The sequence below is a fragment of the Methylolobus aquaticus genome, assembly GCF_054172105.1.
Genome location: NZ_JBSYXP010000005.1, coordinates 230,685 through 288,129, shown reverse-complemented (window position 1 = coordinate 288,129; position 57,445 = coordinate 230,685). Strand labels below are relative to the sequence as shown.

Below are 57,445 nucleotides of genomic sequence, written 5' to 3'. Positions count from 1 at the left end.
AGTAATCAAGTGCCAGAACCGCGAATTATTCCCTCACAAATCCCTCTCTCCGTAGCGGCTAACTATAGCGATGAAAAATGTTTTTAGCCTCAAGGATAGGGGTTTTCATTTCTAGTCTTGTCTTCAAGGATCAAAGCGAAGTCGGCAACCTCTCCCCATTTCTGAACTCGACCGTAGAAAAGTCGAGAATGGCGCAGGATGAAAATCAGGCTTCCCCTTTTTTTCCCCAGCCTTACTGCCTTTTCCGCCGTCACGCGGTAGCTTCTAATATCAGGTAAATTCTGGTATTTATATCAGTTATATAGCGGTAAATTTCTAATGGCTAAACTGAGCCGCCATGGTAATAATTTGGATGCCTCTACCCGCATCCTTGTCGGCAGAGGCTTCCTTATTTGAGTTTAGGTTTCCGGTGTTATGTTTGAGGCAGTCAACCTAAAGGCTCTTTTTTTTTCCGCGTGAATTGATGGCGCCGGTTCTATATTGGCAGTGCTTAGGCGCCAGTGTTTTTAGGGCGCACACCGTCAAATCTGTGAAAAAAATCGGCGCCGGTTCTTTAGAAAAATCTCGATGCAAGCGGCCTGGAAATCAGGAGCACTTTTTCCACAGCCAGCCCCAAGTAAATGCCACGTTGCCTTCGATCGAATCGGTGGTCACTAGCCCTGCAGATTTGTAGGTGGATCCCCACAACTTTCTCAAGAAGATCGATGTTTTCATTTGAAGATTTCGGTCTTCGCCGCAAGGTGACCATACCAAAGCCGGAAGACCGAGTTCGTCGGTAAATTCATAATCTTTAGTTATCGGCCCAACCCAACTAGTACTCAAGGTGCTAGATCCCGGTGCTCCCGTGAAGAAATACGTACTTGTCTGGGTCGCCTTTACGTATCTATCAAGGTCTGTAAAGCCGCGATACTTGGCGTCGAACACGGTATATGACCAGCCCGCCGGGACGTGTAAATTGACATCGAGCTGGCAGAACTTACGATAGTCGCCCGATGGTGTTCCGGGGCCAATGCTCGCGATGTACTGGTCGAAAATAGCCATGAAGTTCGACCCGTCAGCAGCGATGCTGACGGAAGCGCTGCCCTGCGGACAACCGCTACCGCCGTAATTTACGCCCTCAATGGTAGTCCCAGAGGGAGCTACAGGAAAATATTCCGTCGCATTAGCTATTGGCGCCGTAGAGAATAAGGCGATGAGCGTCGATAGAGATCCGAAAAGGCGGTTGAAATTGATGTGGGATTTCATTGCTGTCTCCTTTTTGAGAATTCCAATCTAAGAGTGTGAAGAGTGCCCTCGACACACTTTCTAAAAGCGACCTGAGAGCCTCGCCATTGAAACATAAAGCTTCGCGAAATTACGCAGCGCAAGTGTCTCTAACCATCCCGGTTCGGGCGTTCTGACTGTTGTCCGGCATCAGTGTGGGCCAGAGGTCAATAAGATCCGAGCGAATTGCATGCCATACCTGTAAGTGATTGCTTTAAAATTACTTTATAGCTAATAAGAGAGTCGTCAGACGGCTTTGGTGTTCACTCCGGGTGGCAGTTTGGTGATAACGGCTGTTCATTCACGTGAACATACCTTTGATCAGGCTAATCAAGTCATTGAGTTGCCTATAGTTAACATTTTGTCGGCCTGTCATGTTATGTGAACATAATTGATAGGATTATTCCTTTTTTCGAGGCGGTTTCGATTCGTCTAGAGCGAAAACATTTTGGTGTAACTGTGGATGGGATGCGCTCCCTTAGAGGCTTATGCTGGCCCTATCGTTGGCGCTATTCGGGTCTGAGGCGCCTGTCACCTAGGCCATGATCGCCAGATGGATGGCGATGATAGGACGAGCCGTTTAGCCCCAGCCAGTCTCCAAACCGGAGCGAATCTAGTTAAGGCGCTTGAAGCCTTATTGAGCGACGTAAGCGTGCATCGCGAATGGCGATTGGGGTTCTTGGAGCGAGTCGTGCCATGACGGTCGTGACTCGGATTGCGAGGGCGTGTCAAAATCCGCGCCTTTCGCTGGGAGGGTCTGCTTCAGACGCGGATACTGTGTTTCGTGATGAGCTTGTAGAGCGTCCCGCGAGAAACGCCGAGTAGACGTGCAGCCGCGGAGACGCACTGACCGGTATGCCGCAAGCCGTTATGTACGGCATCTTTCTCAGCCAGATCACGAACTTCCTGGAGTGTTTGGCGGACAGAGGAGAGTTTGCGCTTTTCCAGATCGAGATCCCGGGGTTCGATCAAGCGGCTTTGGCAAAGCACCACGGCGCGTCGAACGCGATTGCTAAGTTCGCGGACATTACCAGGCCAGTGGTGACGCTGCAGGGCGCCCAGGGCATCCTGGCTGAAGCCGTGTATGGGGTGGCAGGCCTCGGGGGAGTACAGGCGAAGAAAGTGCCAGGCGAGCGGTTCGATGTCATCGGGTCTGCTGCGAAGTGGAGGCAGGTTGACAGTGAGTACGCTCAAGCGGAAGAAGAGATCCTGCCGAAAGCGATGTTCGGCAACGGCAGCTTCCAGATCGACGTTCGTGGCGGCGATGATTCTGACGTTGACACGCACCGAATCGACACCGCCGACGGGTTCGAGCAAGCCTTCCTGGAGGACCCGGAGCAGGTTGGGCTGCAATTCCAGCGGCAACTCGCCGACTTCGTCGAGAAACAGCGTGCCTCCGTCAGCGGTCACGATGCGGCCCGGTTTTCGTTTGTCGGCTCCCGTGAAGGCGCCTTTCTCGTAGCCAAATAGCTCCGACTGAATGAGCATCGAGGGTATGGCGCCGCAATTGATCGCCACATAGGGCCCTGCGGCACGATTTGACATCTCACGAACGTAGCTTGCAGCGAGTTCCTTGCCAGTCCCGGTTTCCCCGGTAATCAGGATCGGTGCTTTGGCCACGGCGCAGCGCCGTAGGTCCGCGAGCGCCCGCTTCATCTCGATGCTGCGGTGAATGATCCCGTGGTCGGGATCATCGGGAGGCCGCATCGGCTCCAGCAAGCGAGCGAATCCGGCGACGCGTCCGAGGGTGACGAGGAGGCGACCGGGGTCGACCGGTAGCCGGTGAAAGTCGTAAAAGTGAGAAACCAGGGTGTCTCGCAAGCGGCTGTCCAACTCCCGATCGGCTTTCGTCAGTGCGATCCAGAACAGGCCGGGGTTCGCGTCATGGAGGTCGTGCAGCCAGATCTTCAGTTCGCGGACCGGCCAATCTCCGACGTAGAAGATTCCGACCGCCCAGCTCTCGGCGGCAGCCGCGGCGACGGCTGTCGCCGGTTGGTCGACCGACAGAGGCTGCCAGCCGTGACGCTGCAGGAGTGCCGTCAGGTTTGCGGCCTCCTTTCCGAGCCGCGAATCGATCAGCAACACCCTACCGCGAGTCACGGGTTTGCACGCTGCAATGCCCAGTGTCATGGCGTTGTTCATTGGAACCATCCTTCCGTGACGGCGCAGGGAAGGCCGTCAAAGTGAAGCAGAACGGAAAGAGGGGAGGACACACGTGCACCAAGGCTTGCGGTGCGACGCGCTGAATCAGCAGATGGTTTGAATGCCCGGATGTTTGATCGCGGTCCCGTTGGCGAATTGCCTGTCGGGTGCGATGGACGGCATTCGCGTCGAATCCGGTTACGCGCCCCCCAAGCGCCGTCTAAGGCATGGTAGTGAACTGGAAGGCTCCCGGCTATGGGAAACAATACCTATCCCGCAGGGCTTAAGAAACCCGCACCCCCTGAGCGCGTGGAGGCTTCGAGCGCTGATGAGGGCTCAGTCGAATGCGCGGACCTATCCGACGTTGCTAAGGCTCGGCTTTCACGTAAGGGTTTGGTGCCCTTTTTGCTGCACTGCATCTTGAACGCCCCACCAACTGACTCGGGAATTCATGATGCGACATCTCTCGGCTATGGCTGTTTTCTCTCTGTTTGCGTCCAATGTGCAGGCTGCGGCGGCACCTGGAAATCACCTGTCACCGCGCTTCGAGGCGCGCCGGCTCTGGGCTGCCGATGATGTGGCGGCGATGGCCTCATCCGCGGCGGGTGCCTGCGCCAATCCGCTGACGCCGCTCTCGAAAGGCGAGATCGAGCGCGCCGTGCAAATCGTCAAGGCCGATGGACGTACCCCTTCCGGTGCAGTTTTCCCCACCGTGGTGCTCAAAGAGCCGCCTAAGGACGAAGTGCTCGCCTTTCGCCCCGGTGATGCGGGCTACCGGCGCGAAGCCTTCGTCGAGATATACGACCGGCCGCAGAACCACCTGCAGGATGCGGTGGTCGACCTGAACAGCGGAAAGATCGTCAGCTTTCGCAGTTATGCAGTCGGCGTGCAGCCGGCCACGTTCGGGACCGAGTACGGCGACGTGGGTCCGCTGGTGACCGGCGATGCCGAATGGCAGGCGGCCATCACGAAGCGGGGCATCAATCCCGAAGACGTCTACCTGGACATCTGGGCCGGAGGCGATGTTCCCGTGACCACGGATCGCGAGGGCAAACCGGTCCCGCCCGGCACCCGGTTGATGCGCGTGCTGTCGTTCTATCGCGGGACGAAACCCAATCCCTATGACCGGCCGATCGAAGGCGTCGTCGTGACGGTCGACATGAATCGGTTGAAGATCCTGCAGGTGACGGACACGGTCGTGGCGCCGGTCTCGGTCTACAGCGGCAATGCGTCCAGCGACGAACGGGAACCTCTGCAAGATTTGAAGGTGAGACAGCCTGATGGTCCGAGTTACCAGGTCTGTGGCAACGAGATCCGCTGGCAGGGCTGGCGCTTCCGCTTTTCCTTGCTGCCGCGCGAAGGACTGGTGCTGCACACGATCGGTCAGGAGGAAGAGGGCGGCGTGCGTTCCGTCGCCTACCGGATCAGCATGACCGAGGTGTACGTGCCATACGGCATGCCGGACACGAACTGGGTCTGGCGCACCGCCTTCGATATCGGCGAATACGGCCTGGGTCGTTATGCCAACCCGCTCTCGCGCAGCGGGGATGTGCCCACCAATGCTGAGTTCTTCAATGCGCGGATCGCCGACGACACTGGCGGCTCCTATGTCATTCCGAAAGCGGTCGCGCTGTACGAGCGCGAGGGCGGGATGTTGTGGAAGCGGGTCGATCCCTCGTCAGTGGAGCAGGACAGCCGCAAGGCGCGCGAACTGGTCCTCACGTCCAGCGCCTGGATCGGCAATTACATCTACGGCGTGGATTACATCTTCCGGCTCGACGGTTCGCTGGAGGCGCGAGTCAACGCGACCGGCACGACGCTGAACCAGGGCGTGAACCGCTTCGGGGAAGGCGAGGCCTACGGACGCACGATGGACCGAACCAAGGCGGTTGACTCCGGCAAGGCCCTGGTCGCGGCGCCGAACCACCAGCACTTCTTCAACTTCCGGCTCGACATGGACATCGACGGTCCGACCAACCGGGCTCTGGAGAGCAACGTCAAGTCCGCTCCCAGCGACCTGGAAAACGCCTTCGTCAGTGAGGAACGGCTGCTGGGCAACGAGGACGCGGCCAAACGCGATATCAACATCGACCGCACGCGCACCTGGAAGATCGTCAGCAGTACCGCGAAGAATGCGCTCGGCACACCGACCGGGTATACGCTTTATGCGGGCGATGTCGCGGTACCCTATTCCTCGCCTAATTTTGCCGCGCGTCAGCGCGCCGCTTTTGTGGAATATCCCTTGTGGGTCACGCGTTACAACGAGAACGAGTTGTTCGCGACCGGCGACCACCCCAACCAGGGGCAAGCCGGCGAGGGTTTGCCGCAGTATTCCAACGGCGAAGCGCTGGCGGATACCGACGTGGTGCTGTGGATTTCCTCCGGCCTGACCCATATCCCGGATATCGAACAACACCCGGTCATGAACAACGAAAGCGTGCAGGCATTCCGGCTGACCCCGTATGGGTTCTTCCGGCGCAATCCGGCGTTGAATCTGCCGAAGTGATCTCGACTTAGGGTTTCGCCGCGGGTTGACGGGCAGTGCCAAGGCGCCCGCGCCCGGTCGAGCCGACTCTCCGAAGGTGAGGGATGATGGCAAGCCCGGCTGCGAAGCCGGGCTTCCTTTTGTGCGCTAGAGCCCCGTTGCAGGGTACGTTGTTTTTCCTTCCTTCGCCCCGATTGAACTCGCGAATTTGGCTGACAGGACTCCTGTCGTCAGGTACGGAGGGCGCGGTGTACAAGCGATTCCAAGGCACTCCCTACGTAGGCTACCCGTATCAAGAGTCACGGGTGTCTGCCGGACCTTGGGCGGATCAAGGAGCGCTAGACGACTATGCGCCTTAGGCGTATAGTCTGGCAATGCTGACCGTCGTCGAAACCCCGCTCTTCCAGCAACAGTGGCCGCTCTAATGGACTGAGGAACAACGAGGCGCTTTCGCCGCCTACATCGCAGAGCACCCTACGGTCGGAGATGTTGTGCCCGAATCCGGTGGGATTCGTAAGGTGCGCTGGGGTCGAGCAGGTTCGGGCAAGTCGGGTCGTGTGCGGGTGATCTATTTCTCTCGCACCGCCGCCGGTGAGGTTGTCTTGCTGACTCTGTATGCCAAAACCAGGACTGACAACCTCACTGGTCCAAAAGTTGACGGAGATCCGCAGTGTCCTCGAAGAATAAAACCCTTGATGCCAAGAAACTGGCGGCATACGAAGCAAAGCGAGACCTGGCTGCAGAGCTGCTCCAGTCCGTGCGCGAAATGAAGGCTGGCCAGCTCAGCGTTGTGTCATCGCCAGTCATTGAAGCACGCAAGAAAACGGGCCTGTCCCAGTCGCAGTTCGCGGCGCTTATGGGAGTGTCAGTTCGCACGCTGCAAGGCTGGGAACAAGGCCGCAAGCAGCCTAGCGGCGCAGCTCGTACGCTTCTCGCCATTGCCAGCACCAATCCCAAGGCACTGCTCGCTGTGGCGGGCCACAAGTAGGCGTGGGGACAAAGCCGCCCAAGCCTTTCAGGAGAGTCACCGATTCGCATCGAGTGCCGTGTCACACATAGTGGTTTATGCTCGAGCTGGTCAAACAACCGCTTGCGGCTCATGATCTAGAGGCGATACGCTCGAAATTGAAAAAGGCGTACGCACTCGTATCGAGCAGATTCCAGGAAGAGATCGAGGCGATGGCGGGCTGACGCGCCTGGATTAACCCGCCTGAGCAGCCAAAGAAATCGAATGATGGCTCAGAAAAGTAACTTGACCCCGTTTTGCGACGCGGGAAGAGGCTTCCAGCCAATATGACGTACGAATAAATAGGGCTGGATTAATAGGGACCGAACGACGAAAAACTTGGCCTGTCCCTGATTGACCCACGTTAGATGAAACAAGCGACTCATGGACCGATACCGGATACTTGTGATCGGCGCTGGCTTTTCTGTTCACGCTGGCCTCCCGCTTGGCGATGACCTGTTCGCTCTAGTTCGCGACTTGGTGAACCGGCGCTTTGGTAATGACAACAAGCTAGAGCAGGATATCGCGAAGTATCTCAAGTACAGGAAGAGGTGTTTCGGGATTAACGAGACAGATAGCATTGACTACGAGAAGTTCATGTCTCATCTCGATCTGGAGCACCACTTAGGTCTCCGGGGTAATGACACTTGGAGCGAGGACGGCAACGAAGGCCAGTTGATGATCCGCAACGGCATTATGCAAGTCATTCACTCGCGAATGCCGGATAACCTAACACCAGAGGTTAGGGCATTTTGTGAAGGTCTGTCCCCAACCGATACGATTCTGACATTCAACTATGACACGCTAATTGAGCGGGGCCTTAAGGAACTCGGGCGCCCTTACCGACTGTTCCCAAATAGGTTGAAAAATATAGGCTGCATGTATTCTACGATAGATAGCGAGGCTGAAAGGGGTGAGATTGTTATTCACAAACTTCATGGGTCAATCGACTGGTTTAGCAAGATCCCTTATCTTAAGGATCGGGCCTTCGCCGAGCAGTCGCCGTGCCCATGGGAGTCACTGCACCCTGTATTCAGAGAAGGCTCCAAGATAGCCCACAGCCCGCTCATTGAAGGACCGTATGAGGAAAATGATCCTCTGCAGCACATCTACAGGATTCACGACCTAAATGATTTAGTGGGAGGAGAGTTCTGGCAGTTTAGCCCCTTGATCTTGTCTCCTTCGAGTTCGAAGATCCTGTACTCAGACCCCATCAAAGGACTGTGGCGAGGCCTGCAGCAAATAGGTGGACTGAACTTGGGCTTGGGTGTAGTGGGTTACTCGCTGCCGGAATATGATGAATACGCTAGGCAGGCACTATATCACCTAGTGCGGAACTATACCGAGTTTGAGCCTGACCGAGAGTTGGGCAATCTGAGGAAAACCCCGGTAAGGATACTCGACTACGCACCCCAAGGTGATTCTGGGTGGCGTATCCGAAAGAGTTACTCATTTCTGAACTGGGATCGCTGTGAGTTGAAGACCACAGGGCTCGATACCGATGGTATAAAATGGCTCCTAAGGTAGATAGAAGGTACAGGGTCAAGTCGCACATTGGTCGGACAGGGTGGCATTCTTGCTCATCCGTAGTGAAGTCTGCGAATGTTGGAATGTGAGAACTGGCTCTAGTCCTGCTCGAATGAAGGCTGTGCCCTTTGAATGACGTAACGGACCCGGCGGCACGATCAAGGCTTACCGCTCCGTGGATGGCTCACGTTGGAAGCGGAGCATTCCCCCGCGCGGGTCGGCTGAGGCAGGAACGGAGAAACCTGAGAAACCTGGGACAAGAAACCTGGGACAGACCACCGTTTCTCATTTTTCGGGTCGTCGTATCGAAAAGCCGCATGCATCCTGTGTCAAACCGCTCTCCGATCGGTAGGTCGTCAGCAGCAGAACCGTGGTCTGTTACCTAATTGTATTGTGTCGCTATTGATGTCCCGCTTTCGCTTTGCCCTACGGGCGGTGCGGCGTAACCTGGCGTTGGACCTCACAACACCCCAAAGAGATGGAGCGTGACCGTGGCGGAAAACAGCTCAATCGCAACCACGGAGCAGTACAAGAAGGCACTGCTGTCCCTGCGAGACAAGAATTTGCCAGATGGCCACTTGGCGATGCTTCGTGCACAAGGTCACTCACCAGATGGCACCATAACTGCGACGAAGCTTGCCGAAGCGGCCGGCTATGATAACTTCAACGCAGCAAACCTCCAGTACGGCACATTGGCCTGCAACCTGGCTGGGCTCCTAAACTACAACCCACCCAAGCGGAAGGATGGTTCACCAATGTGGTGGACCGCTCTTTCGTATTCCGTCGAAGGCAACGTGGAACCAGAGACAGGCCACTTCCAGTTCATCATGCGCCCCGAGTTACTGGCTGCTCTCCGCGAGATGAAGTGGGTCCGTTCGTAATGCTAGCGATTGCCGGCGCTGCGCGTCCTTGGTAGCGTTTAGGGTAACGGTAAGGTTGATTGCTGCGTGGTAATGCCACGCGTTTTGCTCAGATAGGAGTCGCACTCGATACCCGCTTTACACAGGCACGATATCTGTTCTGCCAGTCAGTACGCAGACCGGCGGGTGGGTGTAAGGGTGCATGAGATGTGACGGCTGGTTATCGTCGGCGAGGCAGTCATGGGTTTTGAAAGCAGGAGGCGGGAAATGCGATCGAAACGCTTAGAAAAGGAGCGGTTACTCGGCCAGTGGGCGCGGGGCGCTGTCGCCCTGTTGACTGCGGTGGCGCTGGGTGGCGGGCAACAGACGGCACGGGCTGACGATCTGTCCCAAGGCTGGGAGGCAGCCGGCTTCGTCAGCGAGTTCGAGGATGCAAGTCGTGTCCAGTCGAGCGAGGGAACGACTGAGAAGAGCGTGGCAACCGTGACTCGCCGGTCGCGGGCCGGCGATTTCCATGATTTCCTCCGACTCATTTGGGTTCCGCCGGGCCTGAAGATTACGACGCTGGGCAAGCCTCGAGCGAAGCGGGCCTTTTTCACGGCCAGCTCATTTTTGAACCCGCCGGCCCCGGTGGATGCAGTGGTCCACTTCGTTGGCAACAACTACCGGACAGGCCAGGATCTCGGCGTGATGGTTTGTCGGCCCTTACCGAGCGACCTAACGAGGACCGATCCAATTCTCGCTACCTGGCCCAAGGTGCTGCCGGTTATCAAGCGCGAATTAGGTGATTGCGCGGCGGGCACGCTGACGCGAGGCGAGAAGGAACTCTGTGCCGTGGCGGAGCGCTATCAGGACCGAAGGTTCTTGGTTTACGCGCGCGGCCTAAAGGAAACCCTGACTTTTGCGGTGGAGCTTTTCAGGACGGAAGCGCGCCGCAATGCCTTGTGGGACGATTTCAGTATCGGCAACGCGTTCAGCGGTCTCGGCTTCACGATATGGGGAAGTTCCACCCCTGAAGCGTCGACAAAGGCCTTGTACACGGCGGTCGTTCTGCAGCGCTCGGTGGTTCCCGAGTACCTGCTCAGGAATGTAACCCTGCAGGAAGCCAATTGCCGCTGTGTCCAGGTTCCGGAGTCCGAGGCCTTGCATCAGGAACTCGTGGATCCGTCGGCGATCTGGGCGGCGGGCGAACTGGATCAAGGCGCATGCCGGCAGTTGCCGGCGCTGCCTTGATCCAGGCTGTCGGTCGATACGACACGAGGGAAAAGGGAAGAATCCGGGGTCAGACCACGGCTTTTCGGATTTCCGGCAGGCTGCCTGTCATGCCTGCAGCGCAACGCCCGCCCGCCCTTTTTCTTAAGAACCCCGAGGGAACGCGATGACATTAGCCACATTGCTGGTCGAGGCTTGCCGCAGCCGGCCCTTGGCGATCGCGCTGATCGACGGGCTTCGCCGATGGACTTATGCCGAGCTCGATGTCGCCACGGACTGTCTCGCCGAAGGTTGGCGCCGCCGGCAGGTCCAGCCCGGAGATCGGGTCGCCCTGTTCATGCCCAATTGCGCCGAGCTGGCGTTCGCCTACCTGGCCTGCTTCAAGCTCGGCGCCGTCGCGGTGCCGTTGAACGCGCGCTACAAGGGGCCCGAAGTCGCGCACGCACTCGTCGACTCCGGGGCCAGCAGTCTGGCGGTTCATATCAGTCGCTGGCCGGAAGTCGAGTCGCTCGATCTGGCCGCGCTCGGTGTGATGGACTGCCATGTCGTCGGTACGGACGCCCCGCCACCCGGTACCCTGCTCTGGGATGCGCTGCTGGTCCCCACTGAGAGCCTGCCGCCGCCGGCGACCTTTGGTCCGGAACAGCCGGCGGCGATCCTCTATACCTCCGGCAGCACCAGCCGGCCCAAGGGCGTCGTTTACACCCACGGGACGCTGTCGGCCAGCAACCGCATCCAGACCGCGGCCTGGCAACTCGATCCGCACGACATTCAGTTGATCACGCTGTCGTTCGCGCACGCGGCCGCCTTGTCGACGCAGTTGCTGCCCAGTCTGGCGCTTGGGGGAACCAGCGTGCTGCTCGATGCGCCGACGCCGGGCGAGACCGTGGCGGCGATACGGGCGCACGGGTGTACCCGGCTGGTGATGTTGCCCGCGGTGCTGGCGGATCTGGTGGACCATCTCGAACACCAGCCGGCCGACTTGCGGTCGCTGCGCAGCGCCGTTGCCGGTGGCGACATCGTGCCGCAACGCGTACAGGAACTTTTCCACCAGAGCACCGGGCTGGAAATCAGCGAAGTGTGGGGCATGACCGAGTGCCTGGGATCGATCAACAACCCGCCCTTCGGTTCGAAGGTGCCCGGCTCGATCGGACGGCCCGCGCCCGAGGTCAGTGTCAAGCTGATCGATCCGGATGGACAGGAAGTCGCCGATGGCAACGAGGGCGAAATCCTGATCCGCAGTCCTGCCCTCACGGTAGGCTACTGGAACAATCCCGCAGCCACGGCCGCCGCGATCGTCGACGGGTGGCTGCATACGGGCGATCTGGCCCGGCGGGACCCCGACGGTGTTTATTGGTTTCTCGGCCGGCGCAAGGAAATCATCGTACGCGGTGGCTCGAACATCTCGCCGCTGGAGGTGGAGGAAGTCATCGCGCAGCATCCGGCCGTGCTCCGGGTCGGCGTCGTTGGCTTTCCCGACGCACGTTTGGGTCAGATCGTCGTCGCCGGTGTCATGCTGGATGCCGATCAGCCCAGCCCCAGCGAGGACGAGCTACGCCAGTTCAGTCGCGAGCGTATCGCGACCTACAAGACCCCCGAGCGCATTCATTTTCTGCCGGAGCTGCCACTGAATCCGGTCGGCAAGGTCGACCGGCATCGGTTGCTCGCGCTGCTGCAGGGCGAAGGCGCTGTTGGGGCTACTCCAGGTCAGGTGAACCGGTAACAGACCACGGTTTTACGGTGAGCCCTGGATGGACAGCATTCGCTTGTGCCGCGAGCCACTTGAGGGGAGGACGGTCGCGCGATCGAGCTACAAGAGCTGCAAACACGTCTTCGACACGGCATGGCACCAAGATACCCTGGAGCGTCTGGTGCCAGGAGCAGAAGTTGAGGGCACTCACCGCCGCGCCTTGATCCAGAATGGGCGAGTGGTCTGGATGATTCATCCGCCGCCTACGCACTAGATTACGGCACTGAAGCTACGGGTGCGAAGCGGATGTCAAGCGGGACTGTGGGCTATGCATCTGGAATGGCAGATTTGTTGGCTTCGACTGTTGGAACCGGCTGGCTAATGGGCGACCTCGTCTTGGACCCAGTTTGGCCCGATCAGCGTCGCGCTCTAGAATGCGATGAGGCGAGCGCCCGCAATCACCAGCACGACGCCTAGCAACCGGCAGATGACCGCTTCAGAGAGATACCGGCACCCAAGCTCGGCACCGATGGCGCCACCGAACACCGCCGACAGCGCCAACAGGGACCAGTCAGCGGGTAACGCGCTGCCCGTCGTCCAGTAGCCCATGAGAGCGACGAGCGAATTCAGCAAAATGAAACTGCTGGCGAACCCGGACGCTTCCCGAATGTGACACCAGCGGCAATACAGCAGCAGCGGTGACAACAACACCCCGCCCCCCATGCCAGTCAGTCCGGACAATAAGCCAATGGTCCCGCCGGCCGACATCGCCAGCAGCGGATGCGGTGCCCGCGTTGCGGTGATGCCGTGCGGGCCGCGACGACCGATCATCGGCAGGCCCGCAATCAGCAAGAGTGTGCCCAGGATCAGGTTGAACGACCTGAACGGCAACGTCAGGTAACCTCCCGCAAACGCGGCGGGAACCGAGGCCACGACAAACGGCCACAGACGCTGCCACGAGACCTGTCCGGCCACCCAGAAGCGCACTGCGACCAGAGTCGACACGAAAATGTTGAGCACCAGCGCGGTGGGCTTGATCGTCTCCGGCAAGAAGCCGTAAAGCGCCATGACGGCGATGTAGCCAGAGGCGCCTCCTTGTCCCACGCTCCCGTACAACAACGAGATGGCTGCGAGACTGAGGCAGATAAGCGCGGTCTCAGGCATCGGTGATGAGATCTGTCGGAACCAACTCAAGACGGGTATCCACCAAGCGCAAAAGCGGCGCGTGGCTTGCGTCGCCGAACGCTAGTCGGGCGCCCTTTTCATGCGGCCCGATTGCAGCATACGGTGGAGGGCACGCCAGCCGTGGTTTCCAGCCAATTTGACGTACGAATAAATCGGGCTGGAATGATAGGTTATCACGCGCTTACCCATGGCAATGCCAGGGAGACGGCTCTTCCGCAGGGTCTTTTTTTCCCGAGAGCGAACCTGGACGAAGCGTGTCGCCAATTTTCGGCTCCTGACGGAGACTGGGATGTCCCGCCAGTTTTCGCAAACAGATAGCGATAAAGTCCGCCCTAGCTGGGGATGAAGATGGGCGTCTCCTCCTTATTCGCTGTACTACACAACCGCTTCGGCAAAAACCATTAAAACGATATGGAAATGTCGCGTTGAGGAGTGGCGACCGGAGCCCTTGGCCTTTTTAGGATGGCAGGCGACGAGAACACAAAAGGAGGTACATGGCAGTGTTCTGCTGGTTTACCCGCACTATCATCGTGGGCATTGCTTTAGAACATGTTGGGGTGTTCTCTTAAGAAAGATCGCATATTGCCAACGAACGCAGAACTCAGCAGACTGTGCTAATGAACGCCGGGCAAGGCCTCGCTACTGGGGGGAGCGTGCCGAGCCCCAGGGAGATTCACATAACCTCTTACGGTCCGCATTAAACAAAAGAGAGCCGGACGAATTCAGGAACAGCCCGTGCCACAGATAACACCCGATCGGCTCCTCCGACTTCGCGAACTTCCGCCCCTCAAGCCTCCCGAGTGCCGCGGCGAACGGGACTCGGCGGCACTTCGGTCAGAAGATCTCTTTGACCTGCCCGGACTCGCCTCCCTGACGCACATCCGTTGCGATCCGGGGGAAATCGTCTGCGGGGAAGGTCAACCGGGGGATTCGGTTTACCTGCTCAAGAAAGGAAATGTCGCCATCATCAAAGGTGACGTTGAGGCGCCGGTCGTTCTGGCGCATCGCGGTGCCGGCGAGCTCATCGGCGAAATGGCCGTGCTGGAACGATTGCCGCGATCCGCCACCGCCATTGCACTGGAACCGACGGAACTGCAGCGGCTCGACCGGGACGAGTTTCTGCAACTCCTCTTTCGGCGGGGTCACGCCAACATCGAATTGTTGGGCCGACTCAGCCATCGACTGCGGGTCACGGACGAGGTTCTGGGCAGCACGTGGGACAAGGCTCACGGATTGACGGAGGAAGTGAGCCAACTCATTGCCGACTGCGACGAGCTGCGCTCACAAAAAAGACTGTGGCGACAGACGCTGGAGATGTTGCTGCATGATCTGCGCAATCCGGTGCACGCGATTTCCCTGTCGACGACTCTGTTGGCAGAGGGAGTTTCGGGCGCTGTATCGGAGGAGCAACTTGCCTCCTTGCGAAAAATCGAGGCCAATTGCGAGCATCTCGCGCAGTTGGTGGATGCGATCGTGGAAATCTCGCAGATCGAGGCCAAGGCTCTGCAATTCAGGCTGGTCCCGACGGATCTTTCCGCGGTCGTGCGCACGGTGCTCGACCGGCTTCAACCCATGCTCGATGCGGCGCAGCTGGCCGTGACACTGGATTTCCCGGAGGGGCTTCCGCACCCGCAACTGGATCGGGGTCTGTTCGAACGCGTAATCACCAACATCCTCGACAATGCGGTCCGTTTCACACCCGGCGGAGGGCACATCACCATTACCGCTCGCGTCGAACTGGACGATCTCCGGTTGGCCGTCACGGATACCGGACCGGGCGTTCCTCTCGAACAGCGCGAGCGAATTTTCGGCCGGTTCATCCGGGGCGATGCCGACGAACAGGGTAACCGTCGCGGCTATGGGTTGGGGCTGAACTTCTGTCGCTTGGTGGTCTGCGCGCACGGCGGGCAGATTTGGGCAGAGAGCGGCCCGGGCGATCGGGGGGCTTGCTTCGTGATCAAGGTTCCCTGGAGATAAGCGGCCCTGACGCAGAAGGGTCAGGGCCTCACGATCCCGCAGCATGAGTCGGGTTGGCTGCTGGCAAGGCCTTCGACATGGGCACACCCGTCGGGACACTGCTTGCCTCCTCTGCTTGGTCTCCTGCGCTGACCCACTGCTGCTTTCAGCCATGTGACGGACGGGACGTCAGCGGCGTGCCCCTGCGGGCAACGCCGCCCCGCCCCTTTACCAAAGCGGTGACCGCTTTCCCGCCAGCCTACGGGATGCTGTTGATGAAACCCAGCAGGAAGTAGTCGTACATTTCACGCATGGCTGCAAAAACGTCCGGCCGGGTGTTCAAGACCGAACCGCCCTCGATCGGCGGCGCCGGATCGTATTCCAGGTCCAACATGACCGCCTGAGTGTAGGCCTTGCCGAACAGCTTCAGGACGATTTTCAGCGCCATGTCGAAGCCGGCCGTGACGCCCGCGGATGTGATGTATTTGCCATCGATCACATACCGCTTCTGTTGAAACTGGGCGCCGTACTTCGTCAGGATTTCGTCGGCACGATACCAGTTGGTCGTGGCCTTTTTTCCCTCGAGCAGGCCGGCCGCTCCGAGAATCCACGCCCCGGTGCAGACACTGGTCGTGTAAATGGTGTTCGCGTCGATCATCTTGATCCAGGCGAGGGTCGCCGGATCCATCGTTTCCATCGCCGTTTCGCCCGCGCCGCCCGGGACGACCAGAATATCGAGACGGTTGACTTCGTCGATGGACTTGTCGACGACGATTTTCAGGCCGTTATTGGCAACGATTTCACCCTTGTGCTTGCCCACGAGAAACGCATTCAGACCGGAGGTCCGGAAAACCTGAAACGGACCCAAGGCATCGGTGGGATTCATGCCATCGTAGACGTAGATCCCGATGCCGTTCACATTGACGTTCGGATTGGGTCTTTTGCTCAACAACTCGGTCAGCGTCAAGTTGGCACTCGCCGCGCCGGAGAAAGCCAGGAACATTAAGAGAAACAGGGTTCTGAATAAGATATTCATGGGAGTTGAAATAGGTGGGGAATGGACTTGATGGACCGATCGGTACGCCTTCATGCTGTTTGAACGCCGCCCGGGATCGGAGCCAGAAACTTATGCCGGTGGCAGCTTGAATGAACCAAATAGTGAGTCGACGTCTCTCAGATACGGTGTATCACGATCGGGCCGAATGGCATAAGCAAAGGGCATGCCATTAGTCTGTGTCAAATGATTCTGGGCGCGCGGCGTCGAACAGATGCGGGTTTCCGCACCTCGACGGCGATCGCTTGCCAAGGAATAGGTCGATCGGATTTAGGGAATGGTGAGCGATATCACCCAGAGATACGGGTGATATCGGTCGTATCCCGCAGCGAACAGCAGGGAATGGTGCGTGGCTTCCGGCGGGATTATCCGGAGACAATCGATACTGGAGATAAAACGTGGGCAGGCGGGAAGATTGCGGAGGGAGTGGAGCGATGGGCTGGGTGGACGTTGGTCGCTGTCGCCAGTGAGCGATGGCCTTGAGGCACCCAGGCCAGGATACTTGTATATTTCTGCGGGTACGGGCCCTGCGCAGGATCGGTTCAGTTCGGTAAGCGGGCGCCGGCCTGCGGCGGTCCGGTGGCTGAAGGCCGATATCAATGGGAGGTTCATTGACCGAAGGTTTCGTCGATCGCTTCGCGCCGGTGTCGGCCGGTTATGCCGACTGCCGTCCCACCTATCCACCGGCGCTCTCCGCCTGGCTGGCAAGCATCGCCCCGGACCGTCGATTGGCGTGGGACTGCGCGACGGGCAGCGGGCAGGCGGCGCGCGACCTCGCCGTCCATTTCGAGCGCGTGATCGCCACCGATGCCTCGGCGGCACAGATCGGACGTGCGCCGCCCACTCCGGGCATCGAATACCGGGTCGCTGCGGCGGAGTCCTCGGGGCTCGCCGCCGAGTCAGCCGATCTGATCACGGTGGCGCAGGCCCTGCATTGGTTCGCGATCGATCGCTTCTTCGCCGAGTGTGCCCGTGTTCTGAAACCCGGCGGTGTGCTGGCCGTGTGGAGCTACGGGCCGCTGCAGGTCGGTGGGGATCTGGCTGTCGACGCCCTGGTTCGGCGTTACTACTGCGAGATTGTCGGTCCTTACTGGCCGGTCGAACGGGCTTTGGTCGATGAGGGCTATGCTTCCGTGTGCCTGCCCTTCCCCGAATTGGGTGCACCGGCCTTCGCGATGCGCGTGGCGTGGCCGCTCGAAAAGCTGCTCGGCTATCTCGGCACCTGGTCGGCGGCGGCAACCTACCACGCCGCGGTCGGGACCGATCCTCTGGACCTGATTCGTGGCGACCTGTCGGCGGCCTGGGGCGGGTCCGAAGTCAGGCGCGACATCGTCTGGCCGCTGGTCGTGCGAGTAGCCCGAGAGCCGGCTGCCGGTAGTAACCATTCACCCTGCTGCCTTGTTGGGTAGTGGGAGCGGGCCGGGAGGGCGAGACCGTCTGCGGGCGGGAACCCGCAGCCGAGCCTCCAGGGACGGATTCACGGCGTGTCTCGGCCTCCGCGACCGCTCCCTCGAGGGGGCGTGAACGGTCGCCGGTAGCCCTGCGAGTGCGTGAATGGCCGGGCACCGTCGTGGGATTGTCCCGTTGACTCGGTTGGCCCCATGGCCGCGCTGCGCTGGGCGGCCGATACTGATCCTTACCGTTTTAGTCACCCTGTCTGGAGTCCCCGCCGTGGCCACCGAGCAACCGCAGTATGACGTGCTGCAGCGCGACGAAAACTTCGAATTGCGGCGCTATGCGCCGTACACCGTCGCTGAAACTGAGGTAAGCGGCGATTTCGAGGCGGTCGGTAACGAGGCTTTCCGGATTCTTGCCGGCTACATCTTCGGCAACAACGAGACCAGCGCGAAGATCGCGATGACGGCCCCGGTGAGTCAGACGCCGGCGGCCGGTTCGGGGGAGAGGATTGCCATGACCGCGCCGGTCAGCCAGAGTCCGCGAGGTAACCATTCAACCCCCCTTTGCGGGGAAGTGGGAGCAGGCCGGGAGGGCGAGACCGTCTGCGGGCGGGAACCCGCAGTCGAGCCTCCAGGGACGGATTCACGGCGTGTCTCGGCTTCCCCGCCCGCTCCCGCGAGGGGGAGGCGTGAACCGATACGTCCGCGGGTCGATGCGCCGGGCTCCTACACGTTCACCTTCACGATGCCCTCCGGCTATACGCTGGAGACCTTGCCGCGTCCGACTGACTCCCGCGTCAGGCTGCGACGGATCGACGCGCGGGTGATGGCGGCTCGCACTTTTTCCGGAACCTGGTCGGAGGCGCGCTATCGCGAGCACGAAACGGCGCTGTTGCAAGCGGTCAGGGCGGCAGGATTGGAGCCGGTGGGACTACCGGTGTTTGCCAGATACAACTCACCGTTCACGCTTTGGTTCTTGCGGCGCAACGAGGTGCTGGTGGAAGTCGCGCCGGAAGGGCTTGTCCCATCTGAAGAGCATTGACAAGCCGCCGGCTCGAACGCTCTCCAAGCAAACTGTCGGAGATACCCCAATGATGACACTGTACGGTTGTCCCCAGACCCGCTCTGCCCGCGCCGCCTGGGCCCTGGAAGAGGCTAGCGCCGAGTATGCCTATGTCGCGGTCGATTTGCTGAAGGGCGAAGGCCGATCTCCGGATTTTCGGGCCATCAATCCGGGCGGCAAGGTGCCGGCCTTGGTGGACGATGGGTTGACGTTGACCGAATCGGCCGCGATCTGTACATACATTGGGGACCGCTTCCCCGAATCCGGTCTGACGCCGCCACCCGGCACGGCCGAGCGGGCGACGTACCACCAGTGGTGCTTCTTCGTGATCGGCGAGTTGGAACAACCGCTTTGGACCATCGCGAAGCACCGCTTCGCATTGCCTGTGGACTGGCGGGTGCCGCAAATCGAGCCCACGGCCCTGAAGGAATTCGATGTGGCGCTCAGGGTGTTCGAACAGGGGCTGGGCGACAGGAGGTATCTGCTGGGCGATGGTTTCACCGCCGCGGATATCCTGGCGGCCCTCACGCTGAACTGGGCGCGCAAGGGGCAGGTTCTGCCTGATTCTCCCCGCGTGATGCGCTACCTGGAACGCACGCTGTCACGTCCGGCGCTGGAGCGGGCCCGGCAGCGCGAAGCGGCCGCGGCATCCTGATGGGCCGGAATCGACCTCAGCGCGCGTCGTTGCGGTCGGCGTCTCAACCGGGCTCCAGGGTTTTGAGCTCAGTTCCGGCGCTCCAGATCCGATAACGCACTTCGACATCGGCCGGGGTGTAGACCACCACCGGCAGGCGGCTGTTGTAGCGGATCAGATAGGGTTCGCCGCCCAGCTTGACGAAGCGCGGAACCTTGGGGGCGTTCGGGTCCATGGCGATCCGTGTGCCGGCCATGGGCCCAAGTTTGCCGAGGACGTAACGGGTATAGCCCCAGCCCTTGATGGTTTCCTCGGTGATCTTTCCCCCGAAGAAGTAGCTGTTCCGCTCGTCCAGCGGGACCGTCTTTCCGACCTGCAGTTCGACCTGGTAGGCCGATTCGTCGTCCTGCGGCGCTAGTTGCAGGACGTGGCGAACGAAGCCTTTTGCCGCTGGCGGGAAGGCTTGCAAGGGGTCTGCAGCCCAGGCTTGGGCGGTGGGGAAAAGCGACAGCAGCATTGCGGTCAGTGCGGTCTTGAGCATTTTCCTCTCCGTGAGATGTCGCGGCGCGAACGTGCCGTGCGTGGCCGGTGGGATCGAGTGGCCCGGCAGCGCCGAGCGCCGACTTTACCCCCAAACCCGGATGCGGCCAATGACCGCGACGGAAGGCTCCCGTGCTCAGGAAGGCTTCTTGTCGGCGCGCGCCCGCGGCGGATACCCGGAGTTGTGATAACTGATCTTCTGTCCGAACAGGCGCTCGTAGCGGGAGCGCGTGTCGGGACTGGCCTTTTTCTGGATCACGGTGATCCGCTTGCCATTTCGCCCGTTCTCGCCATTTTTCTGCAAGCCCATACGCAGGCCGCGCATCAGGAGCCGGGCGATCTCGAAGTCGTCGGCCGGCAGACTGTAGCCTACTATGTACCAGTCCTCAGCTTCCCGTAGCGCGGTTTCGGCTTCATCCCAAACCCGGGAGATATGGACGTTCTCATATTCCTTGTGGATCGACGGCGCAACCATGAAGAAGCCGACGTCGCACCCGCAACGGCGACACGAAAAGCCGCCCCGGTTATTGCCCGTGTGGCGAAACTCTCGGGCTTGAGACGGGTCCGCGTCCTGGGATTCCGGCGCCCCGGTCAGGCTCTGGATGACCATCGTGGCGAGATCGGTCATCCCGTCGTAGAGCGCGCGACACGACGAGCAGTACCCCCAGGCGATCGAACCGTGCAGCTTGTACAGACTGCCGAAATGCCGGCTTTCGGCCAGGTCGAAATCGGTGTAGGCCGTTGGTACCAGATGTTCGGGTTGGCATCCGTAATCGACCGGTCGCAGGCTTGCGTCGCCCTGCGCATGCTGCAACGCGAACAGCGTGTTTTCGATGTAGGTGTCGTAATTGGTCGTGATGAGCTTGAGATCGCCGGTCGTGAGGTAGTCGTAGGCGGAGCGCGGCCGACCGCCGTGCTCTTTCGACAAGTCGCTTGCGATGTAACTCAGCGTCTTGCGGTAGGGATTGTCCTTGTGCAGGACCTTCCTGACCATCTCGGCGTTTTTACGCTTTTCCTGGTAGATCAGCGAGTCGTAGATCACCGTCAGCATCGACAAGCGCACGCGCTGCAATCGTCCCCGGCCGTAACCCGGAATCAAGGGTTCGTTCTTCGCGATGCTCTGGTCGATCAGCGTCATCAGCAGCGGCAGGTGCGGGTAGTCGTCGATGCGGCGTTCGCTGGCGACATCGGGAACGTTGAAGGCCAGCCGCAGGAATTTGTCGACTTCGAGGTGATCTTCCGTCCGGTCCTGCGGAAACTCCTCGCGGGCTTTACCACAGTAGACGCAAGCCCCAACCCCCAGAACATGCGGGAGTATCTCGTCGGTCAGGGGCCCGCCGAGCGCCTTCGTGGCGCCGGCACCAAAGAGGACCGCAGCTTGGGTCATGTCGTCACCTCGTGACTGTCTCGATCCGAAGAGAACCCTGTGGGCCGCCCAGCATGATAGGCGGGCAGTGGAGCCGATGGAATGCGCGGCCGCAGAATCGCCCTCCAGGGCAGGCCGGCTGGCTGAACACGCGGGCCCAGCGGCCGGGAGTTCATGGGTCCCATGCTGTTGGCACCGGCCTTCACTGTTTGTCGGGTGAGCGCCACCGCGACGGAGGTCAATCAGCGGGCCGCGGATGGCGACCTTGAAAAGGGTCTACGGGATGGCTTTCGTCGGTTCTGGCGTCGAGCCCGGTCTGGCCATGCTCGCCGCCGGGCTCGGGATGGCGAACCCGGCCGTGCCGTGCGAAAGAATCGCGACCACGCCGAGCGCGGCTGCGAGGATGATGCGTCTGTGAAAAGGGTTCATGCGACTCGCTCCTGAAACACGGTGGCGTCGCCTGGGCGGAGAGCCAGATGCTCTCCGCCAGGGGTGACTATAGCGTGCCGGAGCCGCGGGGCGGGCGCTGTGTGTTTTAACCCTGCGCGATCGGTAATATTCACGGTAGTCCGGCCGTTTCCATTCCGCCTCTACCGGTTCGCTGGTCGCCCGAACGCTCGCGCGATCGGGTCGAAGCAAGAAACTTGCGGGAATCCCGGCGCTACCGCCGGATCAGCCAAGGGGCGGGTCGCATCCGGGCGTCCCGCCGCCCCGCGGGGACGAGCCTCACACGGGGCAACGACGGATTCGGGGGCCTATCACTCGTTGGTCGCCGCCGTGCTTTTCGCGAGCTGCTCCACCTTCGCCGCCCTCAACTCGGCCTGCAGCCGACGCAGTTCGGCCTGGAGCGCCTGCTCCATTTGCTGCTGGTGCTCTTCCACCTGGGTCAACCGGCGTTCGATTTCCTGGCGTTCCGTGGTGCTGGTTGTGGTCACCGGGGAATACCCTTTCGCTTCGGCAATGTTGGACAGGGCCAGGACCGTGCCGCCGATCATCACGACGAGGCAAGACAAGGTGGTGTTCGCGTGTTTCATGGTGTGTTCCTATTCGTTTTGTCGTGTGGGTAAGCAGTCTTCAGTGAATCGGCAGTCGAATCAGTCGTTCGAAGCAAGCTGCTGAATCGTCGCGAGCTGGGCCCGAAGCTCCGCCAGTTCCTTGCGCAACGCTTCGACCTGGAACTGTACCGCCGCGTCGGCGGATGCCGCGCTGAACTCGACGGGTACCGCGCGATCCCCTGCCGTCTGAACGGTGGATCGGCCCATGGCCGAGGCTGACGTCAGATGGGTCAGGGTGACGATAGCGAATGCGGCACCAAGAACGATACGGTGGTTGCTGTTCATGCTTTCGATCTCCAATCTAGATGATGTCTTTCTGTTCGCGCCCCGGGGGAGGACTTGCTCCACCTCGTCGGGCTTGGGGATAGATTGCCTGCAGCTGATTCCCGATGCAGTGAGGTGCTGCGCATCGATTGTGTGACTTTTCACGTTTTCGACGTGACGCCCTGCACGCCGACGGTCGGGAGTCCCATGGACCTTGCAGGCCGCCCGATCGACGGGCGCTTATGGCGAGGCCGTCTTTTCCTTTACCGGCCGGGTTGACAGCGTGTCGGTCCCCGAGCATTCTCTTAACGAAATCAGTGCTGAACGGGGTGTCTTCAGGATTGATGGCAGCGCGTCGCATTGCCGCGCGGTCGCAAGTCCGTCCGATCTGCGCGACGTCTGAAAAGGGAAATGCGAGCGCTATGGCCGAAACCAGAACCGCAGAACAGATCGCCAAGCTGCTGGCGGACTGCGGACACGTCGTCAGATACCCCAAGGGCGCCGTCATCATCACCCAGGGTGACCCCTCCGATTCGCTGTATGTGATCATTTCGGGTCGGGTCAAGGTGTATCTCAGCGATGACAGCGGGCGTGAAGTCGTGTTCGCGGAATACGGTCCCGGCGATTATGTCGGTGAGCTGGCGCTGGACAAGGGCGTGCGCAGTGCGTCCGTCGCGACGCTCGAGCCCTGCACGCTCTCGTACGTCTCGCAACAGTCCTTCAAGGCGTTCCTGGCAGACGATCCCGATGCCGCCTTCGACCTGGTGGTGCGCCTGATCGGGCGCTTACGCTGGACCACGGAGGAGATTCGGAGTCTGGCCCTGATGGATGTCTACGGGCGCGTCGCGCGCCTGTTGCTCGAAATGGCGGTCGAGCGCGATGGCAAGAAGGTCATCGAGCAGCCGCTGACGCAGCAGCAAATCGCCGAGCGGGTCGCCTGTTCGCGGGAGATGATCAGCCGGGTGTTCAAGGAGCTGACGGACGGCGGCTATATCCGCATCGAGAACCGGTGCATCCACATCGAACGGCGCCTGCCGTCGCGATTCTGATGCCTTTCCCATGGCCATCCGCCGCGGAGTGCACGCGACTGGCGCAAGCCAGGTGTCGCCCCGGCACCCACCGCTCGTCCGTTTGCGTCGTTGAGCCTGCGCAGTGACGGAAAGCAACAGTCGTGAACTGATTGCCAAGGCGCTGGCCGAATCCGGTCACACGGTTCGCTACCCGAAAGGCACCGTCATCATCACCCAGGGCGATCCGTCCGATGCGCTCTACGTGATTCTCTCCGGCCGGGTGAAGGTTTATCTGAGCGACGACAATGGCCGCGAAGTCGTGCTGGCCATCTGTGGTCCCGGCGATTACCTGGGTGAACTGGCGCTGGTCGAGGGGGTGCGCAGCGCGTCGGTGGCGACGCTTGAGCCCTGCACCATGTCGTACGTGACCCAGCAGTCCTTCAAGGAACACCTGAAGAACGATCCGGGAGCGGCTTTCGACCTCGTCGTGCGGCTGATCGGTCGCCTACGCCTGGCCACCGAGGAGCTGCGCAGCCTGGCGCTCATGGATGTCTATGGGCGTGTCGCTCGCCTGTTGCTGGAACTCGCCGTCGAACGGGATGGGCAGAAGGTCGTCGAGCAGCCGCTGACACAGCAGCAGATCGCCGAGCGTGTCGCGTGTTCGCGCGAGATGATCAGCCGGGTGTTCAAGGAACTGACGGACGGCGGCTATATCCGCGTCGAGAATCGGCGCATCTACATCGAACGCCGTCTGCCGGCACGGTTCTGACGTCAGCGGCCCGGCGCAGGCCGCGAGCTCATCCGGTCGGGCGTCGTCTCCGGGCAGGTCTCGCGCCGAGTCGAAGAGCGGTTAAGCCGAACCGCTCCGCAAGCTCGCTTGATCCAGGCACCGCGTGACCAGTTCGCACTCGCTGTCCCGGAGTGCGAACCCGAAGATTTCGAGGTCTTCCCGCATGTGGGCCGCCGTCGTGGTGCCTGTAAGAGGGATGATCCCGGACTGGGTCAGATACCGGAAGAAAATCTGAGCGGGGGTGCGCCTATAGTGGGCGGCGAGTGTCTGCAAGCTGTTGTGGGTGAGCACCTGCGGGTTCGCCGTCAGCGTCCAGAAACTCTGATACAGGATGTCGCAGCGCCGGCAGAGGGCGCGGACTTCACGGTCGTATCCGGTCGCGTCGTAGAAACGGTTCTGCACGATCGCCGGTTTGACTCGGGCGGCCTGCCAGAGCTGATCCAGCTGGTCCACTTCGTAGCAGTTGCTGATTCCGAGCTGTCGGGCGCCGCCCGCGTCGAAGATGCGTTCCATGGCCTGCCAAACCTCCATCAGTTGCCGAGCGTCCGGCAGGGGGGAATGGAGGATCAACCCATCCAGATAGTCGGTGCGCAGGTTCCGCAGCGAGCGCTCGAACGACTGGGCGACCTGTTCGGACAGGCTCGCGTGGGGATCGTACGGTATGCGTGCGGGATCCTGGCCCGGCAGCGGGGTGAATTTGGTCTGCAGATACAGCTCGGTGCGGGCGAGTCCGGCGTTCAGTGCGCGAGCCAAGCCCTCCCCGACTCCCGGCTCGTGGTAATGCTTGGGCTGGCAGGCCGTGTCGATGCCGCGAAACCCGATGCTGACGGCCTGTTCGACCAAATCCGCCGTCCGTTCGCCCTTCCAGGCGGTGCCGTACACGATCCGGGGGACCTGAACGCCGTACGCGGAGACGGAAAAATCAATTGGAACCCGCATCTTCATCTCCGCGCTCGCGCTGGCCAAGATCGAGGACGTTTTCGGCCCCGATCTCGGCACCCGTCAAGTAATCAATCCATCAGCGTGTCGGTCACGGCAAGGACGCGCGCGATCCGCAAGGCACCTGCGATCCGAGAGAATTCAGCCCGATCGAGATGTTCGCTTCCCAGTAACTGGTTGCCATGAGTTCTGGCGCCCCGTCGCAATTCAGATCCGCCGCGAAGACCGACCAGGGAGAGACGCCCACGGCGTAGTCGTCCCTGGGCTGAAATGTGCCATTCCCCTGCCCGAGGAAGACGCTGACCGTGTTCCCACTGTCGAAGTTGATTGGCGCAGGGTAGTTGTTGTTCCCGTTGCCGACCAGGATATCAGCGTTGCCGTCCAGGTTGACATCGCCCAGGAAGATCGAAACCGGCATGATGCCGGCAGCTTGCGTTGCCGGAGCGCGAAAAGTGCCATTACCGTTTCCGAGCAACACGCTGATCGAATTGTCGGTGTGGTTCGCCGTCACGAGGTCGAGTGAACCATTGTGATCCAGGTCGGCAGCGCGAACGGAGTGGACCCGCCCACCGGCAGGATATTGCACTTGGGGACGGAAGCTACCCGCTCGGTCATTCAGCAACACACTGATGCTTCGGCTGCCCATGTTACCCGTGGCGATATCGCTGTACCCGTCGTTGTTCAGGTCGGCGATGATCACCGAACGTAAGGTGTTGCCGGTCGCATACGTGGTCTCGGCCGCAAGCGTGCCATCGCCCCTTCCCAGACGCACTGCGACCAGAGACGAGTTGCCGACGATCACGACGTCCAGCTTGCCATCATGATTGACGTCGCCGACAGCGCCCTCATGCGGGTTTTGGATGACGCTCGGATAGTTGACCAATTCCCCGAAGGAGCCGCTTCCGTTGCCGAGTCGGACGCTGATGTCGCGCGAATTCTGGTTGGCGGTGACGAGGTCCAGGTGTCCATCGTGGTTGAGGTCGCCGAGTTCAGCGGTCTTGGGGCCTCGTCCGACCGGAAAATCCTGTTTGGGTTGCAGGCTGCCGTCGCCATTGCCCAGCAGGAGGCTGACGCTCGCGCTGAAGCCGTTCGCTACCACGACATCGAGATCCCCATCGCGGTCGACGTCCCCGACGCGAATGGAATGAGGACGTGTCGCGGTACCAGCGGTCGACATCGTGCCGAATAGATTCCCCGCGGCAGCCGCGCCTGCGACGCCCATCAGATTCATGCCGAGAAGTATCAGGGTTGTCGGCCTGAAAGCCACGGACTTGGCGGGTTTTGAAATCACATGTTTCTCCTTATCTCTAGCGAGGCAGATTGTGCAGGCGACCGCGACATATCGGAGGCGCATCGCGGGAAGCTCAGAATGAATCAGAGCTACCTCGACCAAAGCAAAATCGATACCACCAACACCGAATCAAAAAAACCCGAAAAAGAACAGCGCTTTGCTACGCCAGTGGGTGTTCGGCTGTCAAATAAGCTGACGGTCCAACCTAGGCCTTTCGATCGTTTGGTGCGGTGAGCCTGAGCGGCGCCGTGGTGCTGCGCTTCCCGTGCGCGAGCCACTCCACGACGTTCGTGCCGAGCGATAGACTAGTCCGAGCGGGTGGACCTGTCCCTCGACACGGCCGCACCGCGCTGCGTCATGGCATGGATCAACGGAGGCATTGATGAAGAAGGCGATATGGGTTTTTTGGGGTGCCTTGGCACTGAGTTCGGGGCTGGTCCACGCGTTCGGCGTGGAAAACATAGCGGAACAGGCCGCGCGCAGGGCCGCGACCGGCGTAGCGAAGGACGCGGTGAACTCCGTTTTCGACGACGGCAACGGCAATCATCAAAAGGGCAAGAACAAATCGAAGCACGCCAACAAATCCGCGAACTCGAAGGGTAAGCACAAGTCACACAAAAAGAACTGATCAGGCAGCGGTGCGCCAGCCCGAATCCCGGACCCGGGGCGATTGCATGAAGCTCACCGAGAGGCGGGCGAGCCGTTGAAATGGATGTCCAGGCCAGCGCGGAGGCGAGCAGGTGTCACCCGCCAGGGCACTGAAATACGCTTTGGCGCGCGTGGCCTCAAACGCGGGAACGAGCGGTTCGACACGCGGGTCCGATCGCACGGGGTTCGGACTGCTCCGGTGCCGGGGGCAGTCCGAAACCTCGGCGCAAAACCTGATGGTGCTCCTTATAGAGTCTTCAGCTATAACGAAGGGCTAAATGATTCTGTCTCGGAATTTTCCATTGCGTTATTCTGTGCGGCCCAACGGAAGAGGACGGTCCACGCTGCGGCGGACGTAGCGCTGGCCGGCTGTCCTCAATCGGAACCCACTTAGGTAATTCTGTCGAACATGGCTATCGCTCTGGAAAAACCCGGCAACTCGGCCGGCTTATCGGCCGAGGATATCCGCCTGCTGAACCGCGCTTACGCGCGGCTCGACTTCGAAGCGCGGATTCGCGAGCTCTACAATGATTTCGATCCCGACAAGGTGCTGGTGACCTCGTCATTCGCGGCGACCTCGGCTTATTTTCTGCACATCATTTCGCGCATTCGTCCCGACCAGACGATCACCTTCATCGACACCGGCTTTCATTTCCCGGAGACGCTGGCCTACAAGGCCTACCTGACGGAGCTCTTCAATTTGAAAGTCGTGGATCTGCGGGCGGAGGACTGGAAGCATGAATACACGGTGCGCGAGAAAGTGTACGAGTCGGATCCCGACTTCTGCTGCTCGATCAACAAGGTGGAGCCCCTCGAGGCGTTGAAGGAAAACTACCATGTGTGGGTGTCGAGCCTGATGCGCTGGCAGACGGAACACCGCGCGGGGCTGGACTTCCTGGAGGAACGGCGCGGCATCCTGAAGTTCAATCCGATGCTTGACGTGACCAAGGCAGAGCGAGACGCCTACATCGTCGAGCACAAGTTGCCCTTTCATCCCTTGGTCCCGAAGGGCTACCTGTCCATCGGTTGCAGCCACTGCACCCGCCCCGGGGACGAACGTAGCGGGCGCTGGGTGGGCAAACCGAAAACCGAATGCGGCCTGCACCTTTGAGCGCACGCTCCGGGCGTCCGCCTGGTCTGCAGGTCCGAGCGAAGCGCCGGCTTTCCGATCCGCGGTTGGTTGCGCCTGCCGCCTCCTAGTCCAGCCGCGCCAGCAGCACCGGGATCGCCCGTTCTATCTCGGCCAGGGCATCCTCGGGCAGGGAGCAGTCGACATCGTGTACGTGCCAGTACTCGACGCGATCGACCCATTGCGGAAACCGGCTCGCGAGCAGCGGGCGATGCTCCGCTTCCTTGAGGGCGATGATCATCCCGGCATTCAGCAGGTCGTGCTCTTGCAGCGTTAGCGGAAACCGAGCCGGATCCGGGGGCGGCAGTCCGCGCTGGGCCAGGCCGCGAAGGGTATGCGGTGAGATCGGGCCGATATTGTCGGTGCTGAGGTCTAGCGCAAGACCCCGCGATTCGGCCATCCACGCGAGGCTGCGGGCGGCTGCGAAGTGATTGAACAGCAGTTCCGCGAAACGGCTGCGAAAGTAGTTGCCGGTGCATAGAAACAGGACGCGCCGCTGCATGGGTCCGGGGCCCCTGTTCCGTCCTACTCAGCGCAGCGGCGCGGTCTGCCCGGTCTCCCGGAAGACCCGATAATCGGCCAGGATCATGGCGTGGTCGAACGCCAGGGGTTCCGGCAGAGCGTCCAGCGTGACGACGGTGATGCTCTTGGCATCGTCTGCGGCCTGAGGCCAGCCCGAGGCTTCGGAGACGTACACCGCCGATGCGGTCGACCCGCGCGGATCCCGGCCCGGCTGCGAGTAGAGGCCGAGCAGCGCGATCAGCCGGATATCCAGCGTCACTTCCTCGCGAGCTTCCCGGATGGCCGCCTGTTCGATCGACTCGCCGAGGTCCACGAATCCGCCGGGAATTGCCCAGCCGAAGGGCGGATTCAGGCGTTCGATCAGCACGATGGGGCGTCCGGGCTGGTCGATCAGTTCGATGATCGCATCCGCTGCCAGCAGCGGCGTGACGGGCTTGGCCATGGCGTTGTCCGGGTAGATGATCGTGAGGTCGATCGGGCCGGCGGGCGCTTCCCGCCCGGTGGCTTTGTCAAAGCCGTCGAGGCCCGATAAGCTGCGCGGGAGGAGGCGCCACGCGGCGTCCGCTTCGCGTGGCCGAATGATACCGCGCCGCACACCGTTTGCGTCGTGCCCGAAACCGCCATAGTTGCCGTGAGCCATGTCTGAACATCGTCCGACCCTGATCGAACTGGAGCAGCGCACCGCGTTCATCCGTCGCCATATCGGCCCGGACCCGGCCCAGATCGCGCAGATGCTGGAACTGACCGGTGCCGCATCGCTGGAGGACCTGATCGACCGGGCCGTTCCCGATGCGATTCGAGCGACGATGCCGCCGCTACCGATGGAGTCGATGAACGAGCGCGAGACGATCGGCTATCTCCGGCAGATGCGCGAGCGCAACCGGATCTTCATTTCGATGATCGGCATGGGGTACTACGGCACCATCATGCCGGCCGTCATCAAGCGCAACGTGCTGGAAAATCCGGGCTGGTACACGGCCTACACGCCATATCAGGCGGAGGTCAGCCAGGGCCGGCTCGAAGCGCTGCTGAATTTCCAGCAGATGGTCATGGACCTGACCGCCATGGAGATCGCGAATGCATCGTTGCTCGACGAGGCCACGGCGGCAGCCGAGGCCATGGCGATGGCGCGTCGGGTCGGCAAGAACCCGGGCTCGGTGTTCTTCGTGGACAGCGATTGCCACCCACAGACCCTCGCCGTGGTGAGAACCCGCGCCGAGCCGCTGGGGCTGACGATCGTGACCGGCGACCCCTACCGGGACCTCGAAGCCAGTGGCGCCTTCGGTGTACTGGTTCAGTACCCGGGATCGAGCGGTTCGATCCGCTCTCTGGAGCCGATCGCCGAGGCCGCGCACCGTCATCAGGCACTGCTCTGCGTCGCTACCGATCTGCTAGCGCTGACGTTGTTGAAGCCCCCGGGAGAAATGGGCGCCGACATCGTCGTCGGCAGCTCCCAGCGTTTCGGCGTACCGATGGGTTACGGGGGGCCGCATGCCGCGTTCTTCGCGACGCGCGATGCCTACAAGCGCTCGACGCCGGGCCGCATCATCGGCGTCTCGGTCGACAGCCATGGCCGGCCGGCGCTGCGCATGGCGCTGCAGACGCGCGAACAGCACATCCGCCGCGAGAAGGCGACCAGCAATATCTGCACGGCCGAGGCGTTGCCCGCGATCCTGGCGTCGTTCTACGCGGTCTATCACGGGCCGCAGGGCTTGCGCACGATCGCGCGCCGCGTGCAGCGGATGACGGCAATTCTGGCGGAAGGGTTGCGGCGGCTGGGTTTCGAGGTTCTCACGGAGACCTTTTTCGACACGGTCACCGTGCGGGTGCCGGGACAGGCCCGGCGCATCGCGGCCCGCGCGCGCGAGTCGCGGATCAACCTGCGGCTGGTGGATGCCAATCATCTAGGGATCTCGTTCGACGAAACCACGCAGCGCCATGAACTGACGGCGTTGTGGCGCGTGTTCGCCACGCGCTCAGACACGACGCTGGACATCGATGCGCTGGACGCGGAGGTCGAGCCGGCGCTGGCCGACGGACTGCTCCGCGCCAGCGACTTCCTGTCGCATCCGGTCTTCAACATCCATCACTCGGAAACCGAGCTGCTGCGCTACGTCCGTCGGCTCGCGGCCCGCGATATCGCGCTGGACCGCGCGATGATCCCGCTCGGGTCGTGCACGATGAAGCTGAACGCGACGACCGAGATGTTGCCGGTCACCTACCATCAGTTCGCGTCGGTGCACCCGTTCGCGCCGCTGGACCAAACCCAGGGCTATCAGCAGTTGTTCGAGGAACTCGAGGAGATGCTGTGCGCCATCACCGGCTTCGACGCGTTCTCGCTGCAGCCGAACGCCGGCTCGCAGGGCGAATATGCGGGGCTGCTGGTGATCCGCGCTTACCACCGTAGCCGCGGCGAGGCGCAGCGCGACGTCTGCCTGATCCCCGCCTCGGCGCACGGCACGAATCCGGCCAGCGCGGCGATGGCGGGTTTCAAGGTGGTGGTCGTGGCCTGCGACGAGAACGGCAACGTTTCGGTTGCCGACCTCGAGGCCAAGGCAGCCGAGCACGGCGACCGGCTGGCCGCGCTGATGATCACCTATCCTTCCACGCACGGCGTCTTCGAAGCCGCCATCGTCGACATCTGCGCGATCGTGCATCGAAACGGCGGCCAGGTTTACATGGACGGGGCGAACCTGAACGCCCTGGTCGGCATCTGCCAGCCGGCGCGGATCGGCGCGGATGTCTCGCACATCAACCTGCACAAGACCTTCTGCATTCCGCACGGTGGTGGCGGCCCGGGCATGGGGCCGATCGGCGTCCGCAGCCACCTCGCGCCGTTCCTGCCCGATCATCCGGTCGTCGAGGGCGTCAATCCGGCCGCGGCCGGCAAGGCGACCATCGGTACGGTGTCGGCTGCGCCCTGGGGCTCGGCGAGCATCCTGACGATCTCCTGGGCCTACATCGTCATGATGGGCGCGGCGGGACTCACACGGGCCACGCAGGTTGCGATCCTGAATGCGAACTACGTCGCGGCGCGTCTGGCACCGCACTACCCGATCCTCTACACGGGCAAGAACGGGCTGGTCGCGCATGAATGCATCATCGACCTCAGGCATCTGAAGGCGAGTAGTGGTATCACCGTGGACGATGTCGCGAAGCGGCTCGTCGACTACGGCTTCCATGCTCCTACGATGTCGTTCCCGGTGCCTGATACCCTGATGATCGAGCCGACCGAGAGTGAGGACCGGCGTGAACTCGACCGCTTCTGCGACGCGATGATCGCGATCCGCCGGGAAATCGCCGAGATCGAGCGGGGCGAGGCCGATCGCGAGAACAACGTCCTCAAGCACGCGCCGCACACCCAGGCGCTGCTCGTGGCCGAACGCTGGGACCGGCCGTATTCGAAGCAGCGGGCGTGTTTTCCACTTACGGACCCGCAGGTCGACAAATACTGGCCACCGGTCGGCCGCATCGACAACCTGCACGGCGACCGGAATCTGGTCTGCACCTGCCCGCCGATGGCCGCTTACACGGACGATTGAGCGGCCCGCAGAGCCAACTGGGGGAGACGCAAGCCGGGAGCAGGCGTCGACCGATGAACCGTCGGCGGCCTGACCCTATCGGGACCGTTGCCCGTAGGCGGCGCGTTCGGCGCGATCCGGTTTTGTTAAGCTAGATCCCGCCTGTCATGAAGCGGCCACCGGCACGGCCGCACACGTTCAAGGAGTCAGCAATGGGGGTTTTTACCCGGTTCGTGCAGATCGACTGCCCGGCACGGTTGGAATGCGACCGTGCCGGTGCGAGCCCGGCATTCGACATCAGCTTCAGCACCAACGGCGAGATTCCATTCCCGCAAGTCATACTCTACTGCGGCAGCGAGCCGGTCCTGGTCAAGGGGGACAACATCGCGCTGCTCGACCAGGCCGGCGGACTGTGGAACTACGTGGCCCATGTTCCCGCGGGCGTCGCGGGGCCGGGCCGGATCACGGTGCAGATCGAAGGCTGTCGCCGTGGCGATCTGACCCAGGCCGCGGGCGAAGACTGGATCAAGCAGTACCGGGATATCGAAGTCCTGACCGCGCCGGGACCGGCGCTGCCGGTCGTCCGCGCTGTTGAGGGCGTGAAGCTGTACTTCGGCATCCACAAGCACATGCACCAGCCCTACTACAACACGACGGACCGCTACTACTGGGACGGTGAAAAGGACTCGATCTTCGGTTCCCGCGGCGGCAATTACACGGATTTCGTCCCAGCCGCGGTGCGGCAGTACATCGACGGCGGCTTGCCGCATGCGGGCCTTTCGACCAGCTGGAGCGGGTCGCTGATCGAGCAGCTGGAGCGCTGCGGGGTCGAGGGCCTGTGCGGCGGGCGTTTCGCGGGCTGGAACGAGTCGTTGCGGGCGATCGCCCACGCGCGTACCCAACTCGGCCACCCGCGGGTCGCGTTCAGCGGCTTCGGCTTTTTTCATCCACTGATGCCGCTGATCCCGTCGCGCGATATCGTGCGACAGATCGAATGGCATCGGCGGATCATCCACGACGCGTTCGGCGTCGAGGCCTCGACCACGCTGTTCCCGCCCGAGACGGCGTTTCATGTCCGGATGATCCCGGCGCTGCTGGAGGCTGGCGTCACGGCGGTCATCTACGACTCGATCCATCGGTTCCGCGCCTGCCGCGACTATCCGTATGCCGGAATCGGCGAGGGTCTGCTGCCGCCGAATCGTGCCGAACAGGTCAATCCGCCCGTCCACGACTGGCTGCAGCTCAACAATATCTGGGCCGGCTCGAAGATTTCGCCGTCGCTATTGCGTCCCGAGTATGTCGGCTACGAAGACCCGGACGGTAACGTACATCGGATCGTCGCGGTGCCGGCCGAGCGCTATATCGGCAACGAGGACGCGCGCGGCGGCTTCGGTGCCCTGCAGTACCCGGACGTGCTCGGGCAGGTTTACAACCGCATCGTCGAAAGCGGCAGCTACGATCCGCAGCATCCGCCCTTTTTCCTGTTGCATTCCGACGGTGACAATCACGGCGGCGGCGCGGACAGCTACTATCACCACAACACCGGCCGCCTGGTCGAATGGCTGAAGCAGGATCCGCGCTTCGAGCTGTCGACCATCGACGACTATCTGGCACGCTTCCCGCCCGATCCCGAACGCACCGTCCATATCGAGCCCGGATCCTGGGCCGGGGCCGATAACGGCGATCCGCAGTTCATGAAGTGGTTCAGCCGTTACGATCAGCCGTATTCCCCCGACCTGAATTCGTGGGCCGTGCTGACGGCGCTCCAGAACATCGTGCATGCGCTCGAAGACGCGCTGCCGGAACATCCGCGGCTGGCCGAGGTGTCGCGGTTGCTGCTAACGGCCGAGACCAGCTGCTACTGGTACTGGACCGGGCAGCAGGTCTGGGATCAGCAGGTCACGAATGCGGCCAATCTGGGGTACTCGCTGGTTCGCGACGCCATCGATGCGTTGGTGTCGGGTGGCCGGGATCACACCGGCCCGACGGTGTTCCCGCCCTGGGTCACGCCGGAGAATCCCGGCGGACAGCGCTGGGGACAGGGGTGCCTGCTCGACGCGCCGCGCGAGGGGACCGTGCATACCTTTGTCGCGGACGTGAGCGGCCTCAAGTCGGTCAATCTGGTCTTGCGCAGCGCCGGCGTGGAGACGGTGCTTCCCATGCAGGACAGGGGCTTTTACCCGACACAGACCGATGCCGCCATCACGGCCCGCTACTTCACCGCCCCGCTCCCAGCTGGGGCGGGCGACACGCGCTACTACGTGCTGGCGGAAGACGCGCGTGGCAACCTCACGCGCGGAACCCTGGAGCGGATTTTCCTGCCTTAGGCGGCCCTTGGGCGCCGCGGCGCAAACCTTCAGCCGGGCTCCGGGTGACACCCGGAGCCCCGGTGGTATCCTCAAACTCTCGCGGAGTGTCACCTTGCAAGCGATCGACCTGCTCGGCCTGGCGGCCGGCACGCTGACCACCTGTGCGTTCATACCGCAAGTGCTTCGAACATGGCGCACACGTTCTGCCCAGGACATTTCCCTAGTCATGTTTCTGCTGTTCAGCCTCGGCGTGGCGCTATGGATCATCTACGGCGTGGTGATCCAGTCGACGCCCGTGATCGTGGCCAACGGCGTAACCTTCGTGCTTGCCCTGGCGATTCTGGTCATGAAGCTGTACTTCCGCTAGACGGACCCGCGGTGCCGCCGCGCTGAGCTTCGGATTTTCCGTTTGAGCGTAAAATGACCTTAGGAGCCAAAGGTTTTTGGGGTGCTGCGTAATCCGATGGTGCGCGGGGCGTCTGCGGTGGGTGAGGATGGATGCAAACAGGATTTGCGCACGAGGCGCTGCTTGGCATGAAGTGGAATGACCGTGAGTCGCTTTGTTCGAAGTCCCGGTCGCATAGGGTCGAGCGATGAGCCGCGGGCTTTCGGCCGAAACGGCAGACCGGGTCCGTGCCGCGACGCGCTTGATGGTACTGGCGCTTTGCTACTTTGTCGTTGCGGCGTACGGTGAGCTGCCGCAGAACATCGGCGAGTCCGTCGTCGGACTGGGCTTGCCGAGCGGGCTCGCCGTGGCGTCGCTGCTCGTGCTGGGTCCTGGGTTGTGGCCGGCTATCGCGCTGGGTGCGTTCGCGGCCCGCCTCATCGACGGGCTGATCTGGCCGGCAGCCATGCTCTCCGCCGCCGGGGCCTCACTGGGTGGCTTCCTGACAGCGCGCCTGATCGGACGTCTTTCGGGGGGGCTGGCCGGTCCGGCAGCACAACTGCGCGATCTCGGCGTTTGGTTGGCCGCGGCGGCGGCCGGCTCCGCGCTGGGTGTTTCCTTGGATTTCCTGGTGGTAGCTTTGGGGCTGGTACCGGGCGCCGAGGCGCAACCGAGGGTCTGGCTGGCCGGCTGGATGACGCAGGTCCTGGGCATCGCTACCTTCACGCCCGCGTTGTTGGCGCAGGTAAGCCCGTTCCAGTGGACCTCCTGTTCACGCACCGAGGCGCTCATCTGGTGCGCGCTGTTGCTCCTCGGCTCGGTCGAAGCCTTTGCGCACTGGCCGCTGCCGTCCCTGGCGCTTTACGGCGCCGGTTTGCTCTTCCCCCTCGTGACGATCGTCGGTTTGCGGTGCAGCCGGCGGACGGTCAGCCTCGCCCTGATGGGGGTGGTGGTGATCGGTTGGTTCTGCACCCGCTCGGGATGGGGCGATTTTGCAGCGGATCTGGCCGACACCGGACTGCTGCGGTTCTGGCTCTACTGCATGCTTCTGCTAACGTCCGGTCTGGCCGTCTCGATCCTGGCCGCAGACCGGCGGCGAGCGAAGGCGAGTCTGCTGCAGGCCGCCGGGATCGTGGAGAGTATGCAGGAAGGGTTGATGGTGACCGATGCGGACGGGCTGATCCTGTCGGTGAACCCGGCTTTCACCGAGATCACCGGTTATGTTGCCGGTGAAGTGATCGGCCGGCACCGCCGCATGCTCGACGCGGACCCGGGGGACGAGGAGGCGATCGCAACGCGCAAGGCTGCGCTTGCAACCAGCGGCCGTTGGCAGGGGGAAAGCTGGAGCCGCCGCAAGAACGGAGAGCGCTATCCGTTGTGGCAGCGCGTCAGCGCGGTTGCCGGCGGACGCGGTTCGACGGTCAATTATGTCGCGGTCTTCTCGGACATCTCGTCGCTCAAGGTCTCCCAGGAAGAACTGGAACACCTGGCCCACCACGACGTGTTGACCGAGCTGCCGAATCGGCTGCTGTTCCGGGACCGTCTCGATCATGCGATCCAGCGCGCCCAGCGCTCAAACCTCAGGCTGGCCCTCCTGTTCCTGGATCTCGATCGCTTCAAGCACGTCAACGACAGTCTCGGGCACAGCGCGGGTGACCAATTGCTGCGGGAGGTGGCGATGCGGCTCCGGTCAGCCGTGCGCCGTGACGATACGCTGGCGCGCCTCGGGGGCGATGAGTTCACCGTCCTGATGGAGGGGCTCAAGGACGGGCGGGACGCCGCGGTTCTTGCGGAGAAGCTGCTCGGGGTGTTGCGCGAGCCGTTCAGGGTTCAGCAACACGAGCTTTACGTCTCCACCAGCATCGGGATCAGCATCTATCCGCAGGATGCGCTGACGACAGAGTCGCTGCTGCGCAACGCCGACGCCGCGATGTATCGCGCCAAGGATGCCGGGCGCAATGCCTACTGGTACTACTCGGAGGAAATGACCTCCGCCGCGCTCGACCGCGTCGTCCTCGAAGCGCAGTTGCGGCAGGCCATCGAGCTCGAACAGCTGGTGCTGCATTTCCAGCCGCAGGTCGATCTCGGCGCCAGGCATATCGTCGGCGTGGAGGCGCTGGTTCGCTGGAATCACCCGACGAAAGGTTTCATCCCGCCGGCCCGCTTCATCCATATCGCGGAGGAGAGCGGTCTGATCATCCCGCTGGGCGACTGGGTGCTGCGCGCCGCCTGCCGGCAGGCCAGGGCGTGGATGGATGCCGGCATCGAGTTCGGTTGCATCGCGGTGAACGTGTCCGCGCCGCAGATTCTCCGCGGCACCTTGTACGCGAGTGTCAGCCGTGTGCTCAAGGCCACCGGCCTGCCGCCATCGCTCCTGGAGCTGGAGATCAACGAAAGTTTCGTGATGGAGCAGCCGGTGTCGACGACCGAGCAATTCGTGGCACTGCGGGAGCTTGGGGTGACTCTGGCAATCGACGACTTCGGTACCGCCTACTCGTCGCTCGCCTATCTCAGGCGTCTGCCGGTCGACAAGTTGAAGATCGACCGCAGCTTCATTCTGGACCTGCCCCACGACACCAACGATGCCGGTGTGGCGCGCGCCGTGATCGCGCTGGGTCATAGCCTGCAGTTCAAGGTCGTCGCGGAGGGCGTCGAAACCGAGCCGCAGCATGATTTCCTCAAGTCCGAAGGTTGCGATCAGGCGCAGGGCTTTCTCTACAGCCAGGCGATGGATGCCGCCGAAGTGGAAAAACTGCTGCGCGAGTGGCCTTATCGGGACGATCGCGCGCCGTTGCCGCCACACGCCTGACCGGCGGTCGACGTCAGGACCCGCGGCCGTGGGGTCGGCGCCTTGTCGGCCCGGCCGCCGGCGGTTAGAGTGCAAACCCGTCACCTTTCGCCGCCGGCAGGGAGGATTCCGCCATGGCCGCACACGTTCGTTTCGCGCTGGTCTCGCTCTGGCTGTTCTCTGCGGCGGCCTTCGCCGGGCCGCTGACGTCCGAGGCGGTACCCGAACCGCTCAAGCCCTGGATCCCCTGGGTGCTCCGCGGCCACGAAGACCGGATCTGCCCGTTCCTCTTCGACCAGTGGGACGTTCGTCGTTGCAGCTGGCCTGGGCGGCTGGCGCTGGAGTTGAATGCCCAGGGTGGGCGCTTCGAGGCGGCATTGCGTCTGTACGCGGCGGGCTGGAGCCCGCTGCCCGGGGATGTTGGCCACTGGCCCCAGAACGTCAGCGAGTCCGGAAGGCCTCTGGTCGTCACGGCTGCGGAGGGGGAGCCGCGGGTCTGGCTCGACGGCGGCACGCACCGTGTTTCGGGCAGCTTTCGCTGGGAGAGGCTGCCCGAGACGCTGACCGTGCCCCGCTCGACGGGCCTGCTGCGCGTGACCGTCGACGGACACGAACTGCCGTTCCCCGCCTTTAAGGACCAGGGTCAGCTGTGGCTGCGCACCTCGGCCGCGGTGGCCGCGCCGGAAGCCGCGGAGAATCGCGTCGAGGTGGAGGTTTTTCGCCGGATCGTCGATGAGCGCCCGCTGCAGGTCGTGACGCGGATCGTGCTGCGAGTCGCGGGCGTGCCGCGCGACGCGGTGCTGGCGGGCGCCGCGCTGCCCGGCGCCATTCCGTTGTCTCTGGACAGTCCCCTGCCGGCGCGGGTCGAGCCCGACGGACGGCTGCGTCTGCAACTGCGTCCTGGATCATGGAACCTTGACGTGACCAGCCGGTTCTCGGGAGAGACGGCCGAGTTGCGACTGCCCGAGGCGGTCGAGCCCTGGCCGCAACAGGAGGTCTGGAGCTTCGATCCGCGCAACGCCTTGCGACTCGTACAGATCGAGGGCCCGGTGGCCATCGACCCGCGGCAGACGAACGTGCCGCAGGATTGGCAGAGTCTGCCCGCGTATCGGATGGCGGCGGGCGAGGCGATGGAAATCCGGACCCTGCGCCGCGGCGATCCCGAGCCGGAGCCGGATCGGCTGCAACTGGATCGCAGCTTGTGGCTGGATTTCGACGGTGGCGGGTACACGGTGACCGACCGGATTTCAGGCTCGATGACACGCAACTGGCGGCTGGATGCCGATACGGCACTGCGGTTGGGTCGGGTCAGTCTCGATGACGAGCCACAACCCATTACTCGGCTGGCTGAGGAGGGTCCGGAGGGGGTCGAGGTGCGCCGCGGTGCGCTGCAGCTCTCGGCCGACAGCCGCTTCGACGGGCTTAGGGCGCAGCTTCCGGCGACCGGGTGGGCGCAGGATTTCCAGCGCGTGCAGGCGCGCCTGAACCTGCCGCCGGGGTGGCGACTGCTGGCCGCCACCGGCGTCGAAAACGCGCCTGATACCTGGGTTGGCCGTTGGACGCTGCTGGACCTGTTCGTGGTTCTGATCGCCGGTCTGGCCGCCGCGCGTCTATGGAATCCGCGGGCCGGTGCGCTGATGCTGGTCGGGTTGGCGTTGCTGTGGCAGGAACCCGGAGCCCCCCGGTATCTCTGGCTCAACCTGCTGGTCGCCATCGCGCTGCTTCGTCTGGTTCCGGAAGGCCGGCTCGCCGCGGGCCTGAGGATTTATCGCACCGCTTCGTTCGGGCTGCTGTTGTTACTCGCCATTCCCTTTGCCTACGATCAGGTTCGCTGGGGCTTCTACCCGCAGTTGGAGCAGCCCTGGCGGCAGCCGGACAGCGAGCCGGCCGGCAGCGAGGGTGTCGAGCGGGCTGCTGCGCCGCCCATGGAGTCCATGGAAGAGGAAGCCGCAGTGGCAGCGGCGAGCGATGAGGCGGCGCCGTCGCCCATGGCATCGCTTTCGGACTACGCCTCGCGTGCGGTCAAGCGGTCTGCGGCGCCGAGGTCGGCCCCGCCGCCGGCTCCGGCCAGTGCGCGCGATGACATCGATCCCCGCGCCATTACCCAGACCGGGCCTGGTGTGCCGCGCTGGCAGTGGAGGTCGGTGCAGCTGAGCTGGAACGGGCCAGTGGTAGCCGGTCAGAAACTCGGCCTCGTGCTGCTGTCTCCCGCGACGAATCTTGTTCTGAATCTACTACGGGTCATTCTGCTGATCGCGCTGGGCCTGCGCCTGGCTGGCCTGACGCCCCGTCCGCGGTGGGGAGCGCCGGTGCTTTTCATCCCTCTGATGTTTGGCTTCGTGCCGGGATCCCGCGCGGATTTTCCGCCGCCCGATGTACTCGAGCAGCTTTCCAGGGGACTGCTGGAAGCGCCCGATTGCCTGCCGTCCTGTGCGGACATCGCCCGACTGAGGCTCGATGTTCGCGACGATACGCTGACGCAGAGTCTGGACATCCATGCGCAACAGCGGGTCAGCGTGCCCGTGCCCGGTCAGGAGGGGCAGTGGATGCCGGAGACGGCGACCCTGGACGGGCAGCCGGTCGAGGCCATGGTGCGGGAGCCGGACGGCAGCCTGCGCGTTGCGGTGGAGCCCGGGCGGCATGAACTCACCCTCGTGGGCCGGCTACCGGCGCGGGAGCAGGTGGCGCTGACGTTGCCACTGGTGCCGCGGCTGGTGGAGGCCCGCAGCATCGGATGGACGGTCGAGGGCGTGCGCGAGGACGGTACCCCGGACTCGCAGTTGCGTCTGTTGCGCCAGCGGAGCCAGGCGGGCGGGGAGTCGCTGTTGCCCGGTCCGCTGGAACCCTTCGTCGAGGTCACGCGCCTGCTGCGGGTCGGTCTGGACTGGCGGGTGCAGACGACCGTCACGCGACGGTCGCCCAGCGATCAGTCGATCGCGCTGGAGGTTCCTCTGCTTGACGGTGAAGCCGTCACGACGGCCGGAATTCGCGTTCGGGACGGACGAGCCATCGTCAACTTGCCCCCGGGCATCGATAGTCTCGCCTGGACTTCGATCCTGGGCTCGCGCGACGAGATACGGCTGCGAGCGCCGGAGACCGGACAGTGGGTTGAGACCTGGCAGCTCGATGCGGGTCCGATGTGGCATGTCGTGACTTCCGGCATTGCCGTCGTCCACCATCGGGATGCGGGCGGCAATTGGTTGCCGGAGTGGCAGCCCTGGGCGGGGGAACAGGTGACGATCCATCTGGCGCGGCCCCTGGGAGCGCCCGGAAACACGCTGACCATCGATGACAGTCGTCTCGAGTTGCGCCCCGGACGGAGAGCGCTCGACGGCGTCCTCGCTCTGACGCTGCGCAGCGCCCAGGGCACTCAGCATCCCGTGCAACTGCCAGACGGCGCGCAGTTGTTGTCGGCTACCGTCGACGGCGCAGCGCAGCCGCTGCGGCAACAGGGTCGCGTGGTGACACTGCCGGTGCATCCCGGCAAGCAGCATATTGCCCTGAACTGGCGTGCGGAAAGCGGGCTGAAGAGCTTGCTCCGGACGCCTGTTGTGGATCTCGGTGTGCCGAGTGTCAACCACCGTATCGACGTGGAACTGGGCCAGGACCGCTGGCTGCTGTTGTTGGGTGGACCGCAATGGGGCCCGGCGGTGCTGTATTGGGGGATGGTGGCCGTGATCGCTGTGCTCGCGTTAGGTCTAGGCCGTATCTCGTGGACGCCGCTGGGATTCGCGAGCTGGTTGCTGTTGCTGATCGGCCTGAGCCAGATTCCCCTGCTTGCCGGCTTCATCGTCGTGATGTGGCTGCTGGCTTTGGGTCGCCGTGCGACCATGAGCGGGCAGATGCTCAGCGATAGACGGTTCAATGCCATCCAGGCGGGCCTCGCGGCCTTGACGCTGGCAGCGCTGCTGACTTTGGGCCTGGCCGTGCAGCAGGGTTTGCTCGGTTATCCGGAAATGCAGATTGCCGGGAATGCCTCGACGTCGACTTCGCTGCACTGGTATCAGGATCGCAGTGCGGCGACGCCGCCTCAGGCCTGGATGGTGTCGGTTCCGCTGTGGGTGTATCGAGTGGCAATGCTGGCATGGGCCTTGTGGCTGGCGGCCGCGCTGTTGCACTGGCTGCGCTGGGGCTGGGCGTGTTTCACGGCGGGCGGACTGTGGCGACGGACTGCGGAGGCGACGGCTCCCAGCCGGGGGAAGTCATCGGTTAGCGAGGATCCATGGCTTGAGGACAAGCCACCGGCGGGTTGAGACGGCGATGGCCAGGTATGCGGTCTGGGTTGGGCCTGGCCGATATGCCTTGCCAGGTCTCTCGAAGCCGTGGGACTGGGTGGCGACCGAGGTTCGGTCGCCACCCGGTGCGGGGCACTTTGCGTGACCGGCAACGCCGGCCGTTGACCAGCCGGGGATCGGCGTCCTTGCCGTGGTCGTCGGTCAGGGTGTCGTCACCATCAGCCGGCGCGCCTGATCCTTCAGGGAAATCGCGGCCCGGACCTGCCGATCGCGCCACCATTCCGGCACGTCTTTCGACTCATGGGCCGTCTTCTCCAGGTACAGCGCTCGTTGCAGCAAGGCCAGGGCGTCCGGATAGATTCCGGTCGGTGACTTGCGGAGCACCTGGACGGCGTCCTGCGTCTCGGCCGCTGCGAGGCGGATCATTTCGCGCGCCGCATAGCCATTGAGACTTTGCGCCTGCTGATCGAGCTTGTCGGAGCTGCGCAGATTTTCCAGAACATTGATCGTGCGCAGGAAGGCACCTACCGCATTGATCGAGTCCGGATCGAGCAACACCGTCCGATCGGCACCGGAAGAGGTCAGTGCGCCGGGTGAATTGTTGAACGCCGGTTCGTTGTACACCGCAATCGCCTCCTCGATGGTGTTCACGACGTTGTTGTGGAAGAACGGGCCGGTGTCCGCGGCCTCGACCAGCGAGGGCGTGTTGAATCGGTGGTCCCCGAAACAGGCGCCACGTGCATCGTCCGGCCCGCAGGTGTTCGGCAGTGTGCCGAAACCCCCGTCGTAGGCCATGTTCGGCTGGGCCAGCCGGGCCGGATGGTTGGGCAGGTTCTCGATACCCGTGTCGCGCGTCGGATTCGCCTTGGTCGTCGAACTGTTGGCGCCGGCATTCTCATGGCAGCCATTGCAGTTGCCGGTGCCATGCACGATCTGGCCGGTAACCGGGTCCTTCTCATTCTGCTTCGTGTCGAAGATCAGCTTGCCCTTTTCGACGAACTCCGACTTGAACACCAGGGTCTTCAGGTCCAACTCCTCACCCGGACCGCGGCCCAGCGACAACATGTACAACTCGATGTCCTCCAGCTCTTCGGCCGTGGCTTCCCGGAAATCCTGGCCCGGAACGCGGGCGAGTGTCTTCGGGAAGTGCTGCACGATCGCGCCCGCAGTGAACATCTTCAGCGAGCCGGGGGCGGGCGCGCCGTCGCCGGACCAACCCACCGCCTGGGTTGTCATGCCCGAGTCCTCTTCCTCGACCGCGATCGAGTTGGATAGACCGAGCAGATGCGGCACGCTGCGCATGATCGGCGGTTTGTCGGTTTCGAAGCCGTCGATGTTGGTCAGAACCAAGCCGAATTTCCGGAGCAGCCAGGGCTTCTCGAGCTTCTTCAGTGCCGGATTCGTGTCCGCTACGAACAGCGGGTCATGCGGTGGAAGCTTGGCGATATAGGCCGGGTCGATCGTGTGATTGTTGTCGGGGCGATGGCAGGTCCCGCAGGTTCGGCCGTTGCCGTCGAAGGTCTCGTTCAGAAACAGGTCGCGGCCGCGTGCCACGCGCTCGCCGAGCACACTGCCAAGGTCGAGAGCGCGACCGGTGGCGACGGCCTTGCCGGGCAACAGCATCTCGACCGCACGCAGGGGATCCGAGTCGGCCGCTGTCCGCCGGCGAGTCAGTTCGCCCAGAAACTCCCGCTGGCGCAGTGTCTCGAACGCACTGGGCGCGCCAAAAATCAATCCGTCTGTGGGTTGCGCCCTGTCCGGTGCAATCACGGCCAGATCGAGCTTGAAGCTGGCAATCAGCTCGGGGCTCAGCGTGGTTTCGAGTTGCGCCGTCCCGTCCCGGGCGACGAAGCGGCCGACATCGAGAAACCGGTCACCCTGTTCGGGCCGGATGGAACGGTGGGGGCCGGGCTCGTTGCTCACCCACCAGAGGCGGTAGGCGCCATCGCGCGAGAAGCGCGAAACGGACAGACTGACCTGGCCGCTCTGCCGATCGACTTTCAGAAGGCCTTTGGCCTCGGTGTAGACCGGCGAGAAGGCCTTGGAATACCCCAAGGGAATGCGGAACGAGGTGGGCGCGGCGCTGCGATCGCGCGCTGAGCTCCAGCGTTCGTAGGCTTGGTAAAGCGTATCCAGGTCGGCCATCCCGATCATGCGCGGCGCCTCGGGCGTGGCCGGCCGAAGTGCGCCGAAAAGCAGGGCCAGAGCGAGGACGGAGAACCCGATAAGGGCGCGTGCGGGGCGTGGTGCCGTGCGAGCGGTGGCGCGCAGCGGCAAAGTGTTCATGGGGGACATCATCGTGAGCCTCAAACAGCAATGCGGCCGGCCCCCCCCTCCCTGAGAACCGGCCGACAGAAAGGCGTTACGTCCTGCCGCTGGCGGCGGGACCGAAATTACTTCGTAATGATTTGGGCGCGGTAACCGTGAAAGCCGGTGTAGCAAGTATCAGTGGAGGCGCAGAACGACAGGTTGGCGCCGCCGATCGCGATGCTGTACTTGCCGGCCGGCAGCCACTTGTTCAACACGGCGGTTGCTTTACCGGCGGTGTTCGGCTGGTTCGCCAGGAACTGCAGCGAAGGAGCCCAGGCGAAGTTGCCGCTGTTGTTGTAGCGATGATCTTCGCAGCCCGTCTCTTCCCAACCGGAGTACAGCGACAGCGCCGGGTACAGTTGGTCCCCCGCCGTGGTGTAGGCGATCGAGGGGGCGCCGGTGTCCGGATTGGTTACGATGCTGGGCAGCAACACGCCCTGCTGACGTGCGATCTTGATCTGGACGTTTGCCGGCTGCGTCAGTTCGAACTTGACCCAGTCAGAGGTGTGGGTCCAACCCGTTTCGGGCGGGTTGTAGCCCGGAGGCGGCTCGTTCCAGCTCTTGGCACCAACCCGGCGGACGAAGCTCAGCGAAGCACGCTGGCTGGCCGTGACTGCCCATTCGTAGCCTATCCCGGTGCAGACGCCCGGCACATAAGGGGTCGGCGTGATCCACGCGACGGTGTTGGCAGCGGCAGTGCCGGAAAAGCCGAAGGCGCTGGCTGACAGCAGGCCGGCCGCTAGCAGGGAACTCTTGTTCAATGACATGCGTGAAGCTCCAATAAGTGCATCGCTTGGATGCCAGTTATTCCTTGGTTTACGAAGACTGACATCGTCAGGTATGCCGGAAGCGACGGAGGCGATCTGGGCCTGGGCGCGGTCCGCCAAGCCGATCACGGCTAACGCGACGATGCAGCAAGAACTTAAAGGGCATCCCGGCCCGGCTGCGGTCCTTCTTCCTTCCGTAGCAGTAATCCTTGAAATGTGGGCCTTGAACCACTCCCTGGCTCCCGTCCCGGTCCACAGGGGTGTCGGCGGCGCCGACGCCCACAACAAAACAACGTCCGCAGTCGATCCCTTCGAACTGCGACACCATGCATAAGCACTTAACGTGCCATAAGAGAACTCGTGCGATTTCAGTGGCCTACTTGGATGCGATGAGCCGGCTATCGGGTATTTCCCATATTCCAGTGCGGGAAATGCCTCAGGGCGAGTGGGCAGCGAGGGCGCATCGGTATCCTGTCAGAGAATCCCGCGGCGTCCCGTCAGCGATCGAAAGAAGGGATCCGCAGGACCGGCGTGCTGAGATTTCCTCGATTCGCCGCGTGCTTCCCGAGGCGCTCTTCACGCTATCCCCCCGCTTATCCGAGCGAGACGGCCAACTCGCGCGCTGGCCGTCCGGGTATCAGGACCTTCGGCATCGGTGCGGCGCCCGAGCTACCGGCAAGTTGTCACTCGGTGGAGATCGAAGCGCGGTAGCCTTGCCGTCCGCCGTAGCAGGCCGCGTCGGTGGGCGAGCAGAAGGAGACGTTGGCGCCGCCAATGGCCAGGGTGTACTTCCCGGCAGGCAGCGAGCGAACCAGCGTTGCCGTGGTCCAGCCGGCGCTATTCGGCTGATTTGCGACGTACTCTAGCGCGGGTGCCCATGCGATGGGTCCGGCATTGTTGTAACGATGCGCCGTGTATTCGCAGGCCTCTTCTTCCCATCCCTTCCAGATCGAGAAGGCCGGAAACAGCTTGCTGCCGGCGAGATTGTAGCTAATGGCCGGGCTGCCCGAGGTCGGATCGGTGATGATGGTGGGCATCAGAACGCCCTGCTGCCGGGAGATCTCGATACGCACCTTGGCCGCCTTTTTCAGTTCCAGGGCCACGAAGTTGGACGTATGGGTCCAGCCGGTTTCGGGCGGAGTGTAAAACGGAGGCGGCTCGTTCCAGCTCTTGGCGCCAACGTGGTGGACGAAGCCGGCGCGCGCGGGCTTGCCGAGGGTTACGGTCCATTCGTAACTGATACCGTTGCAGTCGGTCTCGGGCACATTGGGTTTGGGATCGCCGAACACGACGCTGGTACCTGCGGCGGAAAGGCCCGGAAGGGTGGCTGCGCTTACGGTAAGGATGCTGGCACTGACAAACTTTGCGATGGTCTGGGACATCAAGGGACTCGGAAACTGTATGGCTGTAGGTTGAAGTGGGTTTTCGAGCCGTGCCTTGCCCCCTGACACGGCGCCTGACACCGACACCCGGCGGTCCGTTTGTATCGAGCGTCTGGGTGGGGTTTGCGGAACCGGGACCCGCCTTGTGGCGAGCCCCGTCTTCCTTTGGTTAGGGCGTCCGGGCCCTGCTGCGGTCCGACTTCCATCCCTGGCCTAGCTTCGTCCTGTAGGCCGTCGATGCCACTCGTGGTGAGTGGCCCGGACGACAGTGTCATTGAGCGCCGTCCTGGCGTCGTCCCGGCAGTTAAGGCAGACAGCGTGCCAATCCGTAAGTTACGGAAAACACTGGTGGGAAGCGTGACGGCATGCGGGGCGTACCGCGTTTTGACACGGCCCGGTGCGGCATTTGCCGCACCGGGCCGCTGCGGGTCGGCGGGTTAAGCTCAGCCGGGCGGCTGTGCCGAGGTCAGGAAAGCGGCGGACACCCCTTTCTCCAACAACTTCCGATAGCGAGCGTGGCGCGCCTCACTGAGGTGTCCCGCGGCGACCGCCTCGCGGACGGCGCAGCCCATGTCGTCGAGATGTCGGCAGTCGTTGAAGCGGCAGCGGCCGATGAACTCGCGGAACTCGCGATAGCCGTGGGCAATGTCGCGGCCGTTCATTTGCGCGAGGCCAAACACCGTGACACCCGGGCTATCGATCAGGTCGCCGCTGCCGGGCAAGTGATAAAGAGTGGCCGTGGTGGTCGTATGGCGGCCGAGACCACTCTTGGCGGACAGTTCGTTGACGCGCAGCGAACGATCCGGGATCAGCGCGTTGGTCAGCGACGACTTGCCGACCCCCGATTGCCCGGCCAGCATGCTGCAGGTCGAGTGCAGTCGCTGCCGCAGACTGGCGAGGCCGACTCCTGCTCGGGCGCTGACTTCCAGCACCGGATAGCCGGCGGCGGCATAGTTCCGGACTTCGACATCCAGACGCGTGCGGTCGCCCCCCAGGTCGAGCTTGTTGATCAGCAGGCCACCGGCGATACCGCGGTGTTCGCTGACGGCGAGTATCTGGTCGACCAGCAGGAAATCGGGTTCCGGCGCAACGGCAAGGACGACCCACACGTGCTGGATATTGGCGGCCACCGTGCGGGTCCGGCCACCACGCGCCGGCCGCAACAGCTCGGTGCTACGGGGCAGGACGGCCGTTACGACCCCGCTGTCGGGTCCGGTGGCTTCAACCTGCACGCGGTCTCCGACCGCGACGTCGATGATGCGACGCCGGCTCTGGCAGACGAGCAACTCGCCGCGCGCGGTCTCGACGGCAAGGCTTTTGCCGAGATGGGCGATCACCAGCCCGATGGCATCCCCGGGTGATGTCGGGGCCGCTCGCTCGATCACTCCACGGGACACCGGGAGGGAAGCCCCTAGGTCTTCGTCGAGAGGTGCGCGATCCGGATCGAGGCCGGCGGATGACTGTAGTGAAACGCGGAATACAGCGGGTCGGGCGTCAGCGTGCTGGCGTTATCCCGGTAAAGCTTGACCAAGGCGCTGACCAGAAAGGAAGCCCGTGTCTGGCCGGCGGCGAAATCGTCCGCTTCGAATTCGTGCCGGCGCTGAAAATATGCGGTGACCGGCTGCAGGAAAATCGTGAAGACCGGGGATATCAGAAGGAACAACAGCAGGGCGCTGGCGTGCGACGGCGTGGACACGCCCAGTCCGGTGTAGAACCAGTCCTGCCCGGCCAGCCAGCCCAGCAGCGCAAAGCCCGAAAAACTGATGGCCGAACTGGCGATCAGCATCTTCAGAACGTGCTTGAGTTTGAAGTGACCGAGTTCGTGCGCCAGGACCGCCTCGACTTCGTCGTGATCGAGGGTCGACAGCAGGGTGTCGAAGAACACGATGCGCTTGTTGTTGCCGATTCCGGTGAAATAGGCGTTGCCATGGCCGGAGCGGCGCGACCCGTCCATCACGAACACGCCCTTGCTCAGAAACCCGCAACGCTCCAGCAGATGGTCGATCCGGTGTTTCAGATCCTGATCCTGGAGCGGCGTGAACTTGTTGAACAGCGGGGCGATGAAGGTCGGAAAAGCCCAACTCATCAGGATCGAGAAGCCCATCAGGATGGCCCAGGCCCAGAGCCACCACAAAGGGCCGGTGCGGTCCATGACCCACAGCATCAACGCGAGCAGCGGCGCCCCCAGGGCGATCGACAGACCCGCCTGCATCAGCATGTCCTTGGCGTACTGGGCCGGCGTCGTGCGATTGAAGCCGAAGCGCTGCTCCACGGAGAAGGTCTGATAGACCGAAACCGGCAGTTCGATCAGATGCATCAGCAGCAGCGTGGACAAGATCACACCGATACCCGCGACGATCCCGCGGCCGGCCATCGCGACCCACACGGAGCTCAGCCATTCGATCCCGCCGCCCAGCGTGAACAGCAGCAAAGTGGCGGCGCTCAGCCAGCGGGACCACTGGCTGACGCGCCCCTTGGCCAGTGTGTAGTCCGCGGCCTTTTGATGGGCTTCCAACGCGATCTGATCACGGAAGGGTTCGGGCACTTGGTCGCGGTGCGCGCGTACATGCGCCAGATGTCGCCGCATCAGCCAGGCCTCGATGGCGACTGCTGCCGCCAGCGCGGCCAGAAAAATTACAGTGAAGCCATTCATAAAAGGTTCGCCACGCAGACCGGTAAAGTCGGACAGGTTAGCCTCTGGTAGAATGCCTGACAAGCATCGGATCGCCCGGTCTTTCGTGCTGACAGCACCCACGCTCCAGGATCTTGAGCTGACCAACGCCATGCCCCATCACTCGCAAAACCTCGTCTGGATCGATCTCGAAATGACCGGACTGGATCCCCAGCGGGATGCCATCATCGAGATTGCCACGGTCGTAACGGACCAGGAGCTGAACATCCTGGCCAATGGGCCCGTGCTGGCGGTGCATCAGAACGAGTCCGCGCTGGCCTGCATGGATGACTGGAACCAGCGTCAGCATGGCAAGTCGGGATTGTTGGAGCGCGTTCGTGCGAGCCGCGAGAATGAAAGCTCGGCCGAGCGCAAGACGCTTGACTTCCTGTCTCGTTGGGTGCCGCCGGGCGCTTCGCCCATGTGCGGCAACAGCATCTGCCAGGATCGGCGTTTCCTCGCGCGCTGCATGCCGTCGCTCGAAGCGCACTTCCACTACCGGAATCTCGATGTGTCCTCGATCAAGATATTGGTGCAGCGCTGGGCGCCCCATCTTGCCGACGGTTTCCGCAAGAGCAGCAGCCACGAGGCGCTCGAGGACATCCTGGAATCGATAGCCGAGCTGAAGTACTACCGGCAGGTTTTTCTGCGTTACTAGCACGGCGAGGGTTAGCCCGTAGGCCGTGCGGAACACCGATAGCGCGGTTTTCGACGTTCCGGTATGCTGCGCAGCGGCGACTGACGATGGGTTATGGCTCGGGGTGACGCGCGGCGCAGCTGGCATCGGCGGCCTCGTGCCGGGTCCGGCCTGACGACGATCCCAAACGCACCACCCATGAATAAGCAAGAGACAGCACCCGGATCGAGGTAGCAGCATGTTCTGTCGGTACTGCGGAAAGAAGCTCAAGAATGATGCCGTGATCTGTACATCCTGTCGGCGGCCGGTCGAGCCATTGACCGTTGCCGGCGTGCCGGTCGATTCCGGGCGTGCCTGGAGCTTCGGCATGATGGCCGGCCTGATTGCCGCGACCTTGTTTCTGCCCCCTGTCGGGATCGTTTTCGGCTTTCTGGGTCTTCGGAATCCCGCACGGCGGACACAAGGCGCCGTGTTGATGACGGTATCGGTCTTCATGAGCTTGCTGATGTTGGCCGTCATGCTGGGCCTTTGAGGTACTCGGCAGCGCGGTCGCTCGCGTGCGCGGTGCCGACATTTCAAATCGAGCAACGATTGCCCGTCCCGCCTCACCGTTCCGATCCTGCATTACGCCGCCACAGCCGGCGATGCAATGGCTGATTCACCGGATTTGAGTTTCGTATCTTCACCCGCTGAAGGCGCGGCCGCGATTTCCGGCGCGGTGCATCGGCGCGCCCCATGAAGGCCGCGCGGCGCGGCTGGTCGCTTACCTGGCTGCTGGTTGCTGCGCTGTGTTCGGTGGCGGCCTACTATGCCGGACGACAGCAGGAGGACCGCGGCGAGGGGCTCCGTTACCGCACCGAGCCCGTCACGCGGGGCGATGTCTTTCAGACCGTCTCGGCGAACGGGACCTTGAATCCGGTGGTCCTCGTCAACGTCGGCACGCAGATCTCCGGGCGCATCCAGCGCCTGCACGCCGACTTCAACGACCGGGTCAAGGAGGGACAGGTTCTGGCCGAGCTGGACCCCCGACTGATCGAGGCGCAGCTGCGCCAGAACCGGGCGAACGTGGCCAGTGCGTTGGCGGATCTGCGTCTGGCGGAGAGCAACGCCGAGCGCACCCGAGCGTTGGTCGCGCGGAAATTCCTCGCCGAGGCGGAGCTGGACACGGCCATGAAGACCGTCGACGTCGCCCGCGCGACGCTGGAACGGGCGCGGGCGCAGGTCGCTTTCGATGAGACCAATCTGCACTACACGGTCATCCGCTCGCCCGTTTCCGGGATCGTGATCTCGCGCAACGTCGACGTCGGGCAGACCGTCGCGGCGACGTTCCAGACCCCCGTGCTGTTTCAGATCGCCCAGGATCTGACGCGCATGCAGATCGATACCAGTCTGGCCGAAGCGGACGTAGGCGGTGTCAGGGTAGGCCAGTCCGTGACCTTCACCGTCGACGCTTACCCGGAGCGCAACTTCGACGGGGTCGTCCGGCAGATCCGGATGAACCCGACCATCCAGCAGAATGTTGTGACCTACGATGTCGTCGTGACGGTGGATAATGCCGAGCGATTGCTGTTGCCCGGCATGACGGCCGTCGCGACGATACGGATCGCCGAGCGGAAGGGCACTTTGCGCCTGCCTCTGGCCGCGTTGCGCTTTCGCCCCGGCACGGCGGGTGACGTGCCGCTACCGGCCGTAAAGGGAGACGAACGCATCGTCTATCGCCTGGTGGATGGCAAGGCGGTGCCCATCGCGGTCCGGATCGGCATCTTCGGCGGGCGCGAAGCGGAGCTTGTCTCCGGTGACTTGCGCGAGGGTGATGGTCTGGTGATCGAAGAGATCGGCGCGGACCGCAAGAGCGGGTCGGGTGGCCGGATGCCCACCCGGATGTTCTGAGCGTGGATGACCTCATCCGGCTGGTCGGCGTCACCAAGGCGTACCCGGTCGGCGATGCCCCGCCGGTCCCCGTGCTGCATGGGGTCGACCTCCGGATCGCGGCGGGTGACTTCGTCGCCATCATGGGCGCGTCCGGCTCGGGCAAGTCGACGCTGATGAACATCCTGGGCTGTCTCGACACGCCGAGCAGCGGCGACTACGTGCTGGACGGCCGGAACATTGCCGAACTCGATGTCGACGAACTGGCCGCGGTGCGCCTGCGGCTGCTGGGCTTCGTTTTCCAGAGCTTCAATCTATTGCCCCGTATCGATGTCCTCGACAACGTCGCGCTGCCCCTGCTGTACGCGGGTGTGCCGCGGCGCGAGCGTCATCGACGCGCCGAACGCCTGTTGGCGCGGGTTGGCCTGCAAGGCTATGGCGCGAGGCGCCCGAACCAGCTTTCCGGCGGGCAGCAGCAGCGTGTCGCGATCGCTCGGGCATTGATCAACCAGCCACGCCTGCTGCTGGCTGACGAGCCGACGGGGAATCTCGACAGCGAAACCAGCGTCGATGTCATGCGTCTGTTTCGAACCTTGAACACCGAAGACGGTATCACGCTGATCATCGTGACGCACGAGGCGGATATCGCGGCCTATGCCCGCCGCCGCATCCGCTTTCGCGACGGCCGGATCGTCGAGGACACCGCCACGGAGCCGCTGGCGTGATCGCGGCCCTGGCGGCCGAGTCGTTGCGGGGGCTGCGGGCCAACCGGCTCCGTACCGCGCTGACCATGCTCGGGATCATCATCGGCGTTGCGGCGGTGATCGTGATGTTGGCGGTGGGCCAAGGGGCGCAGTCCATGGTCAGTAGCGCGATTGCGTCGATGGGCAGCAACCTGCTGGTGATCCTCTCGGGCGCCTCGACCTCGGGTGGAACGCGCATGGGTTTCGGCACGATTCCGACCTTGACCGGCGCCGATGCCGAAGCCATCGGCGATTTGCCGAACGTGGCGGCTGCCGCTCCGACCGTCATTGAAGCCGCGCAGATCGTCTCCGGCCCGAACAACTGGAGCGCCTCGGTGACCGGCACGACGCCGGCGTTCCTGACGATACGCGCGTGGGAGCTGGCCGAGGGTGTGCCGTTCAGCGACGTCGACGTCCGCTCCGCGAGCCGCGTGGCCTTGCTGGGGCAGACCGCGGCGACGAATCTGTTCGGACCGGCGTCGCCGGTTGGCAAGACGATACGCATCAAGAACGTGCCCTTCACGGTGATCGGGCTCCTGGCGCCCAAAGGTCAGAGTCTCGACGGACGGGACCAGGACGATACGGCCGTCATTCCGCTGACTACCGCTCAGCGCAAGCTGTTCGGCAACCGCTTTCCGGGAACCGTGCGCTTCATCATCGCCCAGGCGAAGTCCGAGGATGCGATGCTCCGGGCCGAACGGGAGATCAACGAGTTGCTGCGGCAGCGCCACCGGATCCGTGAGGGACAGGAAGACGACTTCACGGTACGAAACCTGACCGCGCTGGCGGAGACCGCGGCGGCCAGCACGCGCATCATGTCGATCATGCTGGGGTCTATCGCCTCGGTTTCGCTGCTGGTCGGCGGGATCGGCATCATGAACATCATGCTGGTGTCGGTCACCGAGCGGACGCGCGAGATCGGTATCCGCGTTGCCGTGGGTGCACGGCGGCGGGACATCCTGTGGCAGTTCCTGCTCGAGGCGCTGTTCATATCGCTGGCCGGCAGCCTGATCGGCGTGGGACTCGGCATCGGCGTCACGCACGCGCTGGCCGCGGCGGTCGGCATGCCGACCGTGATCACACTGTGGTCGATCGGGCTGTCGTTTGCCGTTGCGGCCGCGGTCGGGATCTTTTTCGGCTTCTATCCGGCCCGCAAGGCGGCCGACCTCAATCCGATCGAGGCCTTGCGCTACCAGTAACGGGGCGCCGTCGCGCCAATGTTCTGCGGGAGTCTCACTCGCGATCCGGCTCCTCGCTGCGGCCCACCAGTTCCCGGTAGCACTTCACGAACGAGACAGCCGCGTAAAGCATCACCGCGAACAGCACCCATTCCTGCGGCGAGACGCCGGTTGGGTTGTCGTCGAACACGACGATGCCGATGGTCGCCGCCAGGAATAGGGCAAAGTAGTTGAAGAGCCAGAACATACGCGTATTTCACTCGCTGGTGGGTGACTGATCGCCGGGGCGTCGAACCGGTCCGGCACGGGGTTTCTCGGGCTTGCTCGGCGCTCCCGATGGCTGCAGCCGAAAAGCCTGTCCCCGATGGCAACACTATCCACGCGGGATCGCGGCGAGTCGGGTTCGGATCTGCAATGTCCGCGTCGCCCCCATCGTTATCCCCCGCGCATTTCGATTGCCTGATGGCGCTCAGGGTTCCACCACATCGTCGATGTCTCGGCGGTGACCGGTCGGTATAAGGAGCGCTAGCGGCTTGTGGCCTACAATACCCGTGGGCTAGACTCCCGCGATGGTTCGAGCGATGCTCAACAGGTGGATTAGAAGCGTAAGGGGTGCATCTGCGGCGGCGGGTCGTGTCGCGCGGTGGCTGTCCGAGGATCGGGCCTATCTGGCCTATGTGCGCCACTGGCAGGCGCATCATGCGGCTGAGGGCGGTCAGCCCTTGAGTCGCAGCGAGTTCTTCCGGCAGCGCACGCAGCGCAAGTGGGACGGTATCAACCGGTGCTGCTGACTGGGGTCGGCCACGCGCCCCGTCTCGCATGTCCGTCCAGGGCAGCAGTGGTTTAGAGGCGGTTCTTGATCCGCTCGTAGGCGGCCTTGATCTCGTCGCCGAGCAGGCTCAGGCTCGCGTGGATGTCTTCGGACGCATCCTTGGCTTCTTCCAGAGCGCCCTTCGCATGGAGTTGCCACTGCTCCAGCTTTGACTCGATGGCGTCCCATTCGTCCTTGGCGTCGAGCTTGGCAAGGTTCAGTTGCACCAGCAGCTCGTCGCGCTGTTGCAGCAGCCCGTCACGCAGTTTGGCGATTTCGTCGTTGATGTCCATGATGATGTCCTCCGTCGGTGGTACGTGCCGCGGTCGGAATGCGCCACGCGGCTCCCCGTATTTAGCGCCCACCGGGGCTCGGTGTAAAGGCGGGTCGTCGTTTTGCAGAAAGAGCGGCTCGGCGGATGGGGCGATAACTGGGATCTGAGGAGGAGAAGCACGTTATGACTACAGAACAGCCGAAAACGTACAGCGATTCCGAGATTCAGCAGCGTCTGGCGGAGGAACTGCCGCACTGGACCTACGAGAACGGCTGGATCCGGCGCAAATACCGCACGAGCGGCTGGAAGGCGACGCTGATGGTCGTCAATACGGTGGGTCACCTGGCCGAGGCCGCGTGGCACCATCCGGATCTGACGGTGTCCTATGCCTTCGTCATCGTCAAGCTGGTGACGCATTCCGCTAAAGGCATCACCGACAAGGATTTCGCGCTGGCGCGCAAGATCGAGGAAATCGTGCAGTGGCATGCCCGTGAGGACAGCGGCGGCATTTTCGAGGGAACGCCGGACGATCCGCGGTTCAAGTACATCAAGTACGACTGACGGGCTTTTCGCTCTGTTGGCGTGAGGTCCCCTTGGCATTGCGACCATGAGCCCAGCCCATTCTTGGCGATATGTCGCGCTGTTCAACAATCTCTCTATCGAGGAAGCCGTCGGAAACGACTTTGTTGCGATAGCGCCGCCGTCCGACCCCCGAATAAGCGTCGAGCGCGCAGACGGTGGCCTCCGAACATTCGTCGCTCGCTTTAGCGATCAGTTTGGACGAAAGATCACTCCCAGCGTGCTAATCCTACGCGAGGATGTTAAACCTGACGTCGAACTGTTCGTCGGCTTCAGAAATGCCTTGGCGGTAACTGCGCTGGCGGAGGGATGGATGAGGTTTCTCTCGAGGGGAGTACAGATAGGGTATTTCCGATTCTCGGATTCCTTCTCCCTATATCCGCACACGTTGGCTAAAGACGGGCAGAACGTTATCGTCCAGGCGCCCGCACTCCTCGGCCTGGACGAACTCAAGACCTTCCGAGGACAGACCAGCCCCGCAATCCCGCATGCGCATGCGTCGGGCGGCTTCTGTGATACGTACCTACTTAATGGGCTGCTGGCTCGCTGGAGCGAGCGGTACATCCAAGGAGACAAGAACTGGAGCAACGTTGCGTTGTTTCGTTCCCTGCAGATGGCTTTTCGGGCAAGCGCAATGCCGTTCCAGAACCACGCGACGCTCGAAGACTACGGTGCCCAACTTGCCCTTTGGGTAAGCGCTCACGAGGTTCTTACGCGACCTGAGAACGAAAAAGTGGACCTCAGCAAGGTGCTGGCGACGTTAGCCAACGCTCGGCTTGCCAACTCGGGGCTTCGCGCAAAACGTTATGTGTCGGGCGTTCCAAAATGTAGTGACCGCGTGTCGCTTCTGCAAAAACTCTATTGCGAAATGTACCGAGCGCGCAACGATTTTATTCATGGAAATCCGGTCGAAGCGAACGCGGTCTTTCCTGGCGGGCGAAAGGAACGCTACCCTCTGTTGTACTTCGCGCCCATTGTTTATCGATTCGCGCTCTACGACTTTCTTGGGTTGTGGAACGACACTGTAAGTACGCCTGAAAAAATGTCGCACGAGCGGGTTCGACGGGGCGCCTATGAGCACGCGGTCCTTGCAGCAAGAAATGGCCGAGGCACTCAGCGGCGTCGTTCCTGAGCACGCGCCTCACCGCACGCTCCGCCGCTCGAGCCGAGCCGGGGTAATTCAATACTGGCCTGAGTCCTCGCGTCGATGAGCCGTGACGGAAGGATTCGGGACCGGGTTTAGCGCCATTTCGTTGACAGTCCGCTGCCACCGAAAAAGGTGCCCGCCCGCTACAAATCCTTCAGCAACCACCGCGCGGTGCGCTGGAAGCTGCTCCGCGACAACAGGATTTTCCAGCGGCTGCCGCCGCACTGGCGCCAGAGTACGACCGAACGGATGCCGGCCAGCAGCAAGGCGCGGATGCGGTTGGCGTTGGCCGTGTTGCGCAGGTGGCGTTCCTCGCCCATCACCACGACCCTGGGCCGCATCTCGCTGATGGTCTTCTGGTAGAGCTCCGCCAGTTCGGCCAGCACCTCGTCCTGAAGCAGGTCCGTCGCGGCGACGCGCTCCGCAATGTCGCGCACGCCGTTCGTGATCAGGGCCATCTTGTCCCTGGACTTCATCAGCTTACGTTCCAGGAACCACAGTGTCGCGGAATAGCGGGAGAGCTCCGGATCCACCTGATTGGGATTACCCATCTGCTTTTCGAGCAGCTGCAATCCCTGCTTCAGTGCGGGCAGCCCGCCGTAGATGTCGAGCACGTCTTCGGCATCGACCTTGAGCAGGCTGGCGATGCAGGGCAGCATCGCCTCTTCGTCCGCATGGCCGCGTTTGGCAATCTGTTGCACCGCGTGGACGCACTGGGTCAGTCCGGCGAGTGCGATGACTTGATTCGTCTGCGTTCTGATCATTTCTGGGAGGCGCCGGGGAGTGACGTTAGGCCTGCGAGCCGTCGCTG

At 62.8% G+C, this 57,445-nt stretch carries 51 protein-coding genes and 1 pseudogene (1 of these 52 running past the window's edge); 30 read left to right on the top strand and 22 right to left on the bottom strand.

The window, feature by feature from the left end; genetic code table 11:
* Positions 1–585: 585 nt before the first annotated feature.
* Positions 586–1,245, bottom strand: coding sequence for a DUF4360 domain-containing protein (locus ACW73L_RS08905; protein ID WP_498921460.1), 660 nt, complete (start codon positions 1,243–1,245; stop codon positions 586–588).
* Positions 1,246–2,025: 780 nt separating this feature from the next.
* Positions 2,026–3,405: a sigma-54 interaction domain-containing protein gene (locus tag ACW73L_RS08900; RefSeq protein WP_498921459.1), complete on the bottom strand. Its 1,380-nt coding sequence runs from the start codon at positions 3,403–3,405 to the stop codon at positions 2,026–2,028.
* Between the two features lie 451 nt (positions 3,406–3,856).
* Here ACW73L_RS08900 and ACW73L_RS08895 point away from each other — a divergent pair, with 451 nt between their 5' ends.
* From ACW73L_RS08895 to ACW73L_RS08870, 6 genes are all read left to right on the top strand, one after another.
* Entirely contained in the window at positions 3,857–5,911 is a 2,055-nt protein-coding gene (locus ACW73L_RS08895; protein WP_498921456.1) for a copper amine oxidase, read from the top strand.
* A gap of 649 nt (positions 5,912–6,560) precedes the next feature.
* Positions 6,561–6,878, top strand: a complete 318-nt coding sequence (locus ACW73L_RS08890) for a helix-turn-helix domain-containing protein (protein WP_498921454.1) — start codon at positions 6,561–6,563, stop codon at positions 6,876–6,878.
* Between the two features lie 402 nt (positions 6,879–7,280).
* Positions 7,281–8,423 (top strand): SIR2 family protein, encoded by a 1,143-nt coding sequence (locus ACW73L_RS08885; protein ID WP_498921452.1) that lies wholly within the window; start codon positions 7,281–7,283, stop codon positions 8,421–8,423.
* Between the two features lie 485 nt (positions 8,424–8,908).
* The gene (locus ACW73L_RS08880) at positions 8,909–9,304 is read left to right on the top strand and encodes a hypothetical protein (protein ID WP_498921450.1); all 396 of its coding nucleotides are present in this window, start codon (positions 8,909–8,911) and stop codon (positions 9,302–9,304) included.
* A 246-nt stretch (positions 9,305–9,550) separates the two neighbouring features.
* A complete protein-coding gene (locus tag ACW73L_RS08875; RefSeq protein ID WP_498921448.1) occupies positions 9,551–10,516 on the top strand; it encodes a hypothetical protein in 966 nt (321 codons plus the stop codon).
* Positions 10,517–10,661: 145 nt separating this feature from the next.
* On the top strand, positions 10,662–12,218 hold the full coding sequence (locus tag ACW73L_RS08870; RefSeq protein WP_498921446.1) for a class I adenylate-forming enzyme family protein: 1,557 nt from the start codon (positions 10,662–10,664) through the stop codon (positions 12,216–12,218).
* Between the two features lie 396 nt (positions 12,219–12,614).
* Here ACW73L_RS08870 and ACW73L_RS08865 read toward each other — a convergent pair whose 3' ends face one another.
* Positions 12,615–13,349 (bottom strand): sulfite exporter TauE/SafE family protein, encoded by a 735-nt coding sequence (locus ACW73L_RS08865; protein WP_498921444.1) that lies wholly within the window; start codon positions 13,347–13,349, stop codon positions 12,615–12,617.
* A gap of 756 nt (positions 13,350–14,105) precedes the next feature.
* Here ACW73L_RS08865 and ACW73L_RS08860 point away from each other — a divergent pair.
* Both ACW73L_RS08860 and ACW73L_RS08855 read left to right on the top strand, forming a co-directional pair.
* A pseudogene (locus ACW73L_RS08860) lies at positions 14,106–14,447 on the top strand (cyclic nucleotide-binding domain-containing protein); the annotation flags it as partial.
* An 84-nt stretch (positions 14,448–14,531) separates the two neighbouring features.
* The gene (locus ACW73L_RS08855) at positions 14,532–15,347 is read left to right on the top strand and encodes a sensor histidine kinase (RefSeq protein WP_498921570.1); all 816 of its coding nucleotides are present in this window, start codon (positions 14,532–14,534) and stop codon (positions 15,345–15,347) included.
* Positions 15,348–15,585: 238 nt separating this feature from the next.
* Here ACW73L_RS08855 and ACW73L_RS08850 read toward each other — a convergent pair whose 3' ends face one another.
* Positions 15,586–16,362 carry a DJ-1/PfpI family protein gene (locus ACW73L_RS08850; protein WP_498921442.1) on the bottom strand — a complete coding sequence of 259 codons (777 nt, stop codon included), beginning with the start codon at positions 16,360–16,362 and terminating at the stop codon, positions 15,586–15,588.
* A 629-nt stretch (positions 16,363–16,991) separates the two neighbouring features.
* Between ACW73L_RS08850 and ACW73L_RS08845 the strand changes: the two genes are divergently transcribed.
* The 3 genes from ACW73L_RS08845 to ACW73L_RS08835 all read left to right on the top strand — a co-directional run bounded on the left by ACW73L_RS08845 (position 16,992) and on the right by ACW73L_RS08835 (position 19,495).
* A complete protein-coding gene (locus tag ACW73L_RS08845) occupies positions 16,992–17,789 on the top strand; it encodes a class I SAM-dependent methyltransferase (protein WP_498921440.1) in 798 nt (265 codons plus the stop codon).
* Between the two features lie 262 nt (positions 17,790–18,051).
* Positions 18,052–18,819, top strand: coding sequence for an SOUL family heme-binding protein (locus ACW73L_RS08840; protein ID WP_498921438.1), 768 nt, complete (start codon positions 18,052–18,054; stop codon positions 18,817–18,819).
* A gap of 49 nt (positions 18,820–18,868) precedes the next feature.
* Entirely contained in the window at positions 18,869–19,495 is a 627-nt protein-coding gene (locus ACW73L_RS08835; RefSeq protein ID WP_498921436.1) for a glutathione S-transferase family protein, read from the top strand.
* Positions 19,496–19,538: 43 nt separating this feature from the next.
* Here ACW73L_RS08835 and ACW73L_RS08830 read toward each other — a convergent pair whose 3' ends face one another.
* The 5 genes from ACW73L_RS08830 to ACW73L_RS08810 all read right to left on the bottom strand — a co-directional run bounded on the left by ACW73L_RS08830 (position 19,539) and on the right by ACW73L_RS08810 (position 22,720).
* Positions 19,539–20,015: an ecotin gene (locus tag ACW73L_RS08830; protein WP_498921434.1), complete on the bottom strand. Its 477-nt coding sequence runs from the start codon at positions 20,013–20,015 to the stop codon at positions 19,539–19,541.
* 135 nt (positions 20,016–20,150) lie between these two features.
* Entirely contained in the window at positions 20,151–21,401 is a 1,251-nt protein-coding gene (locus tag ACW73L_RS08825) for a hypothetical protein (protein ID WP_498921432.1), read from the bottom strand.
* A 255-nt stretch (positions 21,402–21,656) separates the two neighbouring features.
* Positions 21,657–21,809, bottom strand: coding sequence for a hypothetical protein (locus ACW73L_RS08820; protein WP_498921430.1), 153 nt, complete (start codon positions 21,807–21,809; stop codon positions 21,657–21,659).
* Between the two features lie 329 nt (positions 21,810–22,138).
* Positions 22,139–22,414, bottom strand: a complete 276-nt coding sequence (locus ACW73L_RS08815) for a hypothetical protein (RefSeq protein WP_498921429.1) — start codon at positions 22,412–22,414, stop codon at positions 22,139–22,141.
* Between the two features lie 60 nt (positions 22,415–22,474).
* Positions 22,475–22,720, bottom strand: coding sequence for a hypothetical protein (locus ACW73L_RS08810; RefSeq protein WP_498921427.1), 246 nt, complete (start codon positions 22,718–22,720; stop codon positions 22,475–22,477).
* Positions 22,721–22,913: 193 nt separating this feature from the next.
* On the opposite strand from ACW73L_RS08810, the gene ACW73L_RS08805 reads away from it, so the two are divergent.
* The 3 genes from ACW73L_RS08805 (at position 22,914) to ACW73L_RS08795 (ending at position 24,478) form a co-directional block, all read left to right on the top strand.
* Positions 22,914–23,102: a hypothetical protein gene (locus ACW73L_RS08805; protein ID WP_498921425.1), complete on the top strand. Its 189-nt coding sequence runs from the start codon at positions 22,914–22,916 to the stop codon at positions 23,100–23,102.
* A gap of 19 nt (positions 23,103–23,121) precedes the next feature.
* Entirely contained in the window at positions 23,122–23,748 is a 627-nt protein-coding gene (locus ACW73L_RS08800; protein WP_498921423.1) for a Crp/Fnr family transcriptional regulator, read from the top strand.
* A gap of 103 nt (positions 23,749–23,851) precedes the next feature.
* Positions 23,852–24,478: a Crp/Fnr family transcriptional regulator gene (locus ACW73L_RS08795; protein ID WP_498921421.1), complete on the top strand. Its 627-nt coding sequence runs from the start codon at positions 23,852–23,854 to the stop codon at positions 24,476–24,478.
* A gap of 81 nt (positions 24,479–24,559) precedes the next feature.
* Here the strand turns inward: ACW73L_RS08795 and ACW73L_RS08790 are convergent, their stop codons facing one another.
* Positions 24,560–25,438, bottom strand: coding sequence for an aldo/keto reductase family protein (locus ACW73L_RS08790; RefSeq protein WP_498921419.1), 879 nt, complete (start codon positions 25,436–25,438; stop codon positions 24,560–24,562).
* A gap of 91 nt (positions 25,439–25,529) precedes the next feature.
* Entirely contained in the window at positions 25,530–26,729 is a 1,200-nt protein-coding gene (locus ACW73L_RS08785) for an FG-GAP repeat domain-containing protein (protein WP_498921417.1), read from the bottom strand.
* A gap of 78 nt (positions 26,730–26,807) precedes the next feature.
* Here ACW73L_RS08785 and ACW73L_RS08780 point away from each other — a divergent pair, with 78 nt between their 5' ends.
* The 3 genes from ACW73L_RS08780 to ACW73L_RS08770 all read left to right on the top strand — a co-directional run bounded on the left by ACW73L_RS08780 (position 26,808) and on the right by ACW73L_RS08770 (position 28,488).
* Positions 26,808–26,963, top strand: a complete 156-nt coding sequence (locus ACW73L_RS08780; protein ID WP_498921415.1) for a hypothetical protein — start codon at positions 26,808–26,810, stop codon at positions 26,961–26,963.
* Between the two features lie 148 nt (positions 26,964–27,111).
* On the top strand, positions 27,112–27,357 hold the full coding sequence (locus tag ACW73L_RS08775) for a hypothetical protein (protein ID WP_498921413.1): 246 nt from the start codon (positions 27,112–27,114) through the stop codon (positions 27,355–27,357).
* Between the two features lie 429 nt (positions 27,358–27,786).
* Positions 27,787–28,488 carry a phosphoadenylyl-sulfate reductase gene (locus ACW73L_RS08770; protein ID WP_498921411.1) on the top strand — a complete coding sequence of 234 codons (702 nt, stop codon included), beginning with the start codon at positions 27,787–27,789 and terminating at the stop codon, positions 28,486–28,488.
* A gap of 85 nt (positions 28,489–28,573) precedes the next feature.
* Here ACW73L_RS08770 and ACW73L_RS08765 read toward each other — a convergent pair whose 3' ends face one another.
* A complete protein-coding gene (locus tag ACW73L_RS08765) occupies positions 28,574–29,008 on the bottom strand; it encodes an arsenate-mycothiol transferase ArsC (protein ID WP_498921409.1) in 435 nt (144 codons plus the stop codon).
* Between the two features lie 27 nt (positions 29,009–29,035).
* Positions 29,036–29,470, bottom strand: coding sequence for an NUDIX domain-containing protein (locus ACW73L_RS08760; RefSeq protein ID WP_498921568.1), 435 nt, complete (start codon positions 29,468–29,470; stop codon positions 29,036–29,038).
* Positions 29,471–29,666: 196 nt separating this feature from the next.
* Here ACW73L_RS08760 and gcvP point away from each other — a divergent pair, with 196 nt between their 5' ends.
* From gcvP to ACW73L_RS08735, 5 genes are all read left to right on the top strand, one after another.
* Positions 29,667–32,570: an aminomethyl-transferring glycine dehydrogenase gene (gene gcvP, locus ACW73L_RS08755; RefSeq protein ID WP_498921407.1), complete on the top strand. Its 2,904-nt coding sequence runs from the start codon at positions 29,667–29,669 to the stop codon at positions 32,568–32,570.
* Positions 32,571–32,761: 191 nt separating this feature from the next.
* The gene (locus ACW73L_RS08750; protein ID WP_498921405.1) at positions 32,762–34,876 is read left to right on the top strand and encodes a glycosyl hydrolase family 57; all 2,115 of its coding nucleotides are present in this window, start codon (positions 32,762–32,764) and stop codon (positions 34,874–34,876) included.
* A 94-nt stretch (positions 34,877–34,970) separates the two neighbouring features.
* Positions 34,971–35,225 carry a SemiSWEET transporter gene (locus tag ACW73L_RS08745; protein WP_498921403.1) on the top strand — a complete coding sequence of 85 codons (255 nt, stop codon included), beginning with the start codon at positions 34,971–34,973 and terminating at the stop codon, positions 35,223–35,225.
* Positions 35,226–35,451: 226 nt separating this feature from the next.
* A complete protein-coding gene (locus tag ACW73L_RS08740; protein WP_498921401.1) occupies positions 35,452–38,052 on the top strand; it encodes a bifunctional diguanylate cyclase/phosphodiesterase in 2,601 nt (866 codons plus the stop codon).
* A gap of 113 nt (positions 38,053–38,165) precedes the next feature.
* Entirely contained in the window at positions 38,166–42,284 is a 4,119-nt protein-coding gene (locus tag ACW73L_RS08735) for a hypothetical protein (protein ID WP_498921399.1), read from the top strand.
* A gap of 183 nt (positions 42,285–42,467) precedes the next feature.
* Here the strand turns inward: ACW73L_RS08735 and ACW73L_RS08730 are convergent, their stop codons facing one another.
* The 5 genes from ACW73L_RS08730 to ACW73L_RS08710 all read right to left on the bottom strand — a co-directional run bounded on the left by ACW73L_RS08730 (position 42,468) and on the right by ACW73L_RS08710 (position 49,378).
* Entirely contained in the window at positions 42,468–44,552 is a 2,085-nt protein-coding gene (locus ACW73L_RS08730) for a hypothetical protein (protein WP_498921397.1), read from the bottom strand.
* Between the two features lie 107 nt (positions 44,553–44,659).
* Positions 44,660–45,343, bottom strand: a complete 684-nt coding sequence (locus ACW73L_RS08725) for a hypothetical protein (protein ID WP_498921396.1) — start codon at positions 45,341–45,343, stop codon at positions 44,660–44,662.
* Between the two features lie 683 nt (positions 45,344–46,026).
* Positions 46,027–46,725 carry a hypothetical protein gene (locus tag ACW73L_RS08720; protein ID WP_498921395.1) on the bottom strand — a complete coding sequence of 233 codons (699 nt, stop codon included), beginning with the start codon at positions 46,723–46,725 and terminating at the stop codon, positions 46,027–46,029.
* A gap of 443 nt (positions 46,726–47,168) precedes the next feature.
* Complete coding sequence (gene rsgA, locus ACW73L_RS08715) at positions 47,169–48,110, bottom strand: ribosome small subunit-dependent GTPase A (RefSeq protein ID WP_498921394.1); 942 nt, start codon at positions 48,108–48,110, stop codon at positions 47,169–47,171.
* A gap of 26 nt (positions 48,111–48,136) precedes the next feature.
* Positions 48,137–49,378 (bottom strand): M48 family metallopeptidase, encoded by a 1,242-nt coding sequence (locus ACW73L_RS08710; RefSeq protein WP_498921393.1) that lies wholly within the window; start codon positions 49,376–49,378, stop codon positions 48,137–48,139.
* A 130-nt stretch (positions 49,379–49,508) separates the two neighbouring features.
* Here ACW73L_RS08710 and orn point away from each other — a divergent pair, with 130 nt between their 5' ends.
* The 5 genes from orn to ACW73L_RS08685 all read left to right on the top strand — a co-directional run bounded on the left by orn (position 49,509) and on the right by ACW73L_RS08685 (position 53,844).
* Entirely contained in the window at positions 49,509–50,054 is a 546-nt protein-coding gene (gene orn / locus ACW73L_RS08705) for an oligoribonuclease (protein ID WP_498921566.1), read from the top strand.
* Between the two features lie 217 nt (positions 50,055–50,271).
* A complete protein-coding gene (locus ACW73L_RS08700; RefSeq protein WP_139557204.1) occupies positions 50,272–50,565 on the top strand; it encodes a zinc ribbon domain-containing protein in 294 nt (97 codons plus the stop codon).
* A gap of 203 nt (positions 50,566–50,768) precedes the next feature.
* Entirely contained in the window at positions 50,769–51,923 is a 1,155-nt protein-coding gene (locus tag ACW73L_RS08695; protein WP_498921392.1) for an efflux RND transporter periplasmic adaptor subunit, read from the top strand.
* Positions 51,924–51,925: 2 nt separating this feature from the next.
* Positions 51,926–52,627 carry an ABC transporter ATP-binding protein gene (locus ACW73L_RS08690; RefSeq protein WP_498921390.1) on the top strand — a complete coding sequence of 234 codons (702 nt, stop codon included), beginning with the start codon at positions 51,926–51,928 and terminating at the stop codon, positions 52,625–52,627.
* Positions 52,624–53,844 (top strand): ABC transporter permease, encoded by a 1,221-nt coding sequence (locus tag ACW73L_RS08685; RefSeq protein WP_498921388.1) that lies wholly within the window; start codon positions 52,624–52,626, stop codon positions 53,842–53,844. The genes ACW73L_RS08690 and ACW73L_RS08685 overlap by 4 nt, the downstream gene beginning before the upstream one ends.
* A gap of 34 nt (positions 53,845–53,878) precedes the next feature.
* Here the strand turns inward: ACW73L_RS08685 and ACW73L_RS08680 are convergent, their stop codons facing one another.
* The gene (locus ACW73L_RS08680) at positions 53,879–54,070 is read right to left on the bottom strand and encodes a hypothetical protein (protein WP_498921387.1); all 192 of its coding nucleotides are present in this window, start codon (positions 54,068–54,070) and stop codon (positions 53,879–53,881) included.
* A 334-nt stretch (positions 54,071–54,404) separates the two neighbouring features.
* Between ACW73L_RS08680 and ACW73L_RS08675 the strand changes: the two genes are divergently transcribed.
* Entirely contained in the window at positions 54,405–54,614 is a 210-nt protein-coding gene (locus ACW73L_RS08675; protein ID WP_498921385.1) for a CstA-like transporter-associated (seleno)protein, read from the top strand.
* A 52-nt stretch (positions 54,615–54,666) separates the two neighbouring features.
* On the opposite strand, the gene ACW73L_RS08670 is transcribed toward ACW73L_RS08675, so the two are convergent.
* The gene (locus tag ACW73L_RS08670) at positions 54,667–54,927 is read right to left on the bottom strand and encodes a hypothetical protein (protein ID WP_498921383.1); all 261 of its coding nucleotides are present in this window, start codon (positions 54,925–54,927) and stop codon (positions 54,667–54,669) included.
* A 164-nt stretch (positions 54,928–55,091) separates the two neighbouring features.
* On the opposite strand from ACW73L_RS08670, the gene ACW73L_RS08665 reads away from it, so the two are divergent.
* Both ACW73L_RS08665 and ACW73L_RS08660 read left to right on the top strand, forming a co-directional pair.
* A complete protein-coding gene (locus tag ACW73L_RS08665; protein WP_498921381.1) occupies positions 55,092–55,469 on the top strand; it encodes a 4a-hydroxytetrahydrobiopterin dehydratase in 378 nt (125 codons plus the stop codon).
* Positions 55,470–55,515: 46 nt separating this feature from the next.
* Positions 55,516–56,619 carry a hypothetical protein gene (locus ACW73L_RS08660; RefSeq protein ID WP_498921379.1) on the top strand — a complete coding sequence of 368 codons (1,104 nt, stop codon included), beginning with the start codon at positions 55,516–55,518 and terminating at the stop codon, positions 56,617–56,619.
* Between the two features lie 158 nt (positions 56,620–56,777).
* Here the strand turns inward: ACW73L_RS08660 and hflD are convergent, their stop codons facing one another.
* The gene (hflD, locus tag ACW73L_RS08655; protein WP_498921377.1) at positions 56,778–57,398 is read right to left on the bottom strand and encodes a high frequency lysogenization protein HflD; all 621 of its coding nucleotides are present in this window, start codon (positions 57,396–57,398) and stop codon (positions 56,778–56,780) included.
* A 25-nt stretch (positions 57,399–57,423) separates the two neighbouring features.
* On the bottom strand, positions 57,424–57,445 hold the 3' end of the coding sequence (locus ACW73L_RS08650) for a nucleotide pyrophosphohydrolase (protein WP_498921375.1). It continues 356 nt past the right edge of the window; only the last 22 of its 378 coding nucleotides appear in the window; its start codon lies beyond the right edge, outside the window; its stop codon occupies positions 57,424–57,426.

What these genes read in the sequence shown, in the direction of transcription:
- ACW73L_RS08905 (WP_498921460.1), bottom strand. Translation starts at nt 1,245, where the DNA reads ATGAAATCCCACATCAATTTCAACCGCCTTTTCGGATCTCTATCGACG.
- ACW73L_RS08900 (WP_498921459.1), bottom strand. Translation starts at nt 3,405, where the DNA reads ATGAACAACGCCATGACACTGGGCATTGCAGCGTGCAAACCCGTGACT.
- ACW73L_RS08895 (WP_498921456.1), top strand. Translation starts at nt 3,857, where the DNA reads ATGATGCGACATCTCTCGGCTATGGCTGTTTTCTCTCTGTTTGCGTCC.
- ACW73L_RS08885 (WP_498921452.1), top strand. Translation starts at nt 7,281, where the DNA reads ATGGACCGATACCGGATACTTGTGATCGGCGCTGGCTTTTCTGTTCAC.
- ACW73L_RS08875 (WP_498921448.1), top strand. Translation starts at nt 9,551, where the DNA reads ATGCGATCGAAACGCTTAGAAAAGGAGCGGTTACTCGGCCAGTGGGCG.
- ACW73L_RS08870 (WP_498921446.1), top strand. Translation starts at nt 10,662, where the DNA reads ATGACATTAGCCACATTGCTGGTCGAGGCTTGCCGCAGCCGGCCCTTG.
- ACW73L_RS08865 (WP_498921444.1), bottom strand. Translation starts at nt 13,349, where the DNA reads ATGCCTGAGACCGCGCTTATCTGCCTCAGTCTCGCAGCCATCTCGTTG.
- ACW73L_RS08850 (WP_498921442.1), bottom strand. Translation starts at nt 16,362, where the DNA reads ATGAATATCTTATTCAGAACCCTGTTTCTCTTAATGTTCCTGGCTTTC.
- ACW73L_RS08835 (WP_498921436.1), top strand. Translation starts at nt 18,869, where the DNA reads ATGATGACACTGTACGGTTGTCCCCAGACCCGCTCTGCCCGCGCCGCC.
- ACW73L_RS08830 (WP_498921434.1), bottom strand. Translation starts at nt 20,015, where the DNA reads ATGCTCAAGACCGCACTGACCGCAATGCTGCTGTCGCTTTTCCCCACC.
- ACW73L_RS08825 (WP_498921432.1), bottom strand. Translation starts at nt 21,401, where the DNA reads ATGACCCAAGCTGCGGTCCTCTTTGGTGCCGGCGCCACGAAGGCGCTC.
- ACW73L_RS08820 (WP_498921430.1), bottom strand. Translation starts at nt 21,809, where the DNA reads ATGAACCCTTTTCACAGACGCATCATCCTCGCAGCCGCGCTCGGCGTG.
- ACW73L_RS08815 (WP_498921429.1), bottom strand. Translation starts at nt 22,414, where the DNA reads ATGAAACACGCGAACACCACCTTGTCTTGCCTCGTCGTGATGATCGGC.
- ACW73L_RS08810 (WP_498921427.1), bottom strand. Translation starts at nt 22,720, where the DNA reads ATGAACAGCAACCACCGTATCGTTCTTGGTGCCGCATTCGCTATCGTC.
- ACW73L_RS08800 (WP_498921423.1), top strand. Translation starts at nt 23,122, where the DNA reads ATGGCCGAAACCAGAACCGCAGAACAGATCGCCAAGCTGCTGGCGGAC.
- ACW73L_RS08790 (WP_498921419.1), bottom strand. Translation starts at nt 25,438, where the DNA reads ATGCGGGTTCCAATTGATTTTTCCGTCTCCGCGTACGGCGTTCAGGTC.
- ACW73L_RS08780 (WP_498921415.1), top strand. Translation starts at nt 26,808, where the DNA reads ATGAATCAGAGCTACCTCGACCAAAGCAAAATCGATACCACCAACACC.
- ACW73L_RS08775 (WP_498921413.1), top strand. Translation starts at nt 27,112, where the DNA reads ATGAAGAAGGCGATATGGGTTTTTTGGGGTGCCTTGGCACTGAGTTCG.
- ACW73L_RS08770 (WP_498921411.1), top strand. Translation starts at nt 27,787, where the DNA reads ATGGCTATCGCTCTGGAAAAACCCGGCAACTCGGCCGGCTTATCGGCC.
- ACW73L_RS08765 (WP_498921409.1), bottom strand. Translation starts at nt 29,008, where the DNA reads ATGCAGCGGCGCGTCCTGTTTCTATGCACCGGCAACTACTTTCGCAGC.
- ACW73L_RS08760 (WP_498921568.1), bottom strand. Translation starts at nt 29,470, where the DNA reads ATGGCCAAGCCCGTCACGCCGCTGCTGGCAGCGGATGCGATCATCGAA.
- gcvP (WP_498921407.1), top strand. Translation starts at nt 29,667, where the DNA reads ATGTCTGAACATCGTCCGACCCTGATCGAACTGGAGCAGCGCACCGCG.
- ACW73L_RS08750 (WP_498921405.1), top strand. Translation starts at nt 32,762, where the DNA reads ATGGGGGTTTTTACCCGGTTCGTGCAGATCGACTGCCCGGCACGGTTG.
- ACW73L_RS08740 (WP_498921401.1), top strand. Translation starts at nt 35,452, where the DNA reads ATGAGCCGCGGGCTTTCGGCCGAAACGGCAGACCGGGTCCGTGCCGCG.
- ACW73L_RS08735 (WP_498921399.1), top strand. Translation starts at nt 38,166, where the DNA reads ATGGCCGCACACGTTCGTTTCGCGCTGGTCTCGCTCTGGCTGTTCTCT.
- ACW73L_RS08730 (WP_498921397.1), bottom strand. Translation starts at nt 44,552, where the DNA reads ATGAACACTTTGCCGCTGCGCGCCACCGCTCGCACGGCACCACGCCCC.
- ACW73L_RS08725 (WP_498921396.1), bottom strand. Translation starts at nt 45,343, where the DNA reads ATGTCATTGAACAAGAGTTCCCTGCTAGCGGCCGGCCTGCTGTCAGCC.
- ACW73L_RS08720 (WP_498921395.1), bottom strand. Translation starts at nt 46,725, where the DNA reads ATGTCCCAGACCATCGCAAAGTTTGTCAGTGCCAGCATCCTTACCGTA.
- ACW73L_RS08710 (WP_498921393.1), bottom strand. Translation starts at nt 49,378, where the DNA reads ATGAATGGCTTCACTGTAATTTTTCTGGCCGCGCTGGCGGCAGCAGTC.
- orn (WP_498921566.1), top strand. Translation starts at nt 49,509, where the DNA reads ATGCCCCATCACTCGCAAAACCTCGTCTGGATCGATCTCGAAATGACC.
- ACW73L_RS08700 (WP_139557204.1), top strand. Translation starts at nt 50,272, where the DNA reads ATGTTCTGTCGGTACTGCGGAAAGAAGCTCAAGAATGATGCCGTGATC.
- ACW73L_RS08695 (WP_498921392.1), top strand. Translation starts at nt 50,769, where the DNA reads ATGAAGGCCGCGCGGCGCGGCTGGTCGCTTACCTGGCTGCTGGTTGCT.
- ACW73L_RS08680 (WP_498921387.1), bottom strand. Translation starts at nt 54,070, where the DNA reads ATGTTCTGGCTCTTCAACTACTTTGCCCTATTCCTGGCGGCGACCATC.
- ACW73L_RS08675 (WP_498921385.1), top strand. Translation starts at nt 54,405, where the DNA reads ATGCTCAACAGGTGGATTAGAAGCGTAAGGGGTGCATCTGCGGCGGCG.
- ACW73L_RS08670 (WP_498921383.1), bottom strand. Translation starts at nt 54,927, where the DNA reads ATGGACATCAACGACGAAATCGCCAAACTGCGTGACGGGCTGCTGCAA.
- ACW73L_RS08665 (WP_498921381.1), top strand. Translation starts at nt 55,092, where the DNA reads ATGACTACAGAACAGCCGAAAACGTACAGCGATTCCGAGATTCAGCAG.
- ACW73L_RS08660 (WP_498921379.1), top strand. Translation starts at nt 55,516, where the DNA reads ATGAGCCCAGCCCATTCTTGGCGATATGTCGCGCTGTTCAACAATCTC.
- hflD (WP_498921377.1), bottom strand. Translation starts at nt 57,398, where the DNA reads ATGATCAGAACGCAGACGAATCAAGTCATCGCACTCGCCGGACTGACC.